The sequence below is a fragment of the Rikenella microfusus DSM 15922 genome, from assembly GCF_000427365.1.
In the GTDB taxonomy this organism is placed as follows: Bacteria; Bacteroidota; Bacteroidia; order Bacteroidales; family Rikenellaceae; genus Rikenella; species Rikenella microfusus.
Genome location: NZ_KE386488.1, coordinates 692,057 through 749,727, shown reverse-complemented (window position 1 = coordinate 749,727; position 57,671 = coordinate 692,057). Strand labels below are relative to the sequence as shown.

General features: G+C 59.7%; 34 protein-coding genes and 1 tRNA gene (1 of these 35 cut by a window edge). 17 read left to right on the top strand and 18 right to left on the bottom strand.

All coding sequences use genetic code 11. The features are described 5' to 3' along the window. The 3 genes from RIKMI_RS0104275 to uvrC all read left to right on the top strand — a co-directional run. Positions 1-1,257: the 3' portion of an ArnT family glycosyltransferase gene (locus RIKMI_RS0104275; RefSeq protein WP_051214342.1), read on the top strand. Its footprint begins 354 nt before the window's first position; the window shows 1,257 of its 1,611 coding nt (coding positions 355-1,611); its start codon lies off the left edge, out of view; its stop codon occupies positions 1,255-1,257. Next, positions 1,254-2,279: an NAD-dependent epimerase gene (locus RIKMI_RS0104270; RefSeq protein ID WP_027290582.1), complete on the top strand. Its 1,026-nt coding sequence runs from the start codon at positions 1,254-1,256 to the stop codon at positions 2,277-2,279. The genes RIKMI_RS0104275 and RIKMI_RS0104270 overlap by 4 nt, the downstream gene beginning before the upstream one ends. Positions 2,280-2,937: 658 nt before the next feature. Next, positions 2,938-4,794, top strand: a complete 1,857-nt coding sequence (gene uvrC, locus RIKMI_RS0104265; protein WP_027290581.1) for an excinuclease ABC subunit UvrC — start codon at positions 2,938-2,940, stop codon at positions 4,792-4,794. 30 nt (positions 4,795-4,824) lie between these two features. Here uvrC and RIKMI_RS0104260 read toward each other — a convergent pair whose 3' ends face one another. Further along, entirely contained in the window at positions 4,825-5,457 is a 633-nt protein-coding gene (locus RIKMI_RS0104260) for an HAD family hydrolase (protein WP_027290580.1), read from the bottom strand. A 106-nt stretch (positions 5,458-5,563) separates the two neighbouring features. On the opposite strand from RIKMI_RS0104260, the gene RIKMI_RS0104255 reads away from it, so the two are divergent. Next, a tRNA-Ile gene (locus RIKMI_RS0104255) sits at positions 5,564-5,638 on the top strand. A 102-nt stretch (positions 5,639-5,740) separates the two neighbouring features. On the opposite strand, the gene RIKMI_RS0104250 is transcribed toward RIKMI_RS0104255, so the two are convergent. Beyond that, positions 5,741-6,592: a helix-turn-helix domain-containing protein gene (locus RIKMI_RS0104250; RefSeq protein ID WP_027290579.1), complete on the bottom strand. Its 852-nt coding sequence runs from the start codon at positions 6,590-6,592 to the stop codon at positions 5,741-5,743. A 156-nt stretch (positions 6,593-6,748) separates the two neighbouring features. Between RIKMI_RS0104250 and RIKMI_RS13005 the strand changes: the two genes are divergently transcribed. Genes RIKMI_RS13005 through RIKMI_RS0104230 form a run of 4 tightly spaced genes read left to right on the top strand, consistent with a single transcriptional unit; the run spans position 6,749 to position 13,162 of the window. Further along, positions 6,749-7,945: an efflux RND transporter periplasmic adaptor subunit gene (locus RIKMI_RS13005; RefSeq protein ID WP_084135171.1), complete on the top strand. Its 1,197-nt coding sequence runs from the start codon at positions 6,749-6,751 to the stop codon at positions 7,943-7,945. A 3-nt stretch (positions 7,946-7,948) separates the two neighbouring features. Continuing rightward, positions 7,949-11,146: an efflux RND transporter permease subunit gene (locus tag RIKMI_RS0104240; RefSeq protein WP_027290578.1), complete on the top strand. Its 3,198-nt coding sequence runs from the start codon at positions 7,949-7,951 to the stop codon at positions 11,144-11,146. Between the two features lie 33 nt (positions 11,147-11,179). Further along, the gene (locus RIKMI_RS0104235; protein ID WP_027290577.1) at positions 11,180-12,544 is read left to right on the top strand and encodes a TolC family protein; all 1,365 of its coding nucleotides are present in this window, start codon (positions 11,180-11,182) and stop codon (positions 12,542-12,544) included. A gap of 12 nt (positions 12,545-12,556) precedes the next feature. Continuing rightward, positions 12,557-13,162 (top strand): TetR/AcrR family transcriptional regulator, encoded by a 606-nt coding sequence (locus RIKMI_RS0104230; RefSeq protein ID WP_027290576.1) that lies wholly within the window; start codon positions 12,557-12,559, stop codon positions 13,160-13,162. Positions 13,163-13,252: 90 nt separating this feature from the next. On the opposite strand, the gene RIKMI_RS13000 is transcribed toward RIKMI_RS0104230, so the two are convergent. Both RIKMI_RS13000 and RIKMI_RS0104220 read right to left on the bottom strand, forming a co-directional pair. Next, the gene (locus tag RIKMI_RS13000; protein WP_051214339.1) at positions 13,253-14,491 is read right to left on the bottom strand and encodes a glycoside hydrolase family protein; all 1,239 of its coding nucleotides are present in this window, start codon (positions 14,489-14,491) and stop codon (positions 13,253-13,255) included. Positions 14,492-14,500: 9 nt separating this feature from the next. Continuing rightward, a complete protein-coding gene (locus RIKMI_RS0104220) occupies positions 14,501-16,642 on the bottom strand; it encodes a right-handed parallel beta-helix repeat-containing protein (protein WP_027290575.1) in 2,142 nt (713 codons plus the stop codon). A gap of 109 nt (positions 16,643-16,751) precedes the next feature. On the opposite strand from RIKMI_RS0104220, the gene RIKMI_RS0104215 reads away from it, so the two are divergent. Further along, positions 16,752-18,131 carry an alpha/beta hydrolase family protein gene (locus tag RIKMI_RS0104215; protein WP_051214337.1) on the top strand — a complete coding sequence of 460 codons (1,380 nt, stop codon included), beginning with the start codon at positions 16,752-16,754 and terminating at the stop codon, positions 18,129-18,131. Positions 18,132-18,218: 87 nt separating this feature from the next. Here the strand turns inward: RIKMI_RS0104215 and RIKMI_RS0104210 are convergent, their stop codons facing one another. Together RIKMI_RS0104210 and RIKMI_RS0104200 are read right to left on the bottom strand one after the other, a co-directional pair. Further along, positions 18,219-19,181, bottom strand: a complete 963-nt coding sequence (locus tag RIKMI_RS0104210) for a hypothetical protein (RefSeq protein ID WP_027290573.1) — start codon at positions 19,179-19,181, stop codon at positions 18,219-18,221. Positions 19,182-20,283: 1,102 nt separating this feature from the next. Further along, complete coding sequence (locus tag RIKMI_RS0104200) at positions 20,284-21,321, bottom strand: TlpA disulfide reductase family protein (protein WP_051214336.1); 1,038 nt, start codon at positions 21,319-21,321, stop codon at positions 20,284-20,286. Positions 21,322-21,497: 176 nt separating this feature from the next. On the opposite strand from RIKMI_RS0104200, the gene RIKMI_RS12995 reads away from it, so the two are divergent. From RIKMI_RS12995 to phnW, 3 genes are all read left to right on the top strand, one after another. After that, positions 21,498-22,853 carry a DUF5690 family protein gene (locus RIKMI_RS12995; RefSeq protein WP_084135169.1) on the top strand — a complete coding sequence of 452 codons (1,356 nt, stop codon included), beginning with the start codon at positions 21,498-21,500 and terminating at the stop codon, positions 22,851-22,853. 5 nt (positions 22,854-22,858) lie between these two features. After that, positions 22,859-23,659 (top strand): phosphonoacetaldehyde hydrolase, encoded by an 801-nt coding sequence (gene phnX, locus RIKMI_RS0104190; RefSeq protein WP_027290571.1) that lies wholly within the window; start codon positions 22,859-22,861, stop codon positions 23,657-23,659. Between the two features lie 108 nt (positions 23,660-23,767). Continuing rightward, the gene (gene phnW / locus RIKMI_RS0104185) at positions 23,768-24,856 is read left to right on the top strand and encodes a 2-aminoethylphosphonate--pyruvate transaminase (protein WP_027290570.1); all 1,089 of its coding nucleotides are present in this window, start codon (positions 23,768-23,770) and stop codon (positions 24,854-24,856) included. A 79-nt stretch (positions 24,857-24,935) separates the two neighbouring features. On the opposite strand, the gene RIKMI_RS0104180 is transcribed toward phnW, so the two are convergent. Beyond that, positions 24,936-25,655, bottom strand: coding sequence for a pirin family protein (locus RIKMI_RS0104180; protein WP_027290569.1), 720 nt, complete (start codon positions 25,653-25,655; stop codon positions 24,936-24,938). Positions 25,656-26,305: 650 nt separating this feature from the next. On the opposite strand from RIKMI_RS0104180, the gene RIKMI_RS0104170 reads away from it, so the two are divergent. The 4 genes from RIKMI_RS0104170 to RIKMI_RS0104150 all read left to right on the top strand — a co-directional run bounded on the left by RIKMI_RS0104170 (position 26,306) and on the right by RIKMI_RS0104150 (position 32,281). Then, positions 26,306-27,208 (top strand): class I SAM-dependent methyltransferase, encoded by a 903-nt coding sequence (locus RIKMI_RS0104170; RefSeq protein WP_037291492.1) that lies wholly within the window; start codon positions 26,306-26,308, stop codon positions 27,206-27,208. A gap of 86 nt (positions 27,209-27,294) precedes the next feature. Beyond that, positions 27,295-28,077 carry a TIGR02757 family protein gene (locus RIKMI_RS0104165; RefSeq protein WP_027290566.1) on the top strand — a complete coding sequence of 261 codons (783 nt, stop codon included), beginning with the start codon at positions 27,295-27,297 and terminating at the stop codon, positions 28,075-28,077. Between the two features lie 1,037 nt (positions 28,078-29,114). Then, positions 29,115-30,476, top strand: a complete 1,362-nt coding sequence (locus RIKMI_RS0104155; RefSeq protein ID WP_051214334.1) for a mechanosensitive ion channel family protein — start codon at positions 29,115-29,117, stop codon at positions 30,474-30,476. A gap of 194 nt (positions 30,477-30,670) precedes the next feature. Next, positions 30,671-32,281 (top strand): fumarate hydratase, encoded by a 1,611-nt coding sequence (locus RIKMI_RS0104150; RefSeq protein ID WP_027290564.1) that lies wholly within the window; start codon positions 30,671-30,673, stop codon positions 32,279-32,281. A gap of 734 nt (positions 32,282-33,015) precedes the next feature. Here RIKMI_RS0104150 and RIKMI_RS0104145 read toward each other — a convergent pair. The 5 genes from RIKMI_RS0104145 to RIKMI_RS0104125 all read right to left on the bottom strand — a co-directional run bounded on the left by RIKMI_RS0104145 (position 33,016) and on the right by RIKMI_RS0104125 (position 41,789). Further along, positions 33,016-34,836, bottom strand: coding sequence for a peptidase U32 family protein (locus RIKMI_RS0104145; RefSeq protein WP_027290563.1), 1,821 nt, complete (start codon positions 34,834-34,836; stop codon positions 33,016-33,018). Positions 34,837-35,376: 540 nt separating this feature from the next. Next, on the bottom strand, positions 35,377-36,825 hold the full coding sequence (locus RIKMI_RS0104140; RefSeq protein ID WP_027290562.1) for a tryptophanase: 1,449 nt from the start codon (positions 36,823-36,825) through the stop codon (positions 35,377-35,379). A 176-nt stretch (positions 36,826-37,001) separates the two neighbouring features. Beyond that, positions 37,002-39,419 carry an ATP-dependent helicase gene (locus RIKMI_RS0104135; RefSeq protein ID WP_027290561.1) on the bottom strand — a complete coding sequence of 806 codons (2,418 nt, stop codon included), beginning with the start codon at positions 39,417-39,419 and terminating at the stop codon, positions 37,002-37,004. Positions 39,420-39,944: 525 nt separating this feature from the next. Beyond that, positions 39,945-40,610: a uracil-DNA glycosylase gene (gene ung, locus RIKMI_RS0104130; protein ID WP_037291478.1), complete on the bottom strand. Its 666-nt coding sequence runs from the start codon at positions 40,608-40,610 to the stop codon at positions 39,945-39,947. Between the two features lie 1,005 nt (positions 40,611-41,615). Continuing rightward, on the bottom strand, positions 41,616-41,789 hold the full coding sequence (locus tag RIKMI_RS0104125) for a helix-turn-helix transcriptional regulator (protein WP_027290559.1): 174 nt from the start codon (positions 41,787-41,789) through the stop codon (positions 41,616-41,618). Positions 41,790-42,162: 373 nt separating this feature from the next. Between RIKMI_RS0104125 and RIKMI_RS0104120 the strand changes: the two genes are divergently transcribed. After that, entirely contained in the window at positions 42,163-45,003 is a 2,841-nt protein-coding gene (locus RIKMI_RS0104120; protein ID WP_051214331.1) for a M16 family metallopeptidase, read from the top strand. A gap of 517 nt (positions 45,004-45,520) precedes the next feature. Here RIKMI_RS0104120 and RIKMI_RS0104110 read toward each other — a convergent pair. From RIKMI_RS0104110 to RIKMI_RS0104085, 6 genes are all read right to left on the bottom strand, one after another. After that, a complete protein-coding gene (locus RIKMI_RS0104110) occupies positions 45,521-46,183 on the bottom strand; it encodes an ABC transporter ATP-binding protein (RefSeq protein ID WP_027290557.1) in 663 nt (220 codons plus the stop codon). Between the two features lie 82 nt (positions 46,184-46,265). Then, positions 46,266-49,229 (bottom strand): protein translocase subunit SecDF, encoded by a 2,964-nt coding sequence (gene secDF, locus RIKMI_RS0104105; RefSeq protein ID WP_027290556.1) that lies wholly within the window; start codon positions 49,227-49,229, stop codon positions 46,266-46,268. 162 nt (positions 49,230-49,391) lie between these two features. Further along, entirely contained in the window at positions 49,392-52,307 is a 2,916-nt protein-coding gene (locus tag RIKMI_RS0104100) for a hypothetical protein (RefSeq protein WP_027290555.1), read from the bottom strand. Between the two features lie 18 nt (positions 52,308-52,325). After that, on the bottom strand, positions 52,326-52,667 hold the full coding sequence (locus RIKMI_RS0104095) for a translation initiation factor (protein WP_027290554.1): 342 nt from the start codon (positions 52,665-52,667) through the stop codon (positions 52,326-52,328). Positions 52,668-53,553: 886 nt separating this feature from the next. Then, complete coding sequence (locus tag RIKMI_RS0104090; protein WP_051214329.1) at positions 53,554-55,725, bottom strand: glycoside hydrolase family 20 protein; 2,172 nt, start codon at positions 55,723-55,725, stop codon at positions 53,554-53,556. A gap of 164 nt (positions 55,726-55,889) precedes the next feature. Continuing rightward, positions 55,890-57,137: an ABC transporter permease gene (locus tag RIKMI_RS0104085; RefSeq protein WP_037291474.1), complete on the bottom strand. Its 1,248-nt coding sequence runs from the start codon at positions 57,135-57,137 to the stop codon at positions 55,890-55,892. Between the last annotated feature and the right edge of the window lie 534 nt (positions 57,138-57,671).

Genomic DNA, 57,671 nt, shown 5'->3' with positions numbered 1-57,671 from the left:
CGGGCCGGACAGCTGATGCTCTATACCAGCGTCTATTTCATCGGCTCCGCCGTGGTGCTGCGCATGGACATGATGATGTGCATGTTCATTGTGCTGGCCCTGCACACTTTCTGGCGGATATACAGCGGGGAGTCCGACCGGGAGAACCGCCTGCGGCGCGACCGGTTGCTTTTCCCCCTCTGGGTCTTCCTGGCCGTCTTCACGAAGGGGCCGGTCGGCATATTGGTGCCGTTGGTGACGGTGATCGTTTTCCTGGCGTTGAAACGGGAATGGCGTAAAATAGGAACCTATTGGGGCTGGCGGACATGGGGCATTCTGCTCGGTCTGTGCGTCGTATGGTTCGGGGCGGTCTATGCCGAAGGCGGTACGGCCTATCTGGATAACCTGCTGGTCAAACAGACGGCCGGCCGGGCGGTGGACGCTTTCCACCACAAAGCCCCGATCTGGTATTACGGCGTTTCGATCTGGTACTCGCTGGCTCCCTGGTCGCTGCTGGCGATCGGCGTGCTGGTCTGGGGGCTGTGCCGTTGGCGGCGGATGGCGCTCACCGACCTCGAACGGCTGTTCCTCGTGGCGGCGCTCTCCACCTTCGCCGTGTTGTCGATGGTCAGTTCCAAAATCCAGATCTACCTGCTGCCGGCTTTCCCGTTTTTCATCTATATCGCGGTGATTTGGATTGCCAAAGCGGGCGTTCGCCGGTGGATGAAATGGCTGGTCGGCGTTCCGGCGGGCGTACTGACGCTGACCCTGCCGGGGCTGTTCGTTGCCGCGAAGCAGATCGATTTTCCGTTGCTCGACTCGATGTTCGTGCCGGTGGGAGCGGCACTGGCGACGCTGGCTTCCGTCGCGTGTCTCGTATGGCTGTGGCGCGGGCGGCTCCATACGGCGATCACCACGCTGGCGGGCGGGCTGCTGGCGACGATCTTCACCGTATCGTTCGCCGTGCCGCAGTTCAACGGTTATCTCGGTATGGGCGACGTCTGCGGCGCGGCCAAAGCGGTGGGCGACGTGGCCGGGATAGAACGTTATTATACCTATGACATCGACCGTGCGGAAAATATCGACGTCTATCTGGGACGGCCGGTGGTGCTGCTGGAAACGCCGCAGGAACTCGAATCGGTCGAACGGGGGATCGTCATCACCTACAAGGAACGGATCGGAACGGACGAGGCGCTGACCCGCGCTTTCGCCGGGCAGGAGGTGCACCGGGTGGGGGATTACGCTTTCGGAGTCATCCATAAAAACGACGAACGATGAAAATACTGGTTACCGGCGCTGCCGGATTTATCGGGTACCATACCGTCCGCCGGTTGGCGGAACGGGGCGACGAGGTGGTGGGGCTCGACAATATCAACGACTATTATGCCGTGGGGCTGAAGCATGCCCGTCTGGCGGAGTCGGGGATTGCGGGGACGGAGTCGCTCGCGGAACACTCGTTTGCGGCGAGTTCCGTACTGCCCGGCTACCGTTTCGTCCGGGCCGACCTGACGGACAAGGCGTTTATCGACGCCCTGTTCGAAACCGAGCGGTTCGATGCGGCGGTCAATCTGGCGGCGCAGGCCGGGGTGCGTTATTCGATCGAGAACCCGTATGCTTACATCCAAAGCAATATCGCAGGCTTCCTGAACGTTCTGGAAGCGTGTCGGCATTTCCCCGTCCGGCACCTGGTCTATGCCAGTTCGAGCAGCGTTTACGGGTTGAACGAGAAAGTGCCGTATGCGGAAACGGACATGACCGACCGGCCGGTGAGCCTTTACGCGGCGACCAAAAAGTCGAACGAACTGATGGCCCACGCCTATTCCAAACTGTACGGGATTCCGGCGACGGGGTTGCGTTTTTTTACGGTTTACGGGCCGTGGGGACGGCCCGACATGTCCCCGTCGCTGTTTCTGGGCGCGATTCTGGAGGGAAGGCCGATCCGGGTGTTCAACCACGGCGACATGTATCGTGATTTCACCTATATCGACGACATCGTAACGGGGGTGTGCGCGGTGCTCGACGCGCCTCCGGCCGCGAATGCGGACGGGGTGGCGGCGGCCGTTTACAATATCGGCAACAGCGAACCGGTAGCTCTGGCGGACTTCATCGGAGCGATCGAACGGGCGGCTGGACGCGAGGCGGTCAAAGAGTTTCTCGACATGCAACCGGGCGACGTTTACCGCACCTATGCGGATACTTCGGCGCTGGAGCGCGATCTCGGTTATCGCCCCGCGACGCCGTTGCAGGAGGGGATCGACCGGTTCTGCCGCTGGTATCGGGCGTATCACCGGCTGCCGTAGCGTGTTCGGACTTTTATCAGGATTTGCACGGCCTCAGGGCGGAATGCGGAAGCAGTAGCGGGAGGAGGCGCGTTGCCTGTTTCGGGGTAACTGCCGTGAATGTGGCGTTCTTCGCAGCCTGCGGCTCTTTAACGAACGTATGGTTAAGGGGGATATTTGAGGGCGCGCAGGCCGGACTGTAACTATCTGCGCTTCCTCAGGGATCTGACCTTGCAATAACTGTACGGTTAAATGGCCGGGACATGTTTTGCGACCTTTAGGTCGCGCGGGCCGCAGCCTCGCCCTGCGGAGGCCCGCTCGCTCGCGGTGCTCGTTCACGGTCTCCGCAGGCTGCGACCCTCGGCAAATAACTGTACGGTTATTTTTCATTCGGGTCGGGCGCCCGGGAGACCGCTCCGAGTTTACGAGGGTTGCGGGCCTCCCGACGGGGAGGCGTCCGGCCCGCCCGCTGACGCGGAAACTTATATTTTAACCGTACGGTTATATTTCATTTGGGCCGGATGCCTGAGGAAGCCGGGTAGTTACGGCGCGGTTCAAGTGCCGAGCGGTGCCGGGCTTTCCGTAGGGTGGAGGCATTTTCCGGAGACGGGATCGGAGAGAAGCCCGTACTTCCGCCAACCGGTCCGGCGGCTGCCGGGATTCACTGGAGAGAAAAAAGATGGACAGCGACGAAAACATACGTCAGAGCGTCAGAGAAAAAGTAGCCCTGTTGCCCGACAGCCCCGGCGTGTACCAGTTCCTCAACGCCGAAGGGATCGTCATATACGTGGGCAAAGCCAAGAACCTCAAGCGCCGCGTAAGCTCCTATTTCGTATCGAGAGCCGACCATACCCGTAAAGTGCAGGTCATGGTGCGTCAGATCGCCGACCTGCGGCATATCGTCGTAGGGAGCGAAGCCGACGCCCTGCTGCTCGAAAACAACCTAATCAAAGAGCTTCAGCCCAGATACAATATCCTGCTCAAGGACAGCAAAAGCTATCCGTGGATCGTCGTCAAGAACGAACCCTTTCCGAGAATCTTTTCCACCCGCAAATTCGTCCGGGACGGCTCCGCTTATTTCGGCCCCTATTCGTCCGTGACCATGCAACGCGCCGTGCTGGAGCTGATCCGCGGGCTGTACCCCTTGCGTACCTGCAAACTGAACCTCAGCCCTCAGGCCGTCTCCCGCGGTACCTATTCCGTCTGCCTCGAATACCATATCGGCAACTGCAAAGGGCCGTGCGTGGGATACCAGAGCGAAGAGGATTACGCCGGGAGCATCGCCGGGGCCAAAAACATATTGCGCGGCGACCTGCGGCCCGCCGAAGAGTATTTTACGGCCGAAATGAAACGACTGGCCGAAGGACTCCATTTCGAACAGGCCGCCCGCGTCAAGGACAAGCTGGAGATGCTCTCCAGTTACAGCAGCCGGTCGGTCATCGTCAGCGCTACGCTGACCAACCTGGAGGTCGTCTATGTCCTGAACGACGAGGGGGCGTCGTTCTGCAACCACATGCGGATCGTGCACGGAGCCGTGGTGCATTCGTTCACCTTCGAGATGCGGGGACGACTGGACGAGTCGCCCGACGAACTGCTCGCTTTCGCTTTGGGGCAGGTATTTTCCCAGGCACGGGAAGAGGGTATTCCGCTGCCCCGCGAAGTGATCGTGCCGATGATGCCCGATGCGGAACTGTTCCCGACCGTGAATTTTACCGTTCCCCAGCGGGGCGATAAGCTGGAGCTGCTCCGGCTGGCCGAGAAGAACTGCAAGCTGGCCCGCCTCGAAAAATTCAAACAGATCGAGAAGACCGACCCCGACCGCCATACGGACCGGATCATGGCCAAGATGCAAAAAGACCTGAACCTGCCCGTGGAACCGCGCTACATCGAGTGTTTCGACAACTCCAATATTCAGGGGACCAACCCCGTCGCTTCGTGCGTCGTGTTCCGGGACGGGAGGCCGAGCAAAAAGGATTATCGTCACTTCAACATCAAGACCGTCGTCGGCGCCAACGACTTCGCTTCGATGGAAGAGGTGCTGACGCGCCGTTACGGGCGTTTGATCGAAGAGGGACAGCCGCTGCCCGACCTGATCGTGATCGACGGCGGCAAAGGGCAGCTTTCGTTCGCGTTCGCGGCGCTGGAAAAGCTGGGGCTGAGGGGGAAAGTGTCGGTCGTGGGGCTGGCCAAACGGATGGAAGAGGTCTATTATCCCGGCGATCCGTTCCCGCATTATCTGGACAAGACGGGCGAGTCGCTCCGCATTCTGATGCATATCCGCGACGAGGCGCACCGCTTCGGCATCACTTTCCACCGCCAAAAGCGGTCGATCAATTTCCTGAAATCGGAACTGGAGAACGTGCCGGGGCTGGGCAGGACGTCGATCGAACGCCTGCTCAAGAAATATCGCACCCTCTCCCGGATGGCCCGCACGCCGGAGGCGGAGCTGGCGGAACTGATCGGCGCGGGTCGGGCGCGGATCCTGCTGGACTATCTCGGCAACCGGAGTTCCGGAGATAAACGGCCGGAATCCTGACCGCGTCGGCCATCCATTCATTGCCGCGGGTTATCCGAACAGGTCGGACACGGCGGTCGGAGGGGCGAGATGGAAAGTCCGGATGCCCAGTTCGCGGGCGGCGTCCGTGTTGGGGCTGTTGTCGTCGATGAAAAGGGTTTCCGGGGCGCGGAGACCCTCTTCCCGGAGTACGGCGAGGTAGATCTCCGGGGCGGGTTTGCGCAGGTGCATCTCGTCGGACCAGAAACAGCGGTCGAAATAACTTTCGAAGGGTCTCCCTGCGGGATTGCCGCGGTCGAACCGGTCGATGAAACATCTCCGGTGGGGCAGGTTGGTGTTGCTGAGCAGGAATATGCGTCGTCCTTCGGCACGCAGGCGGTCGAGCAGTTCGAACCGCCGCCAGTCGTAAGGCAGCAGCATGGCGTTCCAGGCATCGAGCAGCTGCGCGGGAGCCGGGACGGGATTTCCGTCGGGAACGAGCGCTTGCAGCTGTTCGACGAACTGCCGTTCCGTGATCTGTCCGAGTTCGAGCCGCAGGAATACCCCGGCGTTGCGGGGATGGGTATCGAAAGGATCGAGGCCGGGGAGGCCCAGGGCCGCGAAAGCGGCGACCGTGCGGCGGATGTCGATGTCGAGCAATACGCCGCCGAAATCGAAAATAAGATTCCGGATTCCGTCGGTCATAGCGGTTTTCTGTGGCATGGTCGGGGCGGGCGATTTGGATATTCTGGCGTAAAAGTATATTTTTGCACACGTATTCTCAGACCCCGTATTCGCGGGCGACAGAGAAGGGCCTATAGCTCAGTTGGTTAGTAGCACCTGACTCATAATCAGGGGGTCGCTGGTTCAAGCCCAGCTGGGCCCACACCCGTTACGGAAAAGCGTCCGCGGACAACCGGTCTGCGGACGCTTTTTCTTGTATTTGCCGGGACAGTCCGGGGCCGCCGCGAACGGGAAACGGCGGGCCTCAGGATTCGAAATGGCCGCCTGCACGGTATTCTTTGGGCGATATGCCCTCATGGCGCTTGAAATAACGTCCCATGTATGACTGATCCGGAAAATTGAGGCGGTCGGAAATTTCCTGTATGCTCAGTTCGGTCGATTGCAGCAGTACCTTGATCTCCAGCAGGGCGAAATTGTCGATGATCATCTTGGCCGAGGCTCCGCTCACATGGCGGCAGATACTGGTCAGATATTTGGTCGAAATGCAGAGCTTGTCGGCATAGAACGAGACCTCCCGTTCAGACGAGGAATATTCGTGCACCAGCGTCATGAACTTCTTGAAGAGTTCGTCCTGCCGGTTGCTTCCTTCGATTTGCTGGCGGCCGAAAAAACGGTAGGATTTGTCGTAAATGTCCAGCAGGAAACAACGGAGCTGGTTTTTGGCGATCAGGTCCCGGTACCGGTTCTGTTTGTCCGAATAGACCGCTTCCGTGGTCTGCATCATCCCGTTCGCGGCGCCGGTGTTTTCTTTCGGCGGGACGTAGCAGGGGTGTTCTTTCAGGAATCCGAAGAAACCCGGCTCCATCCGGAACGACGCTTCGTGGAACATGTTCAGCGGAAACCCGAAAAGCGAGATGGTGAAATCGTCGCTGATCCGGTTGATCCGGAAGATCGTTTTGGGCAGGAGCACGACCTCGGTTTCCGGACCGATCTCGTAATCTTTCAGGTCGATGTTCACGCTGGCCGTTCCCTGCCGGCAGATGAAAATGGCCCCTCCCTCCAGTTTCCACAGCCGGTTCGTCGTATGTGTCAGGTTGTAAGTCCCCGCAATGAAAGTTTTTTGCAGCAGGACCCGTTCCGAATTGTTCTGTTTCATCGCTCGTTGCATCGAAGAGGGGCAAAAATAGTGATTTTCACCGACTACGCAAGGCAACTTGTTCCGAAAATGAACAAAACTGAGCGTGGCATGAATAGTTTTCACGAGCGGAAACGTTTTATATTTGTAACCAAAATTCCAAACGGTAACGTAAAAATGAGCAAAATGTTAAGCAAGATGAAGCAGGCCGGACTGTTGGCCGCCTGCGCTCTGGCGGCCGGAGGCTGTAAGGAAGCCCCGCAGGTCCAAGTGGCAACGGAATACGAGGTGATGACGGTCGCTCCGACCGACCGGACCCTTTCGAGCGCCTACTCGGCGACGATCCGCGGGCGGCAGGATATCGAAATATATCCCCAGGTCAGCGGTACGCTGACCAAAGTGTGCGTGGTCGAAGGCCAGCGGGTGAAGAAAGACCAGCCCCTGTTCATCATCGACCAGGTTCCCTACCAGGCCGCGCTGCGGACCGCCGAAGCCAACGTGGCCGCCGCCAAAGCTTCGCTGGCCACGGCGCAGCTGACCTATGACAGCAAACAGGAACTTTACAAACAGAACGTCGTTTCCGAATTCGACCTGAATACGGCCGAGAACTCCCTGCTGGCGGCCAAAGCGCAGCTCGCCCAGATGCAGGCCCAGGAGGTCAATGCCCGCAACAACCTGTCGTACACGGTGGTGAAAAGCCCGTCCGACGGGGTGGTCGGCACGCTGCCCTACCGGGTGGGGGCGCTGGTCAGCTCTTCGCTGCCGCAGCCGCTGACGACCGTTTCCGACAATTCGGACATGTACATTTATTTCTCCATGAACGAGACTCAGCTGCTGGAGCTGATCCGTCAGTACGGATCGAAAGACGAAGCGCTGAAACAGATGCCTGAAATCGAGCTGACCCTGAGCGACAAGTCGCAGTATGCGCAGAAAGGGAAGATCGAGACGATCAGCGGCGTGATCGACCCTTCGACCGGTACCGTCAGCCTGCGGGCCGTGTTCCCGAACGGCGGGGGGCTGCTGCACAGCGGCGGTACGGGCAACGTGGTGATTCCGGTGGAACGGACCGGCGCGCTGGTGATTCCGCAGTCCGCTACGTTCGAAATCCAGGACAAACGCTTCGTTTACAAAGTGGTGGACGGCAAGGCCCAATCGGCGCCCGTCGCGGTGACCCGTGTGAACGGGGGTAAGGAATTCATCGTGGACGAAGGGCTGGCTTCGGGCGAGGTGATCGTCGCCGAAGGCGTGGGGCTGCTCCGCGAAGGTACGCCGATCACGCCGAAAACGGCGCCGGCCGCCGCCCCGGCCGAAGCAGCCGCAGCTCCGGCAGATACCGCTGCGACCGCTGCGGATAACCAAACCAAGGAGGACTAATTCATGAATCTGAGACATTTTATAGAACGCCCCGTATTTTCGGCGGTCATCTCCATCCTGATCGTCATCGTGGGGATCATCGGGCTGTTCACCCTGCCTGTCGAACAGTATCCGGACATCGCTCCGCCGACGGTACGGGTGAGCACCACCTACTTCGGGGCCAGCGCCGAAACCTTGCAGAAGAGCGTGATCGCGCCGCTGGAAGAGGCGATCAACGGGGTGGAGAACATGACTTACATGACCTCTACGGCCACCAATGCCGGTTCGGTCGATATCTCCGTCTATTTCAAACAGGGGACCGACCCGGACATGGCGGCGGTCAATGTGCAGAACCGCGTCTCGAAAGCCACCGGCCAGCTGCCGGCCGAAGTGACGCAGGTCGGGGTGACGACCTCCAAGCGGCAGACCAGTATGCTGCAAATGTTCTCGCTCTACAGCCCGGACGACTCCTATGACGAGACGTTCCTGGCCAACTACATGAGCATCAACCTGAAACCGGAGATCCTGCGTATCACCGGCGTGGGCGATATGATGGTCATGGGCGGCGACTACAGCATGCGTATCTGGATGAAGCCGGACATTATGGCGCAGTATGGCCTGGTGCCGTCCGACGTGACGGCGGTGCTGGCCGAGCAGAATATCGAGTCCGCTACCGGTTCGTTCGGCGAAAATTCCGACGAGACCTATCAATATACGATGAAGTATCGCGGACGGCTGATTACTCCCGAAGAGTTCGGCGAGATCGTGATCCGTTCCACGGAGGACGGCGAAGTGCTGAAACTCAAGGATGTGGCCGACATTGAGCTGGGGCAGGAAAGCTACGCCTATCACGGGACCATGGACGCCCATCCGGGCGTGACCGCCATGATCTTCCAGACGGCCGGATCGAACGCTACGGAAATCAACCAGAACATCGACAAATTCCTGGCCGAAGCCGCCAAGAGTCTGCCCAAAGGGGTCGCGCTGACTCAGGTGATGAGCGCCAACGACTTCCTTTTCGCTTCGATCCACAATGTGGTCCAGACCCTGATCGAAGCCATCATTCTCGTGATCCTCGTGGTGTACATCTTCCTGCAGGACGTGCGTTCCACGTTGATCCCGCTGGTGGGTATCACCGTGTCGCTGATCGGTACTTTCGCCTTCATGGCATTGGCCGGGTTCAGTATCAACCTGATTACGCTGTTCGCCCTGGTGCTGGTGATCGGTACGGTGGTGGACGACTCCATCATCGTGGTCGAGGCGGTACAGGCCCGCTTCGACGTCGGCTACCGGTCGTCCTATATGGCAACCATCGACGCCATGAAGGGGATCAGCAACGCCGTGATCACCTCTTCGCTGGTGTTCATGGCCGTGTTCATCCCGGTATCGTTCATGAGCGGTACTTCCGGAACGTTCTATACGCAGTTCGGTCTGACGATGGCCGTGGCCGTGGGTATTTCGGCTCTCAATGCGCTGACGCTCAGCCCCGCGCTCTGCGCTATCCTGCTGAAACCTTACCTGAATGAGGACGGTACGCAGAAGAACAATTTCGCAGCCCGTTTCCGCAAGGTGTTCACCGCGGTCTTCGACCGGATGAGCGAACGGTACAAAAAGATCGTGCTGGCTTTCGTCAAGCACCGCTGGCTGACCTGGGGGCTGCTGGCCTGCTCGATCGCTTTGCTGGTGTTCCTGATGCGGACCACCAAGACCAGTCTGGTGCCCGAAGAAGACCAGGGGGTACTGTTCGTGAATGTCAGCACGGCCGCCGGCAACTCGTTGCAGACGACCAACGAAATCATGGACCGTATCGAAAAACGCATCGAGGGGATTCCGCAGGTGCTGCACGTGCAGAAAGTGGCCGGTTACGGACTTATCGCCGGTCAGGGCAGCTCGTTCGGTATGTTCATCGTGAAGCTCAAACCGTGGGACGAACGGCCCGAAAAGAGCGACAACGTACAGGCGGTGATCGGGCAGATAACCGCCCGGACGGCCGATATCAAGGATGCGCAGATATTCGCCATGGCGCCGGGTATGATCCCCGGTTACGGTATGGGTAACGCCCTCGAAATCCAGATGCAGGACCGTACCGGCGGCGATGTGAGCGCATTCTTCTCGACGGTACAGCAGTATCTGGCGGCTTTGAACCAGCGGCCGGAAATCTCGATGGCCTATTCCACCTTCGACGTGCGTTACCCGCAATGGATGGTGGATATCGACGCCGCCAAGTGCAAACGCGCGGGAACCTCGCCCGACGCTGTGCTGAGCACCCTGTCGGCCTATTATGGCGGGCAGTACGTTTCGAACATCAACCGCTTCTCGAAAGTGTACCGCGTGATGATCCAGGCCGATCCGAAATACCGTCTGGACGAAGAGTCGCTCAACAATACGTTCGTGCGGTTGTCGAACGGCGAGATGGCTCCGCTGAGCCAGTTCGTGACCCTGACCCGTACCTACGGCGCCGAAACGCTCAGCCGCTTCAACATGTATAACTCCATCGCCGTGAACGCCATGCCTGCCGAAGGGTACAGTTCGGGGGACGCCATCCGTGCGGTCGAAGAGACGGCACAGGCCGCCCTGCCGATCGGCTTCGGCTTCGAGTTCGGGGGGATCACCCGCGAAGAGAGCCAGCAGAGCGGGACGACCGTCATCATCTTCGGGATCTGTCTGTTGATGATTTACCTGATCCTCTGCGCATTGTACGAAAGTTTCGTGGTGCCTTTCGCGGTGCTGCTCGCCGTACCGTGCGGTCTGATGGGTACCTTCCTGTTCGCCAAGATGCTCGGACTGGAAAACAATATCTATCTGCAAGTGGGGCTGATCATGCTGATCGGTCTTCTGGCCAAGACCGCCATCCTGCTGACGGAGTACGCCACCGAACGGCGGTATGCGGGCATGAGCCTGACGGCGGCTGCCGTCAGCGCGGCCAAAGCCCGTCTGCGTCCGATCCTGATGACGGCCCTGACCATGATCGTCGGCCTGTTCCCGCTGATGGCGGCCACCGGCGTGGGCGCCAACGGTAACCGCTCACTGGGTACCGGTGCGGTCGGCGGTATGGTCATCGGTACGCTGGCCCTGCTCTTCATCGTGCCGTCCCTGTTCATCGCCTTCCAGTGGCTCCAGGAGAAGATCAAACCGCTCCAGACCGAGCCGACGGACGACTGGCAGATCCAGGAAGAGATGGAAGAGACCGAAAAAGAATTACGCGACGCCGGTATCAAATAAGGCCGGAGTTTCCAAACCATGAAGATTCGAAGTATGAAGAAAATCATCTTGATGTCGGCAGCTGCGCTTACCCTGAGCAGCTGCGGCATCTATAAGAAATACCAACCCGCCGCGACGGTTCCGGAGGGGCTGTACGGCAGCGAGCTGTCCGCTTCCGCCGATACGGCCAGTTTCGGGAACCTGTCCTGGAAAGAGGTCTTCACCGACCCCTGTCTCCGGAAACTGATCGACTCCGCGCTGGTACGCAACACCGATATGCAGACCGCCTACCTGAAAGTACAGGAGGCCGAAGCGGCCCTGCTTTCGGCTCGGCTTTCCTACCTGCCGTCGCTGAACTTCACCCCGCAGGGAACCGTCAGCAGTTTCGACGGAGGCAAAGCGACCCAGACCTATTCCGTACCCGTGGCGGCCAGCTGGGAGATAGACATCTTCGGTAAGCTCACCAACGCCAAACGCCAGGCCAAGGCGGGTTACGAACAGACCAAAGAGTACGCTCAGGCGGTCAAGACGCAGCTCGTGGCCGGTGTGGCCAACACTTATTATACCCTGCTGATGCTCGACGCGCAACACGCGATCGCCGTCGAGACCGAGGCGGCTTGGAAAGCGAGCGTCGATGCCACCCGCGCCATGAAAGAGGCGGGTATGGTGACCGAAGCCGCGCTGGCCCAGACCGAAGCCAACTACTACAATATCCGCACGACGGTGCTCGACCTGAAAGAGCAGATCAACACGGCACAGAACTCGCTTTGCCTGCTCCTGGCCGACGTCCCCCACGACATCGAGCGCGGGACGCTCGAAGGACAGCGGCTGCCCGACAGCTTCTCGGTCGGGATTCCGCTCCAGATGCTCTCCAACCGACCCGACGTCCGCAGTGCGGAACTGGCTCTGGCGCAGAGTTTCTACGGAACCAATGCCGCCCGTGCCGCGTTCTACCCGACCATCACCCTCAGCGGCAGCGCCGGGTGGACCAACAGTGCCGGGAGCATGATCGTCAATCCGGGTAAATTCCTCGCGTCGGCCGTCGCGTCGCTCACCCAGCCGCTCTTCAACCGGGCCGCCAACATCGCTCAGCTGCGGATCGCCAAAGCTCAGCAGGAAGAAGCGCGTCTGGCTTTCGAGCAGACTTTGCTGAATGCGGGCGTCGAAGTGAACGAAGCGCTGGAACAATACCAGACGGCGCGGGACAAGGCGGCGTTCTATGAAAAGCAGGTGGCTTCGCTGGAGTCGGCAGCCCGCAGCACCCAACTGCTGATGAAACACGGCAGCACGACTTATCTGGAAGTGCTGACGGCCCAGCAGACCCTGCTGACCGCCCAACTCACCCAGGTAGCCAACCGCGTGACCGAGATACAGGGGATCATTACGCTTTACCAGGCTCTGGGCGGTGGCAGAATGTAAAAGCAGACAGGGATGAAACGATCGGAAACGGCCCGCAGGCAGATAGTGGACTATGTCCGGCAGGAGATTTGCCTGCACGGGGTCAGCAAACTGACGATGGACGATATCGCCAGGGGAATGAGAGTTTCAAAACGGACCCTTTACCAGCTTTTTCCGCAGAAGACATGCCTGATCCGCCTGTGCCTGTCCGACATAGCGAACGAAGCGAGGGGCAAACTGCCCGGCCGGGGCGACCGTTCGGTCGCGGCCTGCACGAAGATGCTTTTCCGGACCGTGGACGAATATGTCGCCCTGTTGCATACCTATGGGAGCACGTTGCTTTCCGACATTATGCCGGATGCCGATTACCGGTCGTTCATCGAGTGCGAGAAGGTTTTCTGGCGCCGGCAGGTGTTCGAAGCACTGACGCAGTGCCGGGACTGCGACTGCCTGCTCGCCTTCGTGGATCCCGAAAGGGTGGCAGGCAGCCTGTTCGACACGCTGTTCGAGCAATGCCGGCAGGGGGCGTCCCGTACCGAACAGCGTCTGATGAGCTATGTCCTGCTGAGAGGTTTCTTCAAATTGGACAAAATCGGCTACATCGACCAGTTGCTGGATGCGGACAAATTGCCGGTATAAGGCCGGTCGATACGAGAACGGGAAGGCCGCTTCCCCCGGTTGGGGGGAAGCGGCCTTCCCGTTTCGTTTGCCGGGGTGCGCCCGACCCGGTCATTCGTCGGCTGCCGTCGGGGACGGACGGCGTTCTTTCAACCGGATCTGGACATTGAACGAGCCGCTGTCCTTGCGCCCGTTGACTTCGCTCACGGCACAGGCGCAATAAAGCACCAGCGGGACGCCTTGCGCATCGGTCAGCAGCTGGGGCCGTTCCAACCGGGCGACCTTCAGCGTGTCGCCGGAGGGAAGGAGCAGTTGCTTTTTCATAAACAGCGAAGTGTCGGGCAGTTCCCAGTCGATTCCGTCGTCCGACCGCATGACGGCCAGACACGGCTCGCCCTGCGTAAAAGCGCCGGTGAAATCCTTGAAGATGGCATAAAACGCGCTGTCCCGCCCGCAATACCACACGTAGGGGTCTTCGGCCGAACTTTTGTGACCGTCGGCGGTCTCGACCGTGAAAACCTCGCGGTCGAGCGGCACGAAAGGTCCCGTGGGCGAGTCGCCGAGCGCGACGCCGTGCACGCCGCGCCAGGTGGGATCATACATGTTTCCTTTGAAGTAAAGCAGGTACTTGCCGTCGCTCGGTCGGCGGACGACCGAAGGGTTCACTACGATGATGTTGTCCGGCATGGGCCGGGTCCCGTCGGGCGAAGGATCGACGATCCGGTCGGGCTTGACGCGGGTGCGGGGCGCGAGCAACGGTACGTCGGATCGCTCGTAGCGGCCGGCCTGCAAGTCGGCGAAAGAGTCGAACGCGATCACGCCGATCCGCAGCGACTGCTGGATGCGGTCGCGCAAAGGCAAAGTGCCGTCGGCCGACCGTATGCGGCTGTTGCCGGGATCGACCCCGCCGACGTAATAGAGGTAGTATTTGCCATCGAATTTCCGGACGTGGGGGTTCATCACGGTCTGCGCGTCCCATGCCGAACTGTCGGTCCGGAATCCGTCCGGGTTGAGAAAAATGCCCAGATCGCGGAACCCGCCGTCGTGCCGGTCCGAGACGGCGAGGCCCATCTGCGAACCCAGCACCCAGGCCGGGTCGAAAGCATGAACGCCGGCGGGAGGAGCACTGTATATGAGGTAGTACCGGCCGTCTTCGCCCCGGATGGCCGAAGCCCCCCAGACGAAACGGTCGTCGAGCCGGAAAACGGAATACCCCGAAGCGTCGGCATGTCCGTTGTCTCTGGTTACGGAGAGTTCCACCGGTTCGGCTTCGACGCGGTAGGCTTGAGCGGCGGCGGTATTCCGGCCGCAAGCGCAGCACAGCGCCGCGGCAAGAAGAAGGTGTCGCATGGCGTTCGTTTATTGTTGTACGGTTCGTATGTCGGGCAGTTTGCAACCGATACGTTCGAAGGGAATCGGGGCGAAACGGTCGATCATCCGGTAAATCCGCGCGTCCGGTACGAAACCCTTCATCGGGTCGGCCGGATCGGCAAAACCGGGATCGTCGGTCGTAATCCAGTTATTGCTCCAGTCCGCCCATGCCGGCGAACCGTTCAGGACTCTTCCCACCCGGTAAAACAGGTTGCCGGCGAACGCATTCCCGCGCGGTACGCGCGGCGTACCTTCCCAGTAGCGGGCCAGTTCCGGATATGCCGCGGCATAGGGCGGTTCGGTATGCCTGACGGCCCGTAACCGTTGGTCCACGATACCGCCGGGGTCGAGCATGTTCCGTCCCCAGCCTTCCATCCGGTTGTCGATATGGATCGCCTGCGGCAGGTCTATGAACAGATTGTTCCTGTAAACGTTGTCGTGGCCGCCGCCGATCAGCACGGGGATCGTTCCCGCTTTGTAATAGACGCAGCCGAAGACCTCCATGCCGCAGGCTCCGTCGTCGTGGTAGGTGGCCGACACGCGGTGAGCCGACGAGAAGTCGTGGAAATAGCAGTATCGCACCCGATTGCCCCGCTCCGACGGGTCGCGGCCGTAGTAGAAGGCGCCCTGGTCGTCCACTTCGCGGCAGACATCGTAGATGTCGCAGTATTCGACCGTATGGTCGTTGCCGTGGAGCAGAATGGCCATACTCGGCGCGTCGAAGATTTCGCAGTTCGAGATGCGGTTGCCCACCCCGTCGATCCAGATGCCCGGACGGTACGACTTCTCGATGCGGTTGAAGTCGTGGATGCGGCAGTTCTCGACATAATTATGGGCCGGAGTCAGCGTAGCCCGGTCGCCCCCGCCGAGATTCACGCCTCCCGAACCGACTTGGTAAATGTAACAATTGCTGACGCCGTTGTATGTTCCCGCGCGTCGGTTGAACAGCACGTCGTTGTAAGTCCGGTTCTGGAGGGTGCCTATCGAGGCCGGTGTGCCGTCGGGCGATGCGCTTTGCCCGGCCGCTTCCTGATCGGACCCGGTGTCGCCGCGGCCGATGCATACTCCCGCATAACCGAGGTTGCGGATCGCGCAGCTGTCTACCCGTACCGAATCCGACTGTTCTATATAGACGCCCATACCGCGGGAATACTCCATCGCCACTCCGCGCAGCGTTACATTGCTGCACCCGGTAAAAGCGAACATCGGCGTTTCGAGCGTCGAGATACGGATATCTTTCATCGGCGTATTTTCCGGAGGCAGGAAGTAGATCCTGCCGCCGGCCGAATCCAGCACGTATTCGCCGGGGAGGTCGATCTCCTCGACCAGATTCAGGGCATACCACTGCCGCCACGGTGCGCCCGTCATGAATCCGTATTGGGTCGGCAGCGCGGCCGTAATCGTCCGTGCGGCCGTGTCTATGCCGCGAACGGGGATCATGTCGTCGGCATAGCCGTGGGCGAAATATCCGGCTATCCACATGCCCTCGGCCGATTTCCAGTGCGAAGGCCGCTCTTCCCGGTATTCGAATACTGGATCGCCGATCCCGTATTTTTGTTCGCGGGGAATATCGCCCGTACAGTGTATCTTCCCGATCGGCGCCATGCTGTCGTTGGGCCAGCGGGCGACGTTCAAGGGTCGGCCGTCGATGAACAACTCGCTCCAGGCCGGCAGCGACGGCCGTCCGAATCCTTTGGGCATCAGACTGGTCAGCGGAATGCCCGATGCAGCGGCGTCGATCTGGCGCACGCGGTCGCGGACTTCGGGGCGCAGCCGTTCGCGGATCGCCGGATCGGCCACTTTCCGCAGGTTGCCCGGCTTCACCGGGCAGGAACCGGTAAAGGCGACCGGCTCTCCGTCGTAGGGGGCTATGGTCAGATTTTTCAGACCGGTAATTTCTATGGTCTGTGTCAGGAAATAGGTGCCGCCGCGCAGGAGGATGAGGGTCGTATCCTGCGGATGACGGGCCGTTTCGGCCAGGGCGCGTTCCAGCGTGCGGAAAGGCTTGCGCAGGGTACCCGACGCGCGGTCGTCGCCGTGCGGAGAGACGATAAGGGTTTGTTGGCCTGCCTGTGCGGTCGCGATATGCAGACAGCATAGCGGCAGGCTCAGGAAAAGGGAGAGTTTCATGAGTTTGGGAAAATTTGCCGACCCCAAGATACGAAATGTATTGTTTTTACGACGAGGAATCGTCAGGGGAACCCGAAGATTCGGTACCTTTATGCAAATCTTTTCAGCGATGAAAAAAATATACGGGGCCGTGTTCGCGCTGTTCTTCGCGGGCAGCGCCGCGGCGCAGGGGATTACGGGCGACTGGGGCGGTACGCTGAAAGCCGGGCCGCAGTCGCTGAAAATCGTGCTGCATATCGCGGCGGCCGATACCGGCTACGCCGTTACGATGGACAGCCCCGACCAGGGGGCTTTCGGTCTGCCGGCTTCGTCCGCAGTATACCGTTCGGAGGAGCTGACCGTCGAGTGGGACGAACTGAAGGCGGTTTTTACTGGACGGGTCGAGGGCGACAGCCTGAAGGGAATCTTCATGCAGGGGATGTTTCCCCTCGCCCTGAATCTGGGACGCGGGGATTTCGCCCTGCGGCGGCCGCAGGAACCCAAACCGCCGTTCCCGTACCGGTCCGAAGAGGTACGGGTCGAAAACCGGAAAGATTCCGTGACGCTGGCCGGGACGCTGACCGTGCCCGAAGGCAGGGGGCCGTTTCCGGCCGTCGTGTTGGTAACCGGCAGCGGGCCGCAGAACCGGAACGAAGAGATATGGGGACATAAACCGTTCGCAGTGATCGCCGATTACCTCACGCGGCGGGGTATTGCCGTGCTGCGGTACGACGATCGCGGAGCGGGCGCTTCGACAGGGGATTTTGCTGCGGCTACGACGGAGGATTTCACGCGCGATGCGCTCTCCGCGTTCGGTTATCTTTCTGCCCGGCCGGAAATCGCCCGCGGCAAGGTCGGCATACTGGGCCACAGCGAAGGGGGGACGATCGTCTTTATGGCTGCGGCGCGAAACCCGGAGGTAGCGTTCGTCGTGTCGCTGGCGGGATGCGCGCAGCGGGGAGACTCGTTGCTGTTGATGCAGAACCGGGCGATCCTGACGGTACGGGGAATGCCGGATTCGTCGGTCGATGCCTATGTCGGCGTATTGCGGGATATTTTCCGGCTTCAGGAGCGTTATCCCCCGGAGTTCCTGCGGTCGCACCGCGATTCTTTGGCGGGCGTGTTGTTTCCGGAAGGGCCGCGGGCTTCTCTGCCTGCGCCGATGCGGCGGAACGCGCTCGCCGTGCTGGCTATGCGGCAGGGAGCCTGGATGCGCTTTTTTAAACGCAACGACCCGGAGCCGTATATCCGGGCCGCACGTTGTCCGGTGCTGGCGATTAACGGGACGAAAGACGTGCAGGTCGATGCGGCGATCAATCTCGGGCTGATTCGGAAATATGCTTCCGAGGGCGGTAATCAGCGCGTGACGGTGAAGGCCTATGAGGGGTTGAATCACCTGTTCCAACATGCCGAAACGGGGGCGGCGGGCGAGTATGCGCTGATCGAGGAGACTGTCTCGCCGGAGGTGCTGGAGGATATCGCCGTCTGGATACTCGGTACTGCCCGTTGAACCGTTGCCGGCCGTGCGGATGAGATGCCGGCAATCGGCCGTGCGGCGGGTCGGGACGTTACGGGCGATAACCGGCGTGCCGGAAAGTCATAGTTCCCGCACGGCCGCCCGCTGGCGGTCGAAAAACCGGATCCGTTGCCTCTCGCCGCTTTCCGAGATCAGCGTAGAGGACTTCCGGAGCGAATGTATCCAGGTTTTGATACCGTCGAATATTTCGGGATCCCGCGAGATGACCGGGACGATTCCGTAGAGGCGGATCAGGGCCGCCTGTGCCGCGTGAGTCTCCGCGTAGCCGTAAGTCGCTTCGGAGTGGATGCCCGAAATGAAAATCCGCACTTGGTTGCCTGCGGCGGAATGGCCTGCGGCGGCGACGGTTTCCGCCTCTTCGAGCAACCGGAACAAATCTTCTTTCAGCATATCCACGCTTTGGGGGCCGAGCAGCCGGATGTCTGCGAAATACCGGATGTCGTCGGCCAGGTTGCGGAATATCGCCTGGTCCCATACGTAGCAGACTGTGCCGATCTGCTGCGCGGCGGCGACGAAATCTTTTTGCCGTCCGGCGAGTTCTTCGGGTAGGGAAAACGTTTCGAAGTTCCGGGCGAAACCGATGTCGCCGCGTTGGTACATCCACTGGAACAGGCGGAATTTGGCCAGGGTGCCGTATGGCAGGCACCAGGTCTGCGACAGGCGGTTCGACGAGATGCCCAGTTCCGAACCGGCCGTTGCGGCGATCTCGCGGAACAGTTCCGTGCAGCTGTCCAGAATGGAACCGTAGATTCCGACCGAATCGGTACGGTGCGCGGTTCCCGGTCGGAACAGGTCGTTACCGTCCTGTGCGGCGCCTGCGGTCTTGTCCAGCGATATGCCCAGTTTCCGCGAGATGGCGGCGGCTTCGGCCAGCGTGAAGGGTACTTCGCCGCGCAGACGGCGATATGCGGCTTCTTTCCCGATATACAGCATATCCATCAGCACGCGGGCGAGGGTGGTTCCGGCGGGTATTTTGCCGCGCATGGCTTCGATCAGCGCACGGTTGAGCGTTTCCGTAATCATGGTTCGGCGGGATTGCGTTGCATGCGTCGGCTCCGTAAACAGAGGCCGGTTTTGCGCACGGCATGCGTTCCGCAATTATCGTACCGTTATTTGCAGGGTGCCGGACCTTCCCCGGCAAGAGATTGTGCCCGATCATAAGATCCGGCGGGTTTTTACGGATGCGGTTCATAAGCATCGCCGGTTATCGGGAGACGGGCTTCCGGCCGGGCGATTCTGCGAATAACGGTACGGTTTGTCCGGCGGAACCCGCAGACGGAGGAAAAGGCCGGAATGGAACCGTATGATCCGGGACAAGAGAACGACCGCGGCGCGTTACCGTCCTGCGGCGGCGACCATCATCAGCAGAATGATCAGCAATACGATAAGGGCTGTGAAGATACAGCCTTTTTGTGTCTCGCGGGGTCTGGGTTTCTTTTTCATAGGTTCGTTCCGGACTCCGCTTCGCTTTGCTCCCGCCCGTGCGGAACGAAAAAAGCGTGAAGCTGTCCGGCTCGTTTACCCATATCAGGAGGCTCTGGAATGCCTTTGCAAGTGAGTAAACGCAGACAGCCCACGCCCATATCGGATTACGGAAAAACCGGGCGCGGAAATATGCACGCGGCTTTTCGCAGCAGATACAAGACGTGAGCGCCTACGTTACTTCCCTCCTTGCAATGCGAATTTTCCAGATTCCTGACAGAGGGCAAGTAAGTTTGGAACGCTTTTCGTTGTACTTTGCCGCAAAGATACAACATTTCTGCGTTCCGGGGCATGGGCGTATGGGACCGGGGGGATTCGCATATGTCCGGAGGCCGATTATAAACTTTGCCCGATCGTATGCTTTGATATACCGATAGTTTTCACCGGATAAACGGGGGATGGAACGGCCGGTACGTGAAAGTATACGACCGCTTGGAAATGACAGGTATATCAGGTGCTGTATCGCGGCTTTGACGCGACGGAGAGCAACGGTTTCCGGAGAAACCCGGGCGACGGTATGCGGAGCGATGAAAGGGGCCGGTTCCCCGTGAGGAACCGGCCCCTTGTGTCCGGCTGCGCCCGATCGGCGGGATACCGGGATTTTTCCGTTCGGGAGCGCGTATCCCGGACGGGTGGGAGCAGGTCAGCGCAGATATTCGGCGATCGCCTGTTCGATCCCCTCGCCGCGCAGGTCGCGGGCCAGGATCGTCCCGTCCGGGCCGATCAGCATGATGTGCGGAATGCCCTGCACTCCGTAGAGGTCGCATACCGTATTGTTCGAGTCGATGATCTGCGGCCACCCGATATGCAGGTCTTTTACCGCTTTGCCGAGATTCTTCGGTTTGTCCCAGACGAAGAGGCCCAGCACTTCCAGCCCCTTGTCCTTGTATTTTTCGTAAGCTGCGGCCACTACCGGGGTCTCCTGACGGCACGGGCCGCACCACGAAGCCCAGAAATCCACCAGCACGTATTTCCCCTTGCCTGCGTAGTCCGACAGCTTCACCGGGCGCCCCGTGCTGTCCGTCCCCTCGAAATCGGCGAACGGTTTGCCCGACGATGTCGTTAATTCGGACTCTTTGGCCTTTTTATAGCTTTTCAGCGAACTGTCGCTGCGCACCGCGTCGCCTCCTTCCTGGTAGAGGGCGAGAAATCGTTCCGGCTCCAGATTGTAGGCGATTTCCAACAGTGCGCTGACTCCGAAGAAATTATTTCTATTCGCTTTGTAGGAGGCGATGACTTGTGCTATGTATCGTTCGCCGTTGGCTTTGCCTCGTTCCGTTTTCTCTGCTTTCGTGAGCGTGCTGTCGGCCCAGAGTTTGTCAAGTGCCTCGTAATGCTTTTGCATCCGGCCCAGCAGTCCGGCCAGCGAATCGTTCTGTGGAGTCCCGCCCACCCGCTTCAGGTCGTTAAGGTCCACCGTAATGGTCCCCGGTTCGGCAATGAAACCGGTGTAATATCGACCGAGATCCAGCCTTCGGATCCCCTGATCGTCGCGAGCAAAGGCGAACTTTCCGTCGCGCACCACGGCACTGTCTATCGTTTGTCCCTGTGCATTGGTCATATAGACCGTTTTCCCGTTTTCCGATTCGGGCGCCATGCCCCGGATCGTATAGCTCTGGGCGTGTGCGCCGCACATGCCGGCAGCGGCCAGTGCGGCCGTAAGGATCAAAGATTTCATCATTGGGTTCGGGTTTTAAAAACACTTCTAAAATAACGAATTTCCCGTGCCGATATCCTTCCGTGAGGGCTTAATGTTCTCTTAACCTAAAGTTCAGACAGGCTTAACGCAGCGGAAACACAGGCGTAACAGGGGCGAAATAATTTTGTAACATCGAAAACGAGGTTATACCACAAGCCATGACCGCACGCCAACTCCGCAGCCGCCGCCTGCTTTCCGACGCCCTGTTCGTCCTTTGGGGCGGCGGGGCCGCGCTGCTCTGCTATTCGTTGGTTTACGCCCTGCGCAAACCTTATACCGCCGCCGGGTTCGACGGAATGGAAATTTTCGGCATCGACTATAAAGTGGCCGTTACCGTGACCCAGATCGTCGGCTACCTCATCGCCAAATTCGCCGGCATCAAGATCATCTCCGAACTGAAACGCCCGCGCAGGCTTGCCTTCATCGCATCGATGGGACTCGTGGCCGAACTCGCCCTGCTCGCTTTCGGTCTGCTGCCCCGGCCGTGGAATATGTTCGCCATGTTTTTCAACGGTCTGGCGCTGGGGTGCATGTGGGGCGTGATTTTCAGTTTCATCGAAGGCCGCCGGCTTACCGACCTGCTGGCCAGCCTGCTGGGGATCAGCATAGTGGTCAGTTCCGGCACGGCCAAGTCGCTCGGCCTGTTCGCCATGAACAATCTCGGTATCAGCGAATTCTGGATGCCGGCCGTAATCGGAGGCATCGCCTTTCCGCTGCTCTGCCTGCTGGCCTGGACGCTCAGCCGTATGCCGCAGCCCAGCAAAAAGGATATCCGGCAGAAAAGCGAACGGATCGTGATGGACGGCCGGGGGCGGCGGGACATCTTGCGGCGTTTCATGCCGATCCTGACGTTGCTTTTCGTGGGCAACCTGCTGCTGGTGATGCTGCGCGACGTAAAAGAGGATTTTCTGGTCGATATTTTCGATACCACGGGCTATTCATCCTGGTTTTTCGCCCAAATGGACAGTATCGTTACGGGCATTATCCTCGTGCTTTTCGCGCTGATGACATTCGTGAAAAACAATATCCGGGCGCTGACCGTTCTGCTGGTTATGGTGGTGGCCGGGGCCGCCGTGATGTCGGTCATCTCGTTCGGCTACGATACGGTGAACCTCAGTCCCGTCGCCTGGCTGTTCATACAGAGCCTGTGCCTTTATATCGGCTATCTGGCGTTCCAGACGCTCTTTTTCGACCGCTTTATCGCCTGTTTCAGAATCAAAGGAAACGTAGGGTTCTTTATCGCGACGGTCGATGCCATCGGTTATACGGGGACGGTTTGCGTGCTGATGGTGCGGGAGTTCGCGATGCCCGATCTCGACTGGCTGGCTTTCTACAACATGCTGGCCGGATGCGTCGGGGTGTTCTGCGGAACCGCATTCTTAGTAACTTTGCTGCTGATCCTGCGGCGATACCGCCGGGAGCAGGCTGCACAGCACGTACCCCAAGGGGTGAATCTCTATCGGCCGATAACTGTTGCCGCCGGGCATTTGAATCTTAAAGAATCAAACAGATAATTGCAATGAAACAAGTACAGGCTATCGTGATGGACTGGGCCGGGACGGCCGTTGATTTCGGGTGTTTCGCCCCGCTGGGGGCATTCCTCAAGATGTTCCGGGAGTGGAACATCGAGATCAGTTACGCGCAGGCCCGCGAGCCGATGGGGATGCTCAAGATCGACCATATCCGGACGATCCTGCAAATGGCCGACGTGGACGCGAAGTTCCGCGCCGCGCATGGCCGCGCATGGAACGAAGAGGATGTGAAGGCGATGAACGCCGCGTTCGAAAAGCACTTGTTCGCTTCGCTGGCCGAATATACCGACCCGATTCCCGGCGTGATCGACACGCTCGCCGCCTTGCGGGCGCAGGGGCTTAAGGTGGGTTCGACGACCGGCTTTACCGCAGCCATGATGGAAGTGGTACGTCCGGCAGCCGCAGCGAAAGGGTACGCGGTGGACAATCTCGTGACGCCGGACGGGTTGCCGGCAGGCCGTCCGGCGCCGTACATGATCTATAAGAATATGATCGACCTGGCGATCGACTCGCCGGACTGCGTGGTGAAGGTAGGCGATACGATCGCCGACATCCGCGAGGGGCTGAACGCCAAGGTGTGGTCGGTCGGGATCGTGACCGGGAGCAACGAACTGGGGCTGGACGAGGCCGAATATGCGGCCATGCCTGCCGGAGAACTGGCCGCGCGTAAAGCCGCCGTGCGCCGGAAGATGATCGCGGCGGGCGCGGATTTCGTGCTCGACGACATCACCGAGCTTCCCGCCTGCATCGAAGGGATCAACGCCAGGATGCGAGGAGGCCGGTACTAAAACTATTTCGGCTCGCGCCGCCCCCCCGACGGCTGAAAGCCGTCCGGCGCTGAGCCGACCGCTACCGCGGAAACCCCCAATGAAAGAACAATGAAACAGAATAATACCATGAGAAACTACCTTTTGCTGACCCCCGGTCCGCTGAGCACGTCCGAAACCGTCCGTCAGGCCATGTTGCAGGACTGGTGCACGTGGGATAAAGACTATAACCTCGGTGTAGTGACCCCGCTGCGCAAAGGGTTGCTGGAGATCGCCGGACTCGACCCGCAGGACGGCACCTATACGACCGTCCTGTTGCAGGGCAGCGGCACCTACGGCGTCGAAGCGACGATCACCTGCGCCGTGCGTCCGACCGACAAACTGCTGATCGTCAGCAACGGGGCCTACGGCAAACGTATGGCTGACATCGCCCGCCATGCGGGTATCCCGCACGTGCACGTGGCTTTGAAAGAGACCGAACAGGTAACTCCGGAGATCGTGAAAAAGGCGATCGCCGAGAATCCGGACGCGACCCATTTTTCGGTGGTGCACTGCGAAACGACCACCGGCATCCTGAATCCCGTAGCCGACCTCGCACCGATCGTGAAAGGGGCGGGGCTGACGCTGATCGTCGATGCGATGAGCAGCTTCGGCGGCATTCCGATCGATATCCGGGGGCTGGGGATCGACTTCCTGATCAGCAGCGCCAACAAGTGCATTCAGGGCGTACCCGGTTTCTGCTTCGTGATTGCCCGTCGGTCTGAACTCGAAAAATGCAAAGGCGTTTCGCGGTCGTTGTCGCTGGATATTTACGACCAGTGGGAGACGATGGAAAAAGGCGGCGGCAAATGGCGTTTCACTTCGCCGACCCACGTGGTGCGGGCTTTCTTCCAGGCTTTGCAGGAACTGAAGGCCGAAGGGGGCGTCGCGGCGCGTTACGCTCGTTACCGCGAAAACCACGACACGCTGGTGAATGGGATGCGCGAAGCGGGATTCCGGACCCTGCTCGCCGATGATATCCAGTCGCCTATCATCACTTCGTTCCTCTATCCGTCGGCGGATTTCGATTTCGCCGATTTCTATGAGAAGCTGAAAGCCGAAGGGTTCGTGATTTATCCGGGCAAGATTTCGGAGGCCGACACGTTCCGCATCGGGAATATCGGCGATGTCTTCCCGGCCGATTTCCGGCGACTGACGGATATTATCCGGACGTTGTAATCCGGTTATGACCGTAAAAACCGAGGGGTGCCGTCCGGATAGGACGGCACCCCTCGGTTGATTATCGGCGTTCGGACGACTACCTGATATCCGGCACTTCGATCAGCAGTATCTGTGCGTCGGTGACGGCCCGCAGGGGAATCTCCTGCGTTTCGCTGACGCCGAGGCCGTCGCGTTCGGACAGTTCGATGCCGGCGGCTTCGATGTCGCCGCTCAATACGAAAACATAGGTGCCGAAGCTCTTGTCCGAGTGGAACGGATAGACCAGTTCGGTGCCTTTTTCGAGCTTCCCGATCGAGAACCAGGCCTGCTGGTAGATCCACGGTATCCGTCCGTTGCCGGGATAAGGTTCGACGATGGTTGCGATCCGGTTCTTACGGAGCAGGTCGGCGATTACGGCGTTTTCGTACCGCGGTTCGACATGCTCGCGGTCGGGGATTACCCATATCTGGAGCAGTTCGGCGTTGCGGTTGAGGTCTTTGTTCATTTCGCTGTGGCGCAGACCGCGCCCGGCGCTCATCACCTGGATCATGCCGTGCCCGATGGTTTCGCTGTGCCCCATGCTGTCGCCGTGGGTCAGCGCACCGCTCAGGGGGATCGTGACGATTTCCATGTTGCTGTGGGGATGGAGGCCGAATCCGGTGCCGGGAGCGACACGGTCGTCGTTAAGTACGCGCAGGGCGCCGAAATGGACCCGTTCGGGATCGTAGTAGTCGGCGAAGCTGAAGGTGTGGTGGGTCTTGAGCCACCCGTGGTCGAAAAATCCCCGGGTCGAGGCTTTGTGCAATACGGTTTTCATGGTTGTGTATAAATTATTCGATTGATTATCGGTGAATGCTCCTGGCGCGTCTTTTAATCTATGTTTTTGCAAAGTCCGCAGCCGTTTTTAGATAAGTACATATAATGTACCAAAAATCGTGCACAGATCCTGCGAAGCGGATCCTTACGATGCTGCAGGATCTCCGACCTGGAGTTTCCGCGTCAGCGACCAGCCCGAACCGAGGCACCAACAGCAACCCACCCCCGGCCAGAAGGGAAGCGAACGAAGCGAAGTTCAGCGGCTGTAACCTCACGAAGCTCGGTCTGGCCTTCGCTGGCTCCGGAGCGCACGTAAGAACGTGTCCGACCCGCCCGTTCATGCGGAACCCTGAACTAAAACCATACGGTTCTTATGGATGCGATTCGAGAGAATCGCCGACTTTAGCCCCCAAACGGCGGAGCCGCTTCGGGAGATGGGTGCGAAGCCGAAGGGTAAAGCAATTAAACCTACGAAGCATTTATAAGCTATTTCGCATGACCTGTCATCGGCTCGCGTCTTCGGGTCCCGACAGGATAAAATACGGCCCGACATAAAGTTTTCAGAAACCATCATCCCCTGTTGTGTAAAATAGTACTATCTTTACTTAAGATATAGTCGTCTTTTTGTTCACAGACCGAACCGATTTCAATATGGAGCTGTCGTTACTGACACCGGAACAATGGAAAGATTATGAGCTGCTGGATTGCGGCGACGGACGGAAACTGGAACGTTTCGGAACAGTGGTCATGGCGCGGCCGGAGCCGCAGGCCCTGTGGCGGCCGTCGTTACCGGAAGCGGAGTGGGAAGCGCGCGCGGGAGCCGTCTTCCGCAAAAGCAAAGGCAGCGACGAGCGGGGCGAATGGCTCCTGAGGCGGGGAACGCCCCAGCAGTGGTTCGTCGGTTACCGCAACGCGGCGGGCCTCTCCCTGAAGATGAGGCTCGGCCTCACTTCGTTCAAGCATGTGGGGATTTTTCCGGAACAGGCGGCGAACTGGGATTACATTTACGACACGGTGCTGAAACTGCGGGCCGGCGGAACGGAACGGCCGGAGGTGCTGAATCTGTTCGCCTATACGGGCGGAGCGTCGCTGGCGGCGTGCGCGGCGGGAGCGCGGGTGACGCACGTGGATTCGGTGCGGCCGACGGTGACGTGGTCGCGTGAAAACATGGAAGCGTCGGGCCTGGAAGGCATACGCTGGGTGGTGGAAGACGCGATGAAGTTCGTCCGCCGGGAGGTGAGGCGTTCCCGCAGGTACAACGGGATTATTCTCGATCCTCCGTCGTACGGCCGGGGGGCCGACGGCGAAAAATGGGTGCTGGAAGAACAGATCGGGGAGATGCTCTCGCTGTGCTCGGAACTGCTGGAGCGCGAAAACTGTTTCGTGGTACTGAACCTCTACTCGATGGGGCTGTCGGCGTTGCTGGCGCGGACATTGGCGGACTCGGCTTTCCCGCAGGCGGCCGGAGCCGCAGCGCAGCAGGGCGAACTGTATGTGGAAGACGCCGCCGGAAAACGGCTCCCGCTGGGAGTTTTCCTCCGTTTCCGGAGATAGACCGGGACGGCGAACAGACTTCTGAAAACGGTGGCTGCGGCCTCATCCCGGAATGGCCGTATTATCGGTCCGAACATACCTTTGTCATGACACGTCGGGAGATCAAAGATTACCTGGACAGCCTCTGCGTCCGATACAACTGCGCCGCTTTTATCGATGCCGATCCGGTTTCGGTGCCGCATCGTTACGAACGGGCCGAAGACATCGAGATCGCGGGTTTCCTGGCGGCGACGATCGCCTGGGGGCAACGCCCCACCATCGTGCGGAACGGGCGGCGGATGATGGAACTGATGGACGATGCGCCCTACCAGTTCGTCTGCCAGTCGGAGCCGGAGGACTGGGAGGCTCTGCTGCCTTTCGTGCACCGGACGTTCAACGGCGATGATTTCGTCTATTTCGTTCGGGCGTTGCAACGGATTTACCGGCATCACGGCGGTCTGGGCGGCTTTTTCCGGTCGTCGTTCCTCAGACACAGAGAGATGCGCGAAGTCTTATCGGAATTCCGGCGGTTGTTTTTCCCGCCGGAGCTGAACCCCCTGCCCAGGCACATGCGGCACCTCTCCTCGGTGGACAAAGGGGCGGCCTGCAAGCGGCTCAACATGTATCTGAAATGGATGGTGCGGCGGGACGGGAACGGCGTGGATTTTGGCCTCTGGAGCGACGCGATCCCGGCGTCGGCGCTTTACCTGCCGCTGGATGTCCATACGGCCGAAACGTCGCGTGCGCTGGGACTGCTCGCGCGCCGGCAGAACGACTGGAAAGCGGTGGAAGAGGTTACGGCAGCGCTCCGGGAATTCGATCCGGACGACCCGGTGCGTTACGATTACGCGCTTTTCTGCGCCGGTATCTATAAAGAGTTGGCCGGTTGATTCATTCATATTGTAGGGTTTTAACTAAGGGTTCCGCATGAACGGGCGGATCGAACACTTTCTTTCGTGCGACCCGAAGCCAGCGAAGGCGCGACCGCAGGTTGCAACCGTTAACTTCGCTTCGTTCGTTTCCCTCCTCGCCGCTCGGCCATTCGTGCAACCGACGCTGCCGGTGAGAGCAGTGCAAGCTGGCTTAGCACTGCCGAACGGCGAGGAGGAAGGCGAAGCCAACCCCGATGGCTCTCGCCGGCAGCGTCGGCTCGCCGGGGGGGCTCCGGCCTGACAAAGGGAGAACATTGAAATAAACCGTACGGTTATTTGCCGAGGGTCGCAGCCTGCGGAGACCGTGAACGAGCCTGGCGAGCGAGCGGGCCTCCGCGGGGCGAGGCTGCGGCCCGCGCGACCTAAAGGTCGCAAAACATGTCCCGGCCATTTAACCGTACGGTTTTTATGGATGCGATTCTCTCGAATCGCCGGCTTATGTGTCCAAGCCGCTCTGCGGCTTCCGGGGATAGGCGCAAAGCATTTTATCTATGATGAGGATCGGACATCCGGAAGGTCCGGTGCGAGCCAAAAAACGTCGGTGAAAATTGTTGGTATAAATAATCGGGGTTCCGAAATTAGAACTACAAATTTAAAGACAGAGCAAACCGATTATGACATCTTCTCGTTGCCGGCCCTGTGTTCATGCTGTATTTTCGAACCGTGGCCGCGAAACAGCGATGCAGAAACGTGCGGATCGGAACGCCATGAAGCCGGAACTGTAAACGAGCCGCCTCTTTTGTGACATCCGACTGTATCGTCAAAATCCGGAATTGTTTCTGAAACCGACCGGCACCGGTAAAATCGGACCGAATTTTGCAGGTATCGTTTCGGGCGTCAGGGCGGGCCGGAATCCGCCCTGACGCTCTGCCGCAGAGACCGGACCGAATGGCCGGCTTTCCGTCCGTTCTCTCCTTTCGAAGCATCGCCCCGATGCCCCCCGGAGTGCGACCGATTCATCTGGAAAACAAACCTCACCGGAAAAGAATAAGATTATGTGGACCCCATTCTCGCTGATCCAAGGCATGATCGCCGCCGATACCGCCCATCTCGCCGTCGCCGATTCGACCCTCGCGACCCGTTTTCAAACCGCCTCCCATATTCCCGCGGCCAAATTCTGGGTCGTGGAAGACCTCTGGCAATGGCTCGGCAGCCACGGCATCGGGCCTGGCTGGAGCAACGGACTGACCTTCCTGGCCGTCTGCGCGGGCCTGGCGCTGGCCGTCTGGCTCGTCGATTTCATCATCTCCCGTTTTGTGATCAGATTCATCAGATACCGCGTGCAGCGAAACAAGAATCGTATCGGCGACATTCTCTACAAACGGAAATTTTTCGATCGGGCGCTCTATCTCGCCCCCCTCGGCGTGCTGCTGATCGGTCTGGAGACCTTTTTCCGGGGCTTCACTCCGGAACTGAACACGGCCGCACGGATCGTCACCGAATGCGCCATCATTTTCACCCTGCTGCTCGTCTGCTTCTCGATCCTCGACGCCCTCAACGACGCCTACCAACGCTCGCCCGAAGCGCAAAAACGCTCCATCAAGGGCTATATCCAGATATGCAAAGTCTTCCTGGCTTTCGTCGCCGCCATCCTGATCGTCGCGGACATCATGCAGAAAAACCCCACCAGCCTGCTGGTCGGATTGGGAGCCGCAGCCGCCGTCCTCTCGCTGGTTTTCCGCGATACGCTGCTGGGATTCGTAGCCTCCATCCAGCTGTCGGCGCAGGACATGGTGCGTCCCGGCGACTGGATCGAAATGCCCAGCAAACGGGCGAACGGGATGGTATTGGACATCAACCTCAACTCGGTCAAAGTGCAGAACTGGGACAATACCGTGACGATGATCCCGATCTATTCGATGGTTTCGGAAGCCTTTATCAACTGGCGCTGCATGGAGACCAGCGGCGGACGGCGGTTCATCTGCCGGTTCCCGCTGGACGTCCGTTCCGTGGCTCCGGCCGACGACGCGTTGCTCGACCGGATCGGTACCGACCCGGCCACCGCCTCCGAATCGAAAGCGGCCATCGAACTGGCCCGGTCGAGCAGTCCGCAGCACCTGACCAACCTCGCCCTGCTGCGTGCCCACATCGAAGTCTGGCTCTTCCGGAACCCGCAGCTGAACCACAAAATGCTGACTTTCGCCCGTTACCAGCCGGAGATGACCGACCGTGGGATCGGTTTCGAAGTCTATGCCTTCACGAACAATACGGAAGACGAATATGTCTTCGACGCCGTGCGGCGGTCGGTGATCGAATACGTCATCGCCTGCGTGCCGATTTTCGGCCTGCGGTTGTTCCAAAGCCCGGCCGGCACCGACCTTGCCGAGGCGCTCGACGGGGAACGGCAGCAGGCGTAGTATCAGGGGAAGGGTAATCGTTTTCGGCTCGTCGGCCTGTGCCGGAAAGGCTACCGTTCGGTCGCTGATACGGAGACCCGATGGTATGCTCTGTCGGTTTCGGGTCTCCCTGTTGCTCTTTTGGAGCGTCCGACGGCATCTGTTACGGAAAAAACAGTAACTTTGTCCCAGCTTACAAAATAATCTCACATACCATGTCCGAATTCAAATACCAGGAGCCGTTCCCGATGTCCGAAGACACGACCGAATACCGCCTCCTGACCAAAGATTACGTCAGCGTCGAAGAGTGCTGCGGCCGGAAAATCCTGAAAGTGGCTCCCGAAGGGCTGAACCTGCTGGCCCGCGAAGCCTTCCGCGACGTGTCGTTCTACCTGCGTGCCTCTCATCTGCAAATGCTGGCGAACATCCTCGAGGATCCGGAAGCCAGCGACAACGACAAATTCGTGGCCTACACCATGCTGCTGAACCAGGCGGTGGCCGCCGACGGCGAACTGCCCACCTGTCAGGACACCGGTACGGCGATCGTGATCGGTAAGAAAGGCGAAAACGTATACACCGGTGCCAACGATGCCGAATGGCTCTCGAAAGGGGTGTACGAAACTTACCGCGACTGCAACCTGCGTTATTCGCAGGTGGTGCCTTTCACGATGACCGAAGAGAAAAACAGCGCCACCAACCTCCCCGCGCAGATCGACCTCTATGCCGCTCAGGGCAGCAAATACGAATTCCTGTTCCTGACCAAGGGAGGCGGTTCGGCCAACAAAACGTTCCTCTACCAGCAGACCAAAGCCCTGCTGAACGACGAATCGCTGACGAATTTCATTAAGGACAAGATCAAGGACCTCGGCACCTCGGCCTGCCCGCCTTACCACCTCGCGGTGGTGATCGGCGGTACTTCGGCGGAAGCCAACCTCGCCACGGTCAAAAAAGCCTCGGCCCACTATTACGATCATCTGCCCACCAGCGGCAACGAAGGGGGCCGTGCGTTCCGCGACCTCGAATGGGAGGAAAAGATTCGGAAAATCTGCCAGGAATCGGGCGTCGGAGCGCAGTTCGGCGGCAAATACCTGGTACATGACGTGCGGGTGATCCGCCTGCCGCGCCATGCGGCTTCGTGCCCCGTGGGGATCGGCGTGAGCTGTTCGGCCGACCGCAACATCAAGGCAAAAATCACCGAAGAGGGCATCTTCCTCGAACAGCTCGAAAAAAATCCGGCGCGTTTCCTGCCCGCCCAGGCTCCGGGGCTGGCTCCGGCGGTCGAAATCGACCTCGACAAGGGAATGGACGCCGTGCGTGCCGAACTGACCAAATACCCGATTAAGACCCGACTCAATATCAAAGGCACCCTGATCGTAGCCCGCGACATCGCCCATGCTCGGATCAAAAAGATGCTGGACGAAGGCAAACCGATGCCGGACTACTTCAAAAACCATCCTATCTACTACGCCGGGCCGGCCAAGACGCCGAACGGCATGGCTTCGGGGTCGTTTGGGCCGACGACGGCCGGACGTATGGACCCTTACGTGGATCTGTTCCAGGATCACGGCGGTTCGATGATTATGGTGGCCAAAGGAAACCGCAGCAAGGCGGTGACGGACGCCTGCAAAAAGCACGGCGGGTTCTACCTCGGTTCGATCGGAGGTCCGGCGGCGGTGCTGGCCAAGAACAGCATCAAGTCGGTCGAAGTGGTGGATTTCCCGGAACTGGGCATGGAGGCGGTACGAAAAATCTATGTCGAAAATTTCCCGGCGTTCATCATCGTGGACGACAAAGGGAACGACTTCTTCGCCGAATTCGCGCACTGATTCCGGACACATCTTTTGCGGGGCCGGACTCTCTGAACGGAGAGGCCGGCTTTTTTCGTATCGTCGCGGCGGTGCCGCTTCCGATACGGGATGTCACGGACAGGATAAGCACAGGATCGGGAAAACGAAAGGCAGGCCTAATAAAACGAAACCCGATTATCTCCCTGTGATCGATCGTTTTCACCGACGTTTTTTGGCTCGCGCCGGACCTTCCGGATGTCCGATCCTCATCATAGATAAAATGCTTTGCGCCTATCCCCGGAAGCCGCAGAGCGGCTTGGACGCATAAGCCGGCGATTCGAGAGAATCGCATCCATAAAAACCGTACGGTTATTTGTCGAGGGTCGCAGCCTGCGGAGACCGCGAACGAGCCTCGCGAGCGAGCGGGCCTCCGCGGGGCGAGGCTGCGGCCCGCGCGACCTAAAGGTCGCAAAACATGTCCCGGCCATTTAACCGTACGGTTAATTTTATGGCCGGAGCCAGCGGAGCCGAAACAAGCGCAGCGCAGTTGCAGGCCACCGCCGGGGGTGGCTCCGGCCTGACAAAGGGGGAACATTGAAATAAACCGTACCTTTCTTCGGATACCTGATTATATACTTCGATATATCGAATGCACGAAGCGATGCAAACCCGGACAAAAGCCCCTAAAGCTCCGACGCGAGTCGAAAAACTGCGGTGGAAACTGTCGGCCGGTCAAAATAGATAATCGGATTCGGATAATATCCGGGCTGCGATTACCGGGTACGTCCGCGATAGACGACCCCCATCTCGCACTCCGCGCAGTAGAACCGCAACTCCAGCCGCACGCCGTTGTTTTCCAGAAACAACCGCTCGCGGCGCAGTTCCGGATGCTCCCGCAGACAGGTTCCCGTTTCGCGGCGGATACAATAGGGCGTGCGCATCACCTCCCGGCCCTCCAGCTCAGGACTCTCCTGCGTCTCCAGCGCTTTCTCGACCAGATCGAACCCCGCCTGCCGGTAGAAACGTTCCGCCAGCGAATTGGCCGCATTGGCCCGGAAATCATGCGCGAGGCCGACGGGAAGCGCCGGCAGCGCGTCAGGTCGTACATAAGCCGTCGGCCGGTTGTAATTCGCCAGGCGGATCCGGAGCAATTCCGCCAACAGCTCACGCCGCAGGGCGTTCAGTTCCGCTGCCGGAATGAACGGCAGAGTCCCTCCCGCGGTCTCGTCCGGAACCGTTACTTCCGTGATTTCGAAAATCGTCCCTCCGCTTTTGCGGAAAGACTGGCGGATGTTCCGTTCCGCCAAAGCCCGGTTGCCTGCCGGTTCGTAATCCCGGGGCAGGGCGACGACTGCCGACAGACCCGTTTCGTCCGTAGCCCGGACGTTTTCCGGCGTAAAATCGACCGCGGCGCGGATACGCCTTACAGCCGCCGGCCGGAACGAACGGTCGAGGTTGCGGAAAAGCTCCGCTCCGGGCCGGATGTCGGCCGTTTTGTTCAGTATGGCCCGGTTCCCTTCCGCACGGTTTACCGACGCGCCTTCCAACCGTCCCGACGGGGAGATGAAACAGAGACCGTCGCCGTTATTCAGCCGGATGCCCGGATTCAGTTTCAACTTCAGCGTCGTTCCGTCGCAGGCGACCGCCGAACCGATCGGTTCGCCGACCGACCGCGCCTCGGGCGCCAGCACTCCGGCCCGTTTTCCATCCTGAAAATAGGTCGTGAATCCGCGCGAGAAACTTTTCGACGGATTCGGCTCGAAATCGCAGACCGATTCGCCGACCGACGTGCGGGGCAGGCCCAGTTCGGTTAGCCGCCGGTGGTAGTAGGCCGTGTTGTTCACCACATATCCCTCCTCTTTGAGCCGCCCTTCGATCTTGAACGAGCAGACCCCCGCGTCCGCCAGTTCTTCCAGCCGGTCGCTCAGGTTCAGGTCGCGCACCGAGAGCAGATGTTTGTTCCGCATCAACAGCCTGCCTCGTCCGTCGTACAAGTCGTATTGCGACCGGCAGGGCTGGGCGCAGCCGCCCCGGTTGCCTCCCCGTCCGCACAGCGCATGCCCCAGGTAGCACTGCCCGCTGTAACAGACGCAGATCGCCCCGTGCACGAAGGCCTCCAGCTCGACTTGCTGCGGAACCGCCGCCCGGACGGCCCGGATCTGTTCCAGCGAGGCTCCCCGTTCCAGAACGATGCGGGAAAAGCCGGCGGCGGCGAGGAACGAGGCCCGTTCCGGAGTCAGGTTGAATGTTTGCGTGGAGGCATGCAGAGCGATCGGCGGCAGTTCCATCTGCGTGAAGGCCATGTCCTGTACGATCAGCGCGTCTGCGCCCGCTTCCCAGGCGCCCCAAGCCGTTTTCCGGGCATCGTCCAGTTCGCGCTCGAACAGCAACGTGTTCATGGTGATGTAAACCCGTGCTCCGAAACCGTGCGCGTATTCGGCCAGCGCGGCTATATCGTCCATCGGATTGCCTGCCGCCGTCCGCGCTCCGAACCGTTCGGCGCCGATATAGACGGCGTCTGCGCCGGCATCGACGGCCGCGCGGCCGATCGAGGCGGTTCCGGCAGGAGAAAGCAGTTCTATTCCGGTCGTCATATCCATTAAATTGCGGTAAATATATAACGATTTCCCAATTATATACGCTGATGTTCCCGGTATATTACGGCAACCCGGTTATATATTTTGACAGGTAACTATATACAACTTTATCCTAATTTATATGCATACTTGATTCTCAATATATTTCGGCCCGCACCCGCCTCCTGAAGCAGAGAAAAGCCCCGCCCCCCGTGCCGAGCGGCACCGCACGGCCGGTTGGGAAGATTATTGCCTGATTTTGGGTAAAGTCGTATATAGTTCTTTTGATATACCGACGGTTCTTACCGATGTTTTTTCGGTTCTCGCCGATCCTCCGGGGTTTTTGTCCGGGTTTGCATCGCCTCATGCCGGCCTCTTTCGGCAAAAAGAACTTCCGGCCGGAGCGGCCACGACAGGACCGCTCCTTTCCTCCACGCAGAGGGTCGGATCGAAATGTGCTGAAAATCAGGTATACCTATAAAAATCCCCGAAGCGGTTTTGCCGCTTCGGGGAGGGATACGGGCCGGAACTATCCGAAAATCGGGCATGCATACCGGTTTACAGGCTGTCGCCGAAGTCCCGGCGGAATTTGTCCACCAGTTTGGCCGGCCAGTCGCTCGTCGGTTCCAGTCCGCCCATAAAGAAGCGCAGCACCGGCGGTTCGTAAGTGAAACGCAGTCCGCCGATCAGCTCCCGGTTGTCGTAGAGCCACTGCATGCGGTCGATCACATATTTGATCTGCGAGAGCGTGAATACGCGCCGGGGTACCGCCAGGCGCAGCAGTTCCACGTCCGCCAGTATCTCGACCCCGTTTTCGTCGCGCACGCTGGAGACCGTGCCGCGCTCCATCCCCCGGATACCGGAAATCAGGTAGAACGCCGCCGCCAGCGCCCCTGCCGGATATTCCGTCTGCGGAATATGCGAGCAGAACTTCATCGCATCGACATGCGCCCCCAGCACCCCCGGAGGCGTCACCACCGGAATGCCCCGTTTCTCCATCTCGCGCACCAGATAGGCGATGAAAGAGGGGCTTTGAGAGATCATCGTTTCGTCCAGCGTTTCGTAAAGGCCGACGGCCATCGCCTCGATCTCGCGTACCGAGATGCCCCCGTAAGTCAGGAACCCTTCGTAAAGCGGAATCAGGGCCTCCATCTCTTTGAAAAGCTCCAGCCGGTTGGTGCAGATGCCGCCCCCGCGGCTCGAACTGAGTTTGCGGGCCGAGAAATATACCAGGTCGGCCAGCCCGGTCATCATCTTGATGATGTCGGCCATCGAATTCTCTTTCCACTCCGCCTCCCGCTGTTTGACCAGATAGGCATTCTCGCCCAGCAACGAAGCGTCCAGCACCAGCATCAGACCGTATTTGTCGGCCACGCGGCGCACGTCCATCAGGTTCGCGATCGAGAAAGGCTGACCGCCGATCAGGTTGGTCGAAGCCTCCATCCGGATGAACGGAATGTTCTCCACGCCGTTCTCTTCGATACACTTCACCAGCTTGTCGATGTCCATGTTCCCTTTGAACGGGTTTTCGGACTTCAGCTCCAGCGCTTCGTCGCGCAACAGTTCGGCGGCCCGTCCGCCGTTTTCGAGGATATGGGCCAGCGAAGTGGTGAAGTGGTAATTCATCGGCACCACATGTCCCGGTTTCACATACCGGCGGCAGATGATATTTTCGGCAGCGCGGCCCTGGTGTACCGGCAGCAGGTACTTTTTGCCGAGCACCTCTTCGACGGCTTGTTGGAGCCGCGCGAAAGACTGCGACCCGGCGTAAGCGTCGTCGGCCCGGAACATGGCGGCGATCTGGTTGTCGCTCATGGCGTTGGTGCCGCTGTCGGTCAGCATGTCGAGGAATACGTCCGCAGTCGAGAGCCGGAAGGTGTTGAAGCCGGCCTCTTTGATGGCGTCGAGCCGCCGTTCGATCGGCACTAAGTGCAACTTCTGTACGACGCGTACTTTATGCAATTCCAAGGGGATGTTCTCCCCGCTGTAAAATTTCACGGGATTCATTTCGGATTCGGGTTTGGGTTAGTAATCGTTCAATGCAATATTTTACAAATGTAAAATAATTCCGCCTGCCGCCAAACAAAAAGCCCGGTCGGATGCCGTTTCGCATCCGGACCGGGGATGGGCGTATTTCGCAGGGTATCCGGCGTTGAGGTTTTCGGACGCCTTCGCCGCCTGCGTCAGATCAATCGCAGCCGGGCGAACTTGAGCAACAGGGTCTTGGTTCCCGCCGCCTCGAACCGCACCGTCACCTTCGTGTCGGTGGCGGTCTGTTCGAACGCCGTGACCGTACCGCTGCCGAAACGGTCGTGGGCCACGCGCGCGCCGACGGTCAGCTCGCCCGCCGAGTCGAGCGGTTTCCCCTGCGGCACGGACGCCGGCCGCGTATCCGTCCTTTTGAATCCCGCGGGTGCCTGGACAGGGGGAGCCGGCGGGGTAGCGGTCTTGCGCTGATAGCGCTGAAAAGCGGGGCGCGGATCGCCGGTCCGGGCCGCTGTGCCCGCAGTGTTCCACCGGTTGCGCAAAGCGGCGTTGCCGTCTCCTCTGGAATCGGTGTCCGGCAGGGGAGGCATGTCGAGGTATTTCGGGTCGATCTCCTTGATGAAACGGCTGGCCTGCGAAGGCACCACGCTGCCCCATTTGAACCGCGAGAGGGCGAAGCTCAGCGTGGCCCGTTTTTCGGCCCGCGTCAGGGCTACGTAGAAGAGCCGACGCTCCTCTTCGATGTCTTCGGCCGAGGCGCTGCCGCCGTGCTGACTGGGGAACAGGTTCTCTTCCAGCCCGACGATATAGGTGTATTTGAATTCCAGCCCTTTGGAGGCGTGTACGGTCAGCAGCGTCACGCGCGGGGTGTCGTCCTCCCTGCTGTTGTCCATATCGGTCAGCAGGGCGATATTCTGCAACCACTGGTCGAGCGTTACGGGGCCGTGCACCACTCCCTCTTGCGGCAGATCGGCCTGCGGCGCGACGCTTTCGCCGCCTTCGGCCGCCCCCTCGCCGGAGAGTTGTTCATCGACGAATACTTTGACCGAGTTGATCAGTTCTTCGACGTTCTGCAACCGCGATTCGTCTTCGATCGAGGGGCTGTCTTTGTAGTGGGCGATCAGGCCGGAACGGGACATCACCTCCATGGCCAGTTCGTAAGCGTCCATCTCGCCGGAACGGCGGAACAGTTCGGTAAAGTTCCGGACGAAAGCGCCGAGGCTCTTGACCGCCCCTCCCCGGATGCCCAGCTCTTCGGGGGTATGCCTCAACAGCACTTCCCACATCGAGACGCCTTCGGCCTGTCCGGCGGCGACGATTTTGCCGATCGACGTTTCGCCGATCCCGCGTGCCGGGAAGTTGATGATCCGTTTGAGGGATTCGTCGTCTTTGGGATTGATGGCCAGCCGCAGGTAGGCGATGGCGTCTTTGATTTCGGCCCGCTGGTAGAACGACTGGCCGCCGTATATGCGGTACGGGATATTGTTGCCGCGCAGGTGTTCTTCGATGACGCGCGACTGGGCGTTGGTGCGGTACAGTACGGCGAAGTCGTCGGGCGAAGCCTGCCTGCCGTACAGAGTGGTGTGGATGTCGGCGGCGACGCGCTGGGCCTCTTCCTTATCGCTCAGGGTGCAGATCACGCGGATCGGGTCGCCCTGTTCGTTCTCGGAAAAGAGGTGCTTGGGCAGCTTGCGGCTGTTTTTCTCGATCACGCTGTTGGCCGCTTCGACGATGGTGCGGGTGGAACGGTAGTTTTGTTCGAGCTTGAAGATTTTGGCTTCGGGGTAGTCCTGCTGGAAACGGAGGATATTTTCGATCCGCGCCCCGCGGAACGAATAGATGCTTTGCGAGTCGTCGCCCACGACGCAGATGTTCCGGCGGATGTCGGCCAGTTTCTTGACGATCAGGTACTGCGAGTAGTTGGTGTCCTGATACTCGTCCACGAGGATATACTGGAATTGCTCGCCGTATTTCTGCGCGATTTCGGGATGGTCGCGCAGCAGAATATTCATATAGAGCAACAGGTCGTCGAAGTCCATCGCTCCGTTTTGGCGGCACTGGCGCATGTAGAGGGCGTAGATTTCGGCCAGCCGGGGCCGTTTGGCGCGGGCGTCTTCTTCGGTGAGGGTGGCGTTGGCGGCGTAGGCTTCGGGCAGCACGAGGTTGTTCTTGGCCAGCGAGATGCGTGCGTAGACTTCGTTGGGTTTGTATTGCTCGTCGGGCAGTTCGAGCTGGCGGACGATGGCTTTCACGACGTTCCGGCTGTCGGCGGTGTCATAGATGGTGAAGGCTTCGGGAAAACCCAGCAACCCGGCTTCGGCACGCAGGATACGGCTGAACAGGGAGTGGAAGGTGCCCATCCACAATCCGCGCACGGCGTCGTAGGGCAGTATCTTCGTCACACGGTCGCGCATCTCGCGGGCGGCTTTGTTGGTAAAGGTCAGGGCCATGATGTTCCGGGGCGAAATGCCCTGCCGGAGCATATGGGCGATGCGCATGGTCAGCACGCGGGTCTTGCCGGACCCGGCGCCGGCGATAATCAGCGACGGTCCGGCGTAGTTCTCCACGGCGCTGCGCTGGGGGTCGTTCAACCCCTGCAAATAATCGATCTCCATATATCTGTATCTTCAATCGTTCGGTTATTCCGTACATCGAGATCGGAGGCAACCGTACTTTTCAATACCGCTGTACTCGTTCTGTTTCCGCTTCCTCGCCGCTTGGCAAAAGCTGCTCACGGTCTTTGGCAAGCGGCAGTGTCGATTCCGGAAAAATACGGTTAAGTGCCCCCGGCCTTTCCTTGCCTGTTCATTCATCGGATAAAGGCTGCCGACCCGGGAATGTGCGATTTTCCGTTCCGACGTTAGTCGGGAGCGGGGAATCGCATTCCCGGCGGGTTTTTTATCTCCTTTTGGGGGCACGCAACCGACGGCGGCAGCCGAGCGCCATCGGGGTCGGCTTCGCCTTCTTCCTCGCCGTTCGGCAACGCTTAAGCCGGCTCGCACTGCTCTCACCGGCAGCGTCGGTTGCACGAATGGCCGAGGCGCCAGGAAAAAGCCGTCGGGCAACCCGTAGGCAAAACGAACCGTACTCTCAACCTGAACAGTACGAATAACCGAAGTTTAAAAATACAAAGATAGGGATTACCAGACAATCGGTTGTTGTCCGGTAGAGATGAGATATTCGTTCGCTTTGCTGAAATGGCGGCAACCGAAGAATCCGCGGTACGCCGACAGCGGCGACGGGTGAGGCGCCGTCAGGATGCAGTTTTCCGCCGGATTGACCGCCGCCGCTTTCCGTTGGGCATACGATCCCCACAGCATATAGACCACATGTTTCTTATGTTGCGCCACGGCCCTGACGACCGCATCCGTAAACTGTTCCCAGCCTCGGCCCGCATGCGATGCCGGAGTATGGGCCTGTACCGTCAGTACGGCATTGAGCATCAGCACTCCCTGTTCCGCCCAACGGTCGAGTTCGCCCGTAGCCGGATACGGAGCGCCCGTGTCGTCGCTCACTTCTTTGAGGATATTCTGCAAAGAGGGCGGAAACAGAGTGCCCGCCGCTACCGAGAAACACAATCCGTTGGCCTGTCCCGCATTATGGTACGGGTCCTGCCCGATGATGACCACCCGGAGCCGATCGACCGGGCAACAGTTGAATGCCCGGAAAATATTGGCGGCGGGAGGATAGACCACATGGGTCATATATTGCTCCCGAACGAAAGCGGTCAGCTGATCGAAATACGGTTTTTCGAACTCTCCGGCCAGCAATTCGTGCCAGGAAGGTTCTATCTTGACATTCGCCATTTGAGTTATGCTGTTTCTTGCGGGTTGGTTTTCAAATCATCTGTCCGGACCGATTCGCTTCGGATAAATCGAGCCGTTCGGTATACGAACGATCAGGAACGGTACGACCTCTCGCCGGAGTTATCCCGACCTTCGCAGGCCTCACCGATATCTGTCGAACACCTGCCGGTACGGAACATATTCCCAATAAACCGTCCGGTTATTTTTCATTCGGGTCGGGCCCCCGGGAGACCGCTCCGAGTTTACGAGGGTTGCGGGCCTCCCGTGGGGAGGCGTCCGGCCCGTGCGACCTAAAGGTCGCAAAACATGCCCAGGCCATTTAACCGTACGGTTTATTACCATGTTCTCCCTTAGTCAGGCCGGAGCCACCCCCCGGCGTAGGCCTGCAAGCAGTCCACGCTGGCTCCGGCCTTGAATTTGCAAATTAAAAAGTAGGTTTAACGTAATGTCTATCGCCGACGGACGGTTGTCTTTTCTTCACCCGTTTATGTCGCGGGGACACTTGCTTTTCTATACGCCTCATGCCGGCGGGACACTTTCTTGTTGCCTTCGGGTTACCTACGGCTTCCTCGCGCTGCCTCGCCAAAGTCCGTAAACGGCCTCTGGTCTCGGTACTCTGCTCGGTTCCTCCTTACGCCTCGGCCATTCGTGTGAACCTTATGGTACTTGGCTGCTGCGTCGGTTGCGCGACCAAAAAAGTAAACAAAAAAGTCGCCGGGAATGCGATTCCCCGTTCCCGACTCACGTCGGATCGGAAAATCGCACATTCCCGAGGTCGGCAGCCTTTACCCGAAAAACAATAAAAGGAAAAGGCAGGGAATATTTAACCGTACATTAAAACTCAGGCCTCCGCATCGACAACGGACAGGGCGGCACACGATACCGTCACGACGATAAAGCAACCCCCACCCGAAGTGCCCGGCCGGACAATCGGAAAAATCGCATTCCCTCCCCGGAGACGACATACGACGCCCCGGAGAAAATAAACCGGGACGATCGGCTCTCCTATTTGGCCGCGTAGAAACAGCGTTTGGGCGATTCCGCCTTACCCTCTTTCACCAGATTCTTGATCGCTTTATCGACTTCGGCCTTCGGCAGTCCCGTGGCTTCGGCCACCTCCGCGGATTTCATCGGCACGCCGCTTTCGACCAGAGCGGCCAGTACTTTCTCTTCATTCATGGTATGATTCGTTTTGTCCCCCTTTCTGGCGGAAACGGAATTTTTCCGTAAAATCGGAGGAAATTCCCGGCGAAAACCGCCGTTATCCCGCTTAAGGCGAAGGATGAATATTTGTTTCAGGTAAGTATATACGACATTATATGCACACATGATTTTCAGTATATTTCGGCCCGGACCCGCCTCCTTAAACAGAGAAAAACCCCGGTCCCCTATGCCGATCGGCACCGCAGGGCCGTTTAGGGAGATCATTTCCCGATTTTGGGTAATGGCGTATATACTTACCTTATTCTAAACGTAAAATTAGAAAAAAAAGTAACTTTATCACAACTTTACGGTGAAAAGCCATAAAATGGAACCGCAGAAAACAACGCTTATGAAACTCCGTCGTCCGAACCTCTTGCGTGCCCTGCTGCCGGTCGTCGTACTGACCTTGACCGGTCCTGTCCACGCCCAGAAACCCGCCCCCGGCGAAACCGCTCCGGTGGACAGCAGCGTCCGCGTGGGACAACTGCCCAGCGGCATTACCTATTACCTCAAGCACAACGCCAAACCCGCCCGCCGGGCAGACTTCCACATCTATTATAAAGTCGGCGCCATACAGGAAGAAGAGAGCCAGAACGGGCTGGCCCACTTCCTCGAACACATGGCCTTCAACGGTTCGCAGCACTTTCCCGGCAACTCGATGATCGATTGGCTATCGACCGTCGGCGTCCGCTTCGGCGAAAACCTTAACGCCGCCACCGGACAGGAACAGACCACCTATATGATCACCAACGTGCCGCTCACCCGACCCGGTATCGTCGATTCGGCGCTTCTGATCCTGCACGACTGGGCGGGGCACATCGCCCTCGACACGGCCGATATCGACAAGGAACGCGGCGTCATCATCGAAGAGTGGCGGCAGGGGAACAACGCCCAGCGCCGCATCTTCGAAAAGCAGGCCCCGGTGCTTTACAATAACTCCCTGTACGCGCGGCGGAACGTGATCGGTAACCCGGAGGTGCTCAAAACCTTCAAATATCAGGAACTGCGCGACTTCTACCGGAAATGGTACCGCCCCGACCTGCAAGCGTTCGTGATCGTCGGCGATTTCGACGTGGACAGCATGGAACGGAAACTGCGGCGGACGATGGCCGACCTGAAACCGTCGGCCGTGCGCACGCCCAAGGCTACGGTTACGGTGGCCGACAACGAGCGGCCGCTCGTTTCCGTCACCTCCGACCCCGAACTGACCGCCACCTCCGTTCAGGTCCTGTTTCGTGAACGGCCGCTCGCCGAACGTTACGACGGCATGGAGCGGATTTACCACGAATATATCCGTTCGCTGGCGGGGCGGATGCTGAACGAGCGTTTCAGCGAACTCTCGCGACGAGAGAACGCGCCGTTCCTGGGGGCCGGGGGCGGCTACGGCTCCGTCGTCGAACCGTTCGACGCCTTCTTCGTGGGCGGCACGGCACGCGAAGGCGAAGCCCTCCGGACGCTCGAAGCGTTATATACCGAAGCCTACCGCATGAAACGCGGCGGTTTCACCCAGTCGGAACTCGACCGGGCCAAGACCGAGATCATGCGCGGTACGGAAAGTTATTTCGAAAACCGCAACGACCGCAAGAACGGGGAGTTCGCCGGAGCTTACATGGAACATTTCGAAGACGGGACGCCGTACCTCTCTCCGGAACAGGACCTGCGCATCACCCGGCGGGTGCTGGACGCCGTCACGCTGGAAGAGGTGAATGCCGTGGCGGCGGAGTGGGTGCGCGACCGCAACAGCGCGATCCTGATCTCGCTGCCCGAAAAAGCGGGCGCAGCGTTACCGACCGAGGCCGAAGTGCTGGCCGTGGCCGAACGGGTGAAAAACGCGCGGATCGAAGCGTATGAAGATAGCGTGCAGAACGGCGAACTGATGGACGTTTCCTGCCTCGAAGGGGCGCCGGTCGTCAAGACCGAAGCGGGGAAATACGGCTCGACGGTGCTTACCCTGAAAAACGGCGTGCGGGTGGTCGTCAAGCCGACGGAGCTGAAAGCGGACGAAGTGCAGATGAACGCGTTCCAGAAAGGGGGACAATCGACCGTAGCCGAAGCGACTGACCTGTATAACTTAGGGATGCTGCCCGCCTATCTGGGGCTGAGCGGCGTGGGCGATTTCTCGCACACCGAGCTGGACAAACTGCTGACGGGAAAAATCGCCGCCGTACGGCCGAGCATCGGTTCGCTGTCGCAGGGATTCAGCGGCAGCTGCTCGCCGAAAGACATCGAAACGCTGATGCAGCTTACCTACCTTTATTACACGGCCCCGCGTTTCGAGCGCAGCGATTGGAACGTGCTGATGAACCAATACCGCTCGCTGCTGCCGGGCGTGGTGAAGAATCCGAACTACATTTTGCAGGACAGCCTGTTCCGGACGGTGTACGGGCACAATCCGCGGGTATTCATGCAACTGAGCGAACAGGTGCTGGACACGGTTTCGCTGGAGCGTACCGAACAGCTTTACCGGCGGTTTTTCTCGAATGCCGACGGGATGACTTTCATCTTCGTGGGCAATATTTCGGTGGATTCGCTGCGGCCGCTGGCCGAGAAATACCTCGGCTCGCTGCCGGCGCGTAAAGGCAAGGAGCCGCAGTGGGGCGACTATCTGGTGCTGCCGGTTCCGGGTCGGGTGCAGAATGTGTATGGAACTCCGCTCGAAACCCCGAAGGCGACGGCTATCGAGCTTTATACGGGCGAACTGCCGTACACGATGGCCCGCAGCATCAATCTGGAGGCGATCCGTTACATCCTCGAAATGCGCTATACGAAGTCGATTCGCGAAGAAAAAGGCGGCACGTACGGCGTGGGGGTATCGCTGACATACCAGAAAGTCCCGCTTCCGAGGTTCGCTTTCCAGATATTCTTCGAAACGGATACGACCCGGGTGGGGGAACTGTTGCCGTTGGTGGAGCAGGAGATCAGGGCGCTGTCGGAGGGCGGAGCGACGGAGGAGGAACTGACCAAGACGAAAGAGTTTTTCCTGAAACAGTACCGCGACGGGTTGATCCATAACGGCACCTGGATGGGATACCTGACCAGCTGGTACCTGAACGACAACGACCGCCATACGGACTACGAGGCGGCGGTGCGGGCGCTGACATCCGAGACGATCCGGCGGACTGCTGCCGAGACGTTCGGACAGGACAATGTCTGCACGGTCGTGCAGCTGCCGGAGGCAGAGTCCGAGTAACCGCAGAACCGGGCCCAGGGGATGACCCCGGGCGATGCGGAAGGTCGGTGAAACAGGCAGGGCTGTCCGCCATAATGGCCGGAGACCCGCTCCGCAGTTTCGTATGCGGATGCGGTTCGTGTCGCCCTCTGCCGAAATGAGCCTCCTCCGGATCGGACTTCAGTCCGATCCGGAGGAGGCTCTTGACGTTATGGAGTTTCAGGTTTCCGGATAACCGGTTCCCGCATCCGGGGGCGAACGGCGACCTTGGGCGTCCCCCAACTGTCCGGATCGCCGCCGAAGCGAAGGCTTATCGAATCCTGCGGTTGTGCGAGACCCTCGTAACTTTGGTCGTACGGGCCGGAAATTCGGGACGGAGGCTTGCAACAACGTTCCGTATCCAGGCATTCGTCGGCTCTGCCGGCGGGACCGCCCCCGCGGTCTCCGAACGATACCACCGTCGATTCCGGCAACGATCATCGGCCGTATGTGCGGAACGATTACGGATATATCCCCGGCCCGACGGCAAATGGCCCGGTCATTCGCTTTCGCTTACGATCAGGCCGTCCCGCATGGCGATGCGCCGGTCGGACATCGCCGCCAGGTCGTTGTCGTGCGTAACGATTACGAACGTATAACCGAAACGGTCGCGTAACCGGAAAAAAAGGCGATGCAGCTCTTCGCGGTTCACGCTGTCGAGGTTTCCGGACGGCTCGTCGGCGAACACCACCGCCGGATCATTGACCAGCGCCCGCGCCACGGCCACGCGTTGCTGTTCCCCGCCCGACAATTCGGCCGGTTTGTGGGTCGCCCGATGCCCGACCCCCAGTAATTCCAACAGTTCGTCTGCCCGCTTTTGCGCTGCGGCACGGGGTCTTCGGCCGATCAGGGCCGGAATCATCACGTTCTCCAACGCCGTGAATTCCGGCAGCAGGTGGTGGAATTGGAACACGAAACCGATCCGCTCGTTCCTGAGGCGGACCAGTTCGCCCGCCCGCAACGAACCGACAGTCTGTCCGGCAATCTCGACCGTTCCGCCGTCGGGTTGCGACAAAGTACCGAGAATCTGGAGCAATGTGGTTTTACCGGCCCCGCTCGGCCCCACGATAGCGGCCACTTCGCCCTGCGCAATGTCGAGGTCGATCCCGCGGAGCACCTCCAGGGTACCGAACCGTTTGTGTATATCCCTGCATCGTATCATTATCGGACAAATATAATGTTTTTAACGACAAGGCGGGCCGCCTCCACGGAAGGAGACGGCCCGCCCCGAAATCGGACGGATGTTACTCGGCAATCGCTTTGCCCATTTTCCTGTCTTTGCGGGTCAGCAGGTCGTATGCCACCGGAGTTGCGATGAACATCGAGGAGTAAGTCCCGATCGCGACCCCGAACATCAGGGCGAAAACGAATCCGCGGATCACTTCGCCGCCGAAGATGAAGATGGCGAGCAGCACCACGAACGTGGAACCCGAAGTATTGATCGTCCGGGCCAGCGTGCTGTTGATCGCATGATTGATATTCTCTTTGCGCGAACGGCGGGGGAAGAGGTGCATGTTTTCGCGGATACGGTCGAAAATCACCACTTTGTCGTTGATCGAATAACCGATGATGGTCAGGATCGCGGCGATGAACGACTGGTCCACCGTCAGGTTGAACGGCAGCAGACCGTAAAGCAGCGAGAAAATACCGATCGTCAGCAGGGCGTCGTGGAACAGCGAAATGACGCCGCCCATCCCGTATTGCCAGTTCTTGAACCGGAGCGCGATATAAATCCCGATGGCCATCAACGAGAAGACCACTGCGATCAGCGAATTGACCTTGATGTCGTGCGCGATGCTGGGACCCACCTTTTCGGCGCTGATAATCCCGTACGGATTGCTTACGGTAGTGGTGAAGTCGTCGATCGAGATTTTCTGTTCGTACAGCGGGGCCAGCGCCCGGTACATCATTTCGTTGATTTCATTGGTCACGCCGTCGCCGTCGTCTTCGTACCGGTACTGGGTCACGATGCGCATCTGCATCTGGTCCTTGTTACCGTACTGTTTCACTTCCAACCCTTCGGAGAAGACCTTGTCGAGCGCATCGCGGACTTCATTGGCGGTCACCATGCGGTCGAAACGCACCACATAGGCGCGGCCCCCGGAGAAGTCCACCCCGTAGCTCAGGCCGCGCACGGCCAGCGAAACGACCATCACCAGCATCACCAGACCGGAAACCGTATACGATACTTTGCGGAGTTTCAGGAAATTGACATGGGTATTGGCCATGAAATATTCGGTGATGCGGTTCCAGAACCGGATGTTGCGTCCTTTGTCCAGCATCGCCACGAAGATGAGCCGGGTGATGAAGATGGCGCAGAAGAGCGAGGTGATGATACCGATGATCAGCGTGGTGGCGAAACCCTGTACCGGGCCGGTCCCGAAGATGAACAGCACGATACCCGTAATCAGCGTGGTCGCCTGGCCGTCGATGATCGCCGAGTAGGCGTTCTTGAAACCGTCCGCGATCGAAAGGTTGAGCCCCTTCCCGGAGTGTATCTCCTCTTTGACGCGCTCGTAGATGATCACGTTGGCGTCCACGGCCATACCCATCGTCAGCACGATACCGGCGATACCGGGCAGGGTCAGCACGGCGCCGAAGCTCACCAGCACCCCGAACAGGAAGAAGAGGTTGGCCAGCAGGGCGATATTGGCCACGAAACCGGCCGTGTTATAGAAGAAGAGCATGTAAACGAGCACCAGCAGGAAAGCCAGCACGAACGAGGTCATCCCCGCGTCGATCGACTCCTGGCCGAGCGACGGCCCTACGACGGCTTCCTGGACGATCTGGGCCGGGGCGGGCAGACGGCCCGCCTGGAGGATATTGGCGAGGTCTTTCGCTTCGGCGATGGTGAAATCGCCGCTGATCTGCGAGTGGCCGCCGGTGATTTCGCCGTTCACGATCGGGCAGGAATAGACGTATCCGTCGAGCACGACGGCGATGTAACGGCCTACGTTGTCGGCGGTCAGGCGAGCCCAGATTTTGGCGCCGGTCGCGTTCATGCTCATCGACACTTCGGCCGACGAGCCGGTCTGCGCGTGTTGCCCCACGGCGTCGGTGATCACGCTCCCGTCGAGGGCGGGCCGGCCGTCGTTGCTGCCCTTGATGGCGTACAGTTCATAGACCGTCGGGCTGCCTTTGATTCCCTTGATGCCCCACATGAAACGCACGTCGCGCGGGAAGAGCGACCGTACCTGAGGCATGTTCAGGTAAGTATTGACTTTAGCGGTGTCGTACGACTGGGCCATGCCGATCACGCCCCCGTCCTGCATCGGCTGGAAGACGCTGAACAGCGAGGTGACCTTTCCGGCTTCGGCACCCTTCGGGGCGCTGCCGTCCCGGGCCGCGCCGAGCGCGGCGAGGATGTCGGTCGAATCGGGAGCGGCTTTCGCGGTATCCGCGGCTGCCGTCGTAGCCGTCGAATCGGCGGCGGCCAGCAGGGCAGACACCTCTTCGTTGGCCTGCATCATCATCGGGAAGAGTTCCTTGGCCGTATAAGTGGTCCAGAATTCGAGGCTCGCCGTCCCCTGGAGGAGTTTGCGCACGCGTTCAGGATCCTTGATCCCCGGCAGTTCGACCATGATGCGGCCGGTGTTGCCGATCCGCTGGATATTGGGCTGGATCACCCCGAAGCGGTCGATACGGGTCGAGAGAACGTTGAACGAGTTGGAGATCGCCGCGTCGCACGATTCGCGGAGCACTTTGATCACCTGGTCGTTGGTCGATTCCGGGGTGATTTTGCTGCGCAGTTCGTAGGTGCCGAAAATAGCGGCCAGCCGCCCGTCGGGAGCCACGCTGCGGTAGGCGTTCGCAAACAGGGTGATGAAGTCGTCGGTACTGTTGTTCATCGCCTTCTTGGCCTCGGCCATGGCCTGTACGAACGCAGGGTCGGTGCTGTTGTTCGAGAGGGCTTTGAGCACGTCTTCGACCGCGATTTCGAGGGTGATGTTCATCCCCCCCTGCAGGTCGAGCCCGAGGTTGATCTCTTTCTCCTGACATTCGGCATAGGTGTATTTCACCAGCCCGAGGTTGTACACGACCTGCGACTTCATGGAGTCGAGGTAGGCCTGTTCAACGGCCGAGTTCCCGCCGGCCGCTTCAGCGGCATCGCTGCGCACGCTGTGCGTCACGAACGAGAACGACAGCTGGAACGCGCAGGCGATGGCCAGCATGATGGCCAGGAACTTGAGTGCGCCTTTATTCTGCATGGATTGTAAAAGTTTTTATTTTGTTTTGTTTTTTGTCGTTTGTCAGAAGTTGCAAATATATACTTTTTTCCTGAGACTCATCCAAAAATCGGTTTCCGGCATCTGTGAGCCGTTTCGGTACCGTTTCGTTTCGCCGGTTACGGACGGACGCTCCGGAGGGGATCAGAAACTCATCGACAGCCCGACGCCGAAATAGAATGCGTCGTTCGAGGGTGCGGCCAGCGTGAACTTGACAGTCGCCGGAGTCGCCGAACCCACCGCGTTCACTTCGAACGCGATGTCGCCCCCGTAAGACCAGACGTCCAGCGGCCGGGTCGAACCGCCCCCCGCGAAATAGGCCCCGCGGCTGTAATCCCCGAACAGGTTCAGCCAGATACGTTTGAAGTAGATCAGCCCGTTGATCCCCCCGTTCGGATAACAGAGCGGGAACGTATAGTCGAACGCCGCCGCGCCGTAGTACTTCGCCGCCCATCCGTTGTAGGCTCCCCGCGGGAACAACGGTTTTTGCGTGAATCCCAGTTCCGCTTCGCTCTGGTACATGCCGCCCGCCCGCAGGGTGATGCTGTGGTTGCGCATCAGTCCCGGCAGGTAGCCCCGCGCATAGAGGCTGTACACCGTGCCGAACCGGTCGTTGAAAGCTCCGCTCACGTCTGCCCGCACGGCATAGCCTAACCGCGGCACGATGCAGCGCGTAGATGCCCGCCGGTTGTCGCTCCACCAGAGCGAAGCCTGGTATTTCTGGTATCCCTGGATAAAACGCGCTTTGCCGGGGTCGTACATCAGCGAATTGTAGTGCGTTATCGAGAACGACGGCTGCAAAAGCCGGAAGTGGCTTCCTCCGGAGAGATCCAGCGGGACGGAGAGGCTCCCCTGCACATGCAGGTAATTTTTCAGGCCGGCGGGGGCCGTTGCTCCGGCGGCCCGGTCGCCTGCCGGAATATAGACGCCCTGTTTGCCGCCCCCGTACTCCACGTCGGCGGTGATCTGTACCGGCAGTCCGGCATAGGTCCAGGACGCCTGCAGCCAGTCGTCGCCGTGCAGCCGCCCGTAGGTGGCCGAACCGTAACTGTCGCCCATCACGCTCTGGAAAAAGAGGCTTGCTCCGAAACCGAGGTTCAGCGTCCGTTCGCTGGTGTTGAGCAGGTCGTCCACATCGGCGGCGATCGGCGCCCAGCTGTGGACGTTGAACCACCGGAGCGCCTTGTTGTAGCGCCGCACCTTATGTGTGGTCGCGGTGTCGTCCATCGGCAGTGCGCTCATGGTCGGCACATGCCAGGCGGGCGCCGGGATATTCAGCAGGTTCTCCGGCAACCGCGACCACCGCACCGTGTCTTTCGTCGCTGCCGCGCCGGTTGTTGCGACCAGGTAACCGTCCGCCGTATAGGTCGTAAAAAGCACTCCGGCGCTGTCCGCCGAAGGGCCGTAAGCCCCGAAGCGCGAAGTCGTCAGTCTCCGTTCGACAAGTTCCGGGGAGGTCAGGTCGAGGGTATGTATCTCGTCTTTGCCGGATTGTATCGAACTGAAATAGAGTTGTCCTTTCCCATTTGCCGTCAGGCCGCTGAGAGTTACCATCGACGGTGCGGTAATGTCCCCGACCGGAGCCAGCGTGCCGTCCGCGGCGACCGAAGTGCGCCGCAGGTGCATTCCCGCCTCGCTCAGTGCGATGAAGGCCAGCGTCCGGGTTGTGCTGTCCCAGGCCATCCCGTGCAGGGTGGTCAGCGGATCGAACCGCAGACGGTCGGTCTCCCGGAAATCCTCGGCGTCGCGCAGCACCAGATCGCTGCCGCCCAGACTGTCGGGCGATACGGCGGCGATGAAAGCGCGACCGCCCACCGTCAGGGGCGTAACGAAATAGTGGGCCTGCCGGCGGCCGTAAATCCGTCTCTCGCCGGTAGCGAGGTCGAGGCTCCGAACGACCGAGTAGGTTTTATATTCCCATATGGGGTGCGGTTTGAACTCCGTCCACCAGAGCGTGCTGCCGGCCAGCACGGGACGACTCGACGGCGGTGCGATCCACCGCAGGGTACGATCGCTGCCGCCCGTCGTATCGACGACTACGAAGCGGGGCGGGGTGTCGTAATCGGTTTTGGCAGCCACGATTCCCCATGGCGTGCGGAGCGGGTCGGAATAGGTGGTGAAAGCCTTTCCGTCCCGCGCGGGACGGGTCAGGGTACGGTAGCTGTCCGCTACGGCCGAATAGGGTTTCCAGTGTCGGTACAGGTCGCCGAGGGCTGTCCGGCTCAGGTCGCTCAGGTGCGTGTCGTAATGGCGTTTGAGATAGATGCGCAGCGGGACGATGAAAATCGGCCACTTCCCGGCATATTCCACTGCGCGTCCCCACATCTCCGGCCCGTGGTAACGCTCGCCGGCGGCGACTATCTGGTAGCCGTATTCGTAAATTCCGGGAATGTAGGTTCGGTACGATCCGGCGATCCATTTGTCGCTTTTCATACCCACGTAAGCGCTGTCCGCGGCGAATAAAGCCCGCATGCCGACGGTGAACGACGGCTGGTAAGCGCGTCCGAATTCGGAATACTGGGTCTCGGCCAGCGTGGCGTCGCCTTCAAGGAACCATTTGGGCACCACGAGCATTCCCACGCAGGTCCCGGCCTGTCCGAACAGCCACGAGGCCACTTTCGTGACGCCGCTGCGCAGGGCGGAGAGCTGTACGACATGGCGGCTTTCGTGCACGGCGAGTTGTTTGAGCCACGGGTCGGCATAGATGTCTCCGGCGGGGGCGGTTGTCATCAGTTCCATGCGTTTGGGCGCCCAGACGACTTCTCCGTTGGAATGCAGGTTTTCGGTATGCAGCACGATGGGGAGCCGCTGGGGGGCACGGGCGAAGCCATGGGCGATGGTGGGGGCGATGCTGTCCATGAACCCGGCCAGCGCGGTGGCGGCGGGGGCGTAATAGTCGGGGTAGATGAGTTTATAACGCGGACTTTTGATCTGCCGCCATTTGAGATTCATCGGTCCGCGGCCGTTGTAATAGAATTGCGCCTGCGCGGCCTGCGTTCCGGCCAGGGCGATGAGCAGCAGGCACGGCAGACGGCGGAGGGTTCGGATGAGGTTGCGCATAGGTGATCGGCCCGATTGTCAGATTTTACGGGCTTTGTACCCGGCTTGGGTAAGCAGCTGGACGACTTTGTCGCGGAAGTCGCCTTGCAGGATGATTTCGCCGTCTTTGGCGGAACCGCCTGCGCCGCATTTCTGCCGGAGCATTTTGCCGAGTTCCTTCAGGTCTTCGTCGCTGCCGACGAAATCGGCGACGATGGTCACTTGCTTGCCTCCGCGGTTGCGTTTGTCGAGGGCCACGCGTAGCCGCTGCCGGGCGGGGGGCAGTGTTTCCTGTTCCGCTGCGGTTTCGGTGGTGTATCGAAAGTCGGGGTCGGTCGAATAGACCATCCCCAGGCGGGATTTCCAGTCGTTATTGCTCATCGGTCGAATTCATTCATTTTCGGTTTCGTTCTGTCTCCTGCATGAAACGGTCGGGCCAACGTTTCCCCGTAAATATAGTCCGCGTAGCGGCCGATCCTGAGCTGTCCCCGGCGAGGAAGCCGTCATGGGAAACGGGCGCAGCGAAATTAACGGTTGCATCTTATGGTTTTATCTTCGCCGGTCCGGATTTAGCCTGCAAATCAAAGGTAGTTTAATTTCTGTGCCGACAGGCGTTTGTTTTTTCTTCACCCGCTCATACCGCGGGGCACTTTCTTTCTTGTGCGACCAAGAAAGCAAAGAAGTCGCCGGGAATGTTTTTTAAACCTACGATTATTTATCCGCGCAGCGGCCAGCCCGGAGCCACCCCCGGCGAAGGGCTGCAACCTGCGGTCGCGCCCTCGCTGACTCCGGGTGACATCATATGAATTAACCGTACAGTTATTGGCCGAGAATCGCAGCCTGCGGAGACCGTGAACGAGCCTCGCGAGCGAGCGGGCCTCCGCGGGGCGAGGCTGCGACCCGCGCGACCTAAAGGTCGCATAGCATGTTCCTGCCATTATTGTACGGTTTTTATTGACGCGATTCTTCGGAATCGCCGGTTTCGCTCCTAAAATAGTGCGGCCACTTTCGGGAGAAGCCGACAATCGAAACATAATGCCTTCGTTTATCCGGGAAGTTCTCCGCGCAGCTTTTCCCGGGCGCAGAAGAGGTTCGGATAACCCTACCAACCGGACGGCAAATACCTGCCGCTTTATCCGGAAAGCGACGGCGTATCCTGTCCCACACGCGCCGTCCCTGCCGGGCCTTCCGGCGGATTTCGCACCCTTCTCCCCGACAGATTCTGGACGGATTTTACCGGTTCCGACAGCGCCCCCTGCCGAAACGGTCAATAAACGACGATTTCGTCCGTGAAGATCCAGGCCGGAGCGCCCGCGCGCGGATGCCCTTCCGGCAAAACTCCCGCATTCGCCGCCTTCACCCGTACATACCGCGCTTCGACCGAATCGGCGAAGCGGACGTCGAACGGTTCGATCAGCACCTCCGAATCGTCGTTCGGTTCTATCGCCCTGTCCGCCGCCACCGTAAAATCTTTCCCGTCCGTCGACGTCCATACCGTCAGACGGGTCGGAAGCATAACCGACGTGGAGGCGATGTGTTGCAGGAAACGCAGTCCGGTGCCCGACAACGACTGTACCGAACCCAGGTCCAGCGTCACGTCCATATCCGTCCCTTCGAAACCCTGCCAGGCTTTGTCGTCGCCCCGTTTGAAGGCATAGCGGTTATCCACCAGCGCCGTATCGCCGCCGCCCGTATAGGCCGCGTTGTACGGTGTCGCGTACGACACCTTCGCCCGCGTGGCCCTGTTCAGCAAGCCCGGTACGGTCAGCACGCATCCTGCCGGCTTCCCGTTCCGGAACGTTACCGCCGTCAGCGTCGCCGGTTCCCTGATTATAACGGAATCCGTATAAACGGCCGATTCCTGTGTCGGCACGCTCCCGTCCAGCGTATAATGGACCGGATAGCCGTCCAGTTCCGTGGCCAGTTGAACGGTCAGCGAACCGTCGCCGCCGAAATGCTGGTCGGAGATATAGGGCGTAAAGGCGCTTTCGGCGTAGTTCCACCCTTTGGCCGCATAGCGGTCCAGCTGGCGGTCCAGCTTGTGTTCAAAACGTTTCCAGTTACGGGCCGTCGTATCCGTCCACAACACTTCGGAAAGGGCGGCCAGCCGGGGCAGCAACATATATTCCACATGTTCCGGGGTACGGATATTCTCCGTCCAGATATTGGCCTGTCCGCCCAGTACGTAATGCTCGTTTTCCGAAGCGATGCCCGGCGGTACCGGGTCGAACGAGTAAACGCGCCGGATTCCGTTGAATCCGCCCCACGCCTGCGGTTCGCACGGGTTCTGGCCCTGATAGTGGTCGAAATAGACGTAATCCAGCGGCACCATCACCACGTCGTGTCCGGCATTGGCCGCCTTGATGCCGCCCTCGAAGCCGGTCCACGACATGACGGTGGCGTTCGGCGCCAGACCGCCTTCCAGTATCTCGTCGAAACCGATCATCGCCTTGCCTTTGGAGTTGATGTACTCCTCCATCCGGTGCACGAAATAGCTCTGCAACTCATGCTCGTCCTTCAGGCCCTGTTCCCGTTTGCGCTTCTGACAGAGCGGACATGCGCTCCACTGTTCCTTGCCCACTTCGTCGCCTCCGATATGGATGTACGGCGAGTCCGGAAAAAGTTCGACCACTTCGTCGATGATCCCCTCTAAAAACCCGAATGTCTCCTCCCGGCCGGGACAATAGATGCCGCTGCCCGGCCGTGCCGTCGGGCAGGCGTATTCGGGATAGGCGAAAGTCGCCGCTTCCGAATGGCCCGGCATTTCGATCTCCGGGATCACGGTGATGTGCCGCTCCCTGGCGTAGGCCACGATTTCGCGCACGTCGTCCTTCGTGTAGTAACCGCCGTAGGTGTCGGCGCTGTCGCGGCGCGATTCGTCGCTGAGTTCCAGTCCGATCCACGGCGATTTCACGTCTTTCACTTTGCGCCAGGCGGCCTTTTGCGTCAGGAGCGGATATTTGTCGATCTGCAACCGCCAGCCGATACCGTCCGTCAGGTGCCAGTGGAAGGTGTTGATCTTATGGTAGGCCAAGATGTCGAGGTACCTTTTGACGAACTCTTTCGGGAAGAAATGGCGGCTCACGTCGAGGTGCATCCCGCGCCAGCGGAAACGTGGCGCGTCTTCGATGGTCACCTGCGGCGCCCTGCCGGCGGAATCGCGGAGCTGTTCCAGCGTTTGCAGGCCGTAGAACACCCCGGCGTCGCTGCCGCCGACGATTTCCGCTCCGCCGTCGCCGACCCTCAGGCGGTATCCTTCGGGATTGCTCATGGCGGTATCGACCGCGGTGCGGACGTTATCCGGCCCGATCTTCACGAAGCCTTCGCTTTCGACGATCCGGGCGGGTTGGGGAATCACTGCGATTTCGGCGGGCCGGGGGCCGGAAGAACACGCCGCTGCAAGCAGGGCTGCCAATCCCGGCAGAATCAGGTTGCGCATATGTTTCAATTTAACGGAGTGAACAAATAATATCGGCAATATACGAAAAGATGCCGGATATTTGAAACCGTCCATGTCAGGAAACGGTCTGTGGTCTGCCGGACCGGAGGCGGCTCCGGCCGGGTGCCGGCAACTGGCTTGTGCACGGAGATAACGGCATCGCCTCAGTTGTGGAAAATGGCTTTGACAGGCTCCATACGGGCCGCGCTCCAGGCCGGGAAAAATCCGGCCACCGCCCCGACCGCCGAAGAGATGACCAGCCCCAGCAGGGTGTTCCCCAGGGTCAGTACGACGGTGAAGTCGCTGACGCTATTGACCACCAGCACGCCGGCGAAAATCAGCAGCAATCCGATGGCGCCGCCGGCGACGGAGAGGATCACCGCTTCGAAAATAAACTGGAAAAGGATGAAGTAGGGTCTCGCGCCGAGCGCTTTTTCGATCCCGATCTGCGCCGTCCGTTCCCGAACCGACACGAACATGATGTTCGCCACGCCGAAACCGCCGACCAGGATGGAAAACAGGCCGATGATGCCTCCGGCGAAGTTGATTCTCCGAAACATGTCGTCGAGCATGTTGCTCAGGATGCTCAGTTCATTGACGGCGAAGTTGTCTTCCGCCTGAGGGCTGAGCCTGCGCAGGCGGCGCATGATCGACCCGACTTCGGCTTTGAGTTCCCGGATGTCGTCCCCGTCCGGCCCTTTGACGATCATTTCGGTACCGGCCCGGCGCAGGTTCACGAAATTTCGGGCCAGGGTCAGCGGGATCAGTACGTTTTCGTCCATGCTCATTCCCATCATGTCGTCGCCGGCTTTGGCGAATACGCCGATCACGGTCACCCGCGTGCCGCCGATACGCATATCCTTGCCTACGGGGTCTTCGCCGGGGAAAAACTGTTCGGCTACGGTATGCCCGATCACGGCGACCCGGCCGCCGTGTTCCGATTCATAGGAGGTGAAATAGCGTCCGCTGCCGATATCGCTTTTCCGCATCCGGTTATAGTCGTGTGTGGCGCCGATCACGGTGGTATTGTCCGCGTAATTGCTGCCGTTTTTGACGGTACGCGAAAAAGAGGTCATGAAGGCGATGGCTTCGGCCCGGGGAAGCAGGGTACGCATCTCGGCGTATTCGGCGAGGCTCACCTGCGGCCGGTTGTAATATTTCCACCACTCTCCGCCCCCGTCCCAGGGCCATTTGCCGACATACAGGGTATTGCTGCCGAGGGTATTGACATTCTCTCGAATCTTGATCTCCATCGAATCGACGAGGGTGAATACGGTGATGATGGCGAAGATGCCGATGGTGATGCCGGACAGGGACAGGGCGGTGCGGAGCTTGTTGATAACGACGCTTTCGACGGCCATCAACAAACTCTGGTAAATCTGTCCGAGAACGTAAACCGGTTTTTTGAACATAAAGGGTAGCTGCAACAGGGGCGATCGCCAAATTTAAGTGTTTTTTGCGATTCATGCCCCTTTTCCTAATTTTGCGTCGGTCGGTTGTCCGGCCGTTTTTAGACTGCCGGAACCGGCGGAATCCGCATCGGACGGCTTCGGCCCGATCGGTGGCGGCTCCGGTCGGACTACTTGACAGAAACTGTACGATTAACGATAAATTCTTGCGTCAACGGGCGGGCCGGACATTTTTTTCGTGCTACCCGGAGCCAGCGAGGGCGCGACCGCAGGTTGCAGCCGTTAACTTCGCTTCGCTCGTTGTCCTCCTCGCCGCTCGGCCATTCGTGCAACCGACGCTGCCGGTGAGAGCAGTGCAAGCCGGCTTAAGCGCTGCCGAACGGCGAGGAGGAAGGCGAAGCCAACCCCGATGGCTCTCGCTGGCAGCGTCGGTTCGCCGGGGGTGGGTTGCCGTTCCGGCTTCCTCCTGGCGCCTCGGCCATACGAACAAGTTCGATGGCGCTCGGCTGCTGCGTCGGTTCGGGCTGGCCGCTACGC

Excerpts from the sequence above, each read along its gene's own strand:
- RIKMI_RS0104270 (WP_027290582.1), top strand. The coding sequence starts at position 1,254 with ATGAAAATACTGGTTACCGGCGCTGCCGGATTTATCGGGTACCATACC.
- uvrC (WP_027290581.1), top strand. The coding sequence starts at position 2,938 with ATGGACAGCGACGAAAACATACGTCAGAGCGTCAGAGAAAAAGTAGCC.
- RIKMI_RS0104260 (WP_027290580.1), bottom strand. The coding sequence starts at position 5,457 with ATGACCGACGGAATCCGGAATCTTATTTTCGATTTCGGCGGCGTATTG.
- RIKMI_RS0104250 (WP_027290579.1), bottom strand. The coding sequence starts at position 6,592 with ATGAAACAGAACAATTCGGAACGGGTCCTGCTGCAAAAAACTTTCATT.
- RIKMI_RS13005 (WP_084135171.1), top strand. The coding sequence starts at position 6,749 with ATGAGCAAAATGTTAAGCAAGATGAAGCAGGCCGGACTGTTGGCCGCC.
- RIKMI_RS0104240 (WP_027290578.1), top strand. The coding sequence starts at position 7,949 with ATGAATCTGAGACATTTTATAGAACGCCCCGTATTTTCGGCGGTCATC.
- RIKMI_RS0104235 (WP_027290577.1), top strand. The coding sequence starts at position 11,180 with ATGAAGAAAATCATCTTGATGTCGGCAGCTGCGCTTACCCTGAGCAGC.
- RIKMI_RS0104230 (WP_027290576.1), top strand. The coding sequence starts at position 12,557 with ATGAAACGATCGGAAACGGCCCGCAGGCAGATAGTGGACTATGTCCGG.
- RIKMI_RS13000 (WP_051214339.1), bottom strand. The coding sequence starts at position 14,491 with ATGCGACACCTTCTTCTTGCCGCGGCGCTGTGCTGCGCTTGCGGCCGG.
- RIKMI_RS0104220 (WP_027290575.1), bottom strand. The coding sequence starts at position 16,642 with ATGAAACTCTCCCTTTTCCTGAGCCTGCCGCTATGCTGTCTGCATATC.
- RIKMI_RS0104215 (WP_051214337.1), top strand. The coding sequence starts at position 16,752 with ATGAAAAAAATATACGGGGCCGTGTTCGCGCTGTTCTTCGCGGGCAGC.
- RIKMI_RS0104210 (WP_027290573.1), bottom strand. The coding sequence starts at position 19,181 with ATGATTACGGAAACGCTCAACCGTGCGCTGATCGAAGCCATGCGCGGC.
- RIKMI_RS0104200 (WP_051214336.1), bottom strand. The coding sequence starts at position 21,321 with ATGATGAAATCTTTGATCCTTACGGCCGCACTGGCCGCTGCCGGCATG.
- RIKMI_RS12995 (WP_084135169.1), top strand. The coding sequence starts at position 21,498 with ATGACCGCACGCCAACTCCGCAGCCGCCGCCTGCTTTCCGACGCCCTG.
- phnX (WP_027290571.1), top strand. The coding sequence starts at position 22,859 with ATGAAACAAGTACAGGCTATCGTGATGGACTGGGCCGGGACGGCCGTT.
- phnW (WP_027290570.1), top strand. The coding sequence starts at position 23,768 with ATGAGAAACTACCTTTTGCTGACCCCCGGTCCGCTGAGCACGTCCGAA.
- RIKMI_RS0104180 (WP_027290569.1), bottom strand. The coding sequence starts at position 25,655 with ATGAAAACCGTATTGCACAAAGCCTCGACCCGGGGATTTTTCGACCAC.
- RIKMI_RS0104170 (WP_037291492.1), top strand. The coding sequence starts at position 26,306 with ATGGAGCTGTCGTTACTGACACCGGAACAATGGAAAGATTATGAGCTG.
- RIKMI_RS0104165 (WP_027290566.1), top strand. The coding sequence starts at position 27,295 with ATGACACGTCGGGAGATCAAAGATTACCTGGACAGCCTCTGCGTCCGA.
- RIKMI_RS0104155 (WP_051214334.1), top strand. The coding sequence starts at position 29,115 with ATGTGGACCCCATTCTCGCTGATCCAAGGCATGATCGCCGCCGATACC.
- RIKMI_RS0104150 (WP_027290564.1), top strand. The coding sequence starts at position 30,671 with ATGTCCGAATTCAAATACCAGGAGCCGTTCCCGATGTCCGAAGACACG.
- RIKMI_RS0104145 (WP_027290563.1), bottom strand. The coding sequence starts at position 34,836 with ATGACGACCGGAATAGAACTGCTTTCTCCTGCCGGAACCGCCTCGATC.
- RIKMI_RS0104140 (WP_027290562.1), bottom strand. The coding sequence starts at position 36,825 with ATGAATCCCGTGAAATTTTACAGCGGGGAGAACATCCCCTTGGAATTG.
- RIKMI_RS0104135 (WP_027290561.1), bottom strand. The coding sequence starts at position 39,419 with ATGGAGATCGATTATTTGCAGGGGTTGAACGACCCCCAGCGCAGCGCC.
- ung (WP_037291478.1), bottom strand. The coding sequence starts at position 40,610 with ATGGCGAATGTCAAGATAGAACCTTCCTGGCACGAATTGCTGGCCGGA.
- RIKMI_RS0104125 (WP_027290559.1), bottom strand. The coding sequence starts at position 41,789 with ATGAATGAAGAGAAAGTACTGGCCGCTCTGGTCGAAAGCGGCGTGCCG.
- RIKMI_RS0104120 (WP_051214331.1), top strand. The coding sequence starts at position 42,163 with ATGAAACTCCGTCGTCCGAACCTCTTGCGTGCCCTGCTGCCGGTCGTC.
- RIKMI_RS0104110 (WP_027290557.1), bottom strand. The coding sequence starts at position 46,183 with ATGATACGATGCAGGGATATACACAAACGGTTCGGTACCCTGGAGGTG.
- secDF (WP_027290556.1), bottom strand. The coding sequence starts at position 49,229 with ATGCAGAATAAAGGCGCACTCAAGTTCCTGGCCATCATGCTGGCCATC.
- RIKMI_RS0104100 (WP_027290555.1), bottom strand. The coding sequence starts at position 52,307 with ATGCGCAACCTCATCCGAACCCTCCGCCGTCTGCCGTGCCTGCTGCTC.
- RIKMI_RS0104095 (WP_027290554.1), bottom strand. The coding sequence starts at position 52,667 with ATGAGCAATAACGACTGGAAATCCCGCCTGGGGATGGTCTATTCGACC.
- RIKMI_RS0104090 (WP_051214329.1), bottom strand. The coding sequence starts at position 55,725 with ATGCGCAACCTGATTCTGCCGGGATTGGCAGCCCTGCTTGCAGCGGCG.
- RIKMI_RS0104085 (WP_037291474.1), bottom strand. The coding sequence starts at position 57,137 with ATGTTCAAAAAACCGGTTTACGTTCTCGGACAGATTTACCAGAGTTTG.